Source organism: Streptomyces brasiliensis (assembly GCF_014647875.1).
GTDB lineage: Bacteria > Actinomycetota > Actinomycetes > Streptomycetales > Streptomycetaceae > Streptomyces > Streptomyces brasiliensis.
In genome coordinates, this window is record NZ_BMQA01000043.1 from 1 (window position 1) to 56,619 (window position 56,619).

The 56,619-nt window shown below is 69.3% G+C and carries 53 protein-coding genes and 6 pseudogenes (1 of these 59 only partly in view); 31 read left to right on the top strand and 28 right to left on the bottom strand.

What is annotated here, in order from left to right:
- Positions 1-122: 122 nt before the first annotated feature.
- Positions 123-371: a hypothetical protein gene (locus tag IEZ19_RS36925; RefSeq protein WP_189315770.1), complete on the bottom strand. Its 249-nt coding sequence runs from the start codon at positions 369-371 to the stop codon at positions 123-125.
- A gap of 223 nt (positions 372-594) precedes the next feature.
- Here IEZ19_RS36925 and IEZ19_RS53175 point away from each other — a divergent pair, with 223 nt between their 5' ends.
- From IEZ19_RS53175 to IEZ19_RS36940, 4 genes are all read left to right on the top strand, one after another.
- Positions 595-732 (top strand): hypothetical protein, encoded by a 138-nt coding sequence (locus tag IEZ19_RS53175; RefSeq protein WP_308429049.1) that lies wholly within the window; start codon positions 595-597, stop codon positions 730-732.
- A gap of 20 nt (positions 733-752) precedes the next feature.
- Positions 753-965, top strand: a complete 213-nt coding sequence (locus IEZ19_RS53180) for a hypothetical protein (protein ID WP_308429050.1) — start codon at positions 753-755, stop codon at positions 963-965.
- The gene (locus IEZ19_RS36935; RefSeq protein WP_189315771.1) at positions 965-1,300 is read left to right on the top strand and encodes a helix-turn-helix domain-containing protein; all 336 of its coding nucleotides are present in this window, start codon (positions 965-967) and stop codon (positions 1,298-1,300) included. The genes IEZ19_RS53180 and IEZ19_RS36935 overlap by 1 nt, the downstream gene beginning before the upstream one ends.
- A 142-nt stretch (positions 1,301-1,442) precedes the next feature.
- Positions 1,443-1,688: a Smr/MutS family protein gene (locus IEZ19_RS36940; protein WP_189315772.1), complete on the top strand. Its 246-nt coding sequence runs from the start codon at positions 1,443-1,445 to the stop codon at positions 1,686-1,688.
- Positions 1,689-1,789: 101 nt separating this feature from the next.
- On the opposite strand, the pseudogene IEZ19_RS36945 reads toward IEZ19_RS36940, so the two are convergent.
- The 4 genes and pseudogenes from IEZ19_RS36945 to IEZ19_RS36960 all read right to left on the bottom strand — a co-directional run bounded on the left by IEZ19_RS36945 (position 1,790) and on the right by IEZ19_RS36960 (position 4,979).
- A pseudogene (locus tag IEZ19_RS36945) lies at positions 1,790-3,291 on the bottom strand (ISL3 family transposase).
- A gap of 97 nt (positions 3,292-3,388) precedes the next feature.
- A complete protein-coding gene (locus IEZ19_RS36950; RefSeq protein WP_189315773.1) occupies positions 3,389-3,601 on the bottom strand; it encodes a hypothetical protein in 213 nt (70 codons plus the stop codon).
- 31 nt (positions 3,602-3,632) lie between these two features.
- Positions 3,633-4,052 (bottom strand): annotated as a pseudogene (locus IEZ19_RS36955) (transposase); the annotation flags it as partial.
- A 45-nt stretch (positions 4,053-4,097) separates the two neighbouring features.
- A complete protein-coding gene (locus IEZ19_RS36960; protein ID WP_189315774.1) occupies positions 4,098-4,979 on the bottom strand; it encodes a LysR family transcriptional regulator in 882 nt (293 codons plus the stop codon).
- A gap of 70 nt (positions 4,980-5,049) precedes the next feature.
- Between IEZ19_RS36960 and IEZ19_RS36965 the strand changes: the two genes are divergently transcribed.
- Genes IEZ19_RS36965 through IEZ19_RS36975 form a run of 3 tightly spaced genes read left to right on the top strand, consistent with a single transcriptional unit; the run spans position 5,050 to position 7,627 of the window.
- Positions 5,050-6,246, top strand: coding sequence for a thiolase family protein (locus tag IEZ19_RS36965; RefSeq protein ID WP_189315775.1), 1,197 nt, complete (start codon positions 5,050-5,052; stop codon positions 6,244-6,246).
- A complete protein-coding gene (locus IEZ19_RS36970) occupies positions 6,243-6,938 on the top strand; it encodes a 3-oxoacid CoA-transferase subunit A (RefSeq protein ID WP_189315776.1) in 696 nt (231 codons plus the stop codon). The genes IEZ19_RS36965 and IEZ19_RS36970 overlap by 4 nt, the downstream gene beginning before the upstream one ends.
- A complete protein-coding gene (locus IEZ19_RS36975) occupies positions 6,935-7,627 on the top strand; it encodes a 3-oxoacid CoA-transferase subunit B (protein WP_373297111.1) in 693 nt (230 codons plus the stop codon). Before IEZ19_RS36970 ends, IEZ19_RS36975 begins: the two co-directional genes overlap by 4 nt.
- Positions 7,628-7,686: 59 nt before the next feature.
- On the opposite strand, the gene IEZ19_RS36980 is transcribed toward IEZ19_RS36975, so the two are convergent.
- From IEZ19_RS36980 to IEZ19_RS36990, 3 genes and pseudogenes are all read right to left on the bottom strand, one after another.
- Positions 7,687-8,232, bottom strand: coding sequence for an IS110 family transposase (locus IEZ19_RS36980; protein WP_189315777.1), 546 nt, complete (start codon positions 8,230-8,232; stop codon positions 7,687-7,689).
- A gap of 144 nt (positions 8,233-8,376) precedes the next feature.
- Positions 8,377-8,628: a hypothetical protein gene (locus tag IEZ19_RS36985; RefSeq protein WP_229841255.1), complete on the bottom strand. Its 252-nt coding sequence runs from the start codon at positions 8,626-8,628 to the stop codon at positions 8,377-8,379.
- A 301-nt stretch (positions 8,629-8,929) separates the two neighbouring features.
- A pseudogene (locus tag IEZ19_RS36990) lies at positions 8,930-9,148 on the bottom strand (IS5/IS1182 family transposase); the annotation flags it as partial.
- Between the two features lie 27 nt (positions 9,149-9,175).
- On the opposite strand from IEZ19_RS36990, the gene IEZ19_RS36995 reads away from it, so the two are divergent.
- Together IEZ19_RS36995 and IEZ19_RS37000 are read left to right on the top strand one after the other, a co-directional pair.
- Complete coding sequence (locus tag IEZ19_RS36995; protein ID WP_189315778.1) at positions 9,176-9,388, top strand: integrase core domain-containing protein; 213 nt, start codon at positions 9,176-9,178, stop codon at positions 9,386-9,388.
- Between the two features lie 239 nt (positions 9,389-9,627).
- Complete coding sequence (locus IEZ19_RS37000; RefSeq protein ID WP_189315779.1) at positions 9,628-10,455, top strand: alpha/beta fold hydrolase; 828 nt, start codon at positions 9,628-9,630, stop codon at positions 10,453-10,455.
- A 28-nt stretch (positions 10,456-10,483) separates the two neighbouring features.
- Here IEZ19_RS37000 and IEZ19_RS37005 read toward each other — a convergent pair whose 3' ends face one another.
- The 5 genes from IEZ19_RS37005 to benA form a co-directional block, all read right to left on the bottom strand.
- Positions 10,484-11,710 carry a benzoate/H(+) symporter BenE family transporter gene (locus IEZ19_RS37005; RefSeq protein WP_189315780.1) on the bottom strand — a complete coding sequence of 409 codons (1,227 nt, stop codon included), beginning with the start codon at positions 11,708-11,710 and terminating at the stop codon, positions 10,484-10,486.
- Entirely contained in the window at positions 11,707-14,364 is a 2,658-nt protein-coding gene (locus IEZ19_RS37010) for a helix-turn-helix transcriptional regulator (RefSeq protein WP_229841257.1), read from the bottom strand. Before IEZ19_RS37010 ends, IEZ19_RS37005 begins: the two co-directional genes overlap by 4 nt.
- Positions 14,365-14,432: 68 nt before the next feature.
- Positions 14,433-17,123 (bottom strand): benzoate 1,2-dioxygenase electron transfer component BenC, encoded by a 2,691-nt coding sequence (benC, locus tag IEZ19_RS37015; RefSeq protein ID WP_189315781.1) that lies wholly within the window; start codon positions 17,121-17,123, stop codon positions 14,433-14,435.
- 7 nt (positions 17,124-17,130) lie between these two features.
- The gene (gene benB / locus IEZ19_RS37020; RefSeq protein ID WP_189315782.1) at positions 17,131-17,661 is read right to left on the bottom strand and encodes a benzoate 1,2-dioxygenase small subunit; all 531 of its coding nucleotides are present in this window, start codon (positions 17,659-17,661) and stop codon (positions 17,131-17,133) included.
- A gap of 1 nt (position 17,662) precedes the next feature.
- Positions 17,663-19,039 carry a benzoate 1,2-dioxygenase large subunit gene (benA, locus tag IEZ19_RS37025; protein ID WP_308429051.1) on the bottom strand — a complete coding sequence of 459 codons (1,377 nt, stop codon included), beginning with the start codon at positions 19,037-19,039 and terminating at the stop codon, positions 17,663-17,665.
- Positions 19,040-19,274: 235 nt separating this feature from the next.
- Here benA and IEZ19_RS37030 point away from each other — a divergent pair, with 235 nt between their 5' ends.
- The 9 genes from IEZ19_RS37030 to IEZ19_RS37070 all read left to right on the top strand — a co-directional run bounded on the left by IEZ19_RS37030 (position 19,275) and on the right by IEZ19_RS37070 (position 29,775).
- Positions 19,275-20,183 carry a LysR substrate-binding domain-containing protein gene (locus tag IEZ19_RS37030; RefSeq protein ID WP_189315783.1) on the top strand — a complete coding sequence of 303 codons (909 nt, stop codon included), beginning with the start codon at positions 19,275-19,277 and terminating at the stop codon, positions 20,181-20,183.
- Complete coding sequence (locus IEZ19_RS37035; protein WP_189315784.1) at positions 20,180-21,289, top strand: mandelate racemase/muconate lactonizing enzyme family protein; 1,110 nt, start codon at positions 20,180-20,182, stop codon at positions 21,287-21,289. The genes IEZ19_RS37030 and IEZ19_RS37035 overlap by 4 nt, the downstream gene beginning before the upstream one ends.
- A 52-nt stretch (positions 21,290-21,341) precedes the next feature.
- On the top strand, positions 21,342-22,202 hold the full coding sequence (catA, locus tag IEZ19_RS37040) for a catechol 1,2-dioxygenase (RefSeq protein ID WP_189315785.1): 861 nt from the start codon (positions 21,342-21,344) through the stop codon (positions 22,200-22,202).
- Positions 22,203-22,484 (top strand): muconolactone Delta-isomerase, encoded by a 282-nt coding sequence (gene catC, locus IEZ19_RS37045; RefSeq protein ID WP_189315786.1) that lies wholly within the window; start codon positions 22,203-22,205, stop codon positions 22,482-22,484.
- A gap of 102 nt (positions 22,485-22,586) precedes the next feature.
- Positions 22,587-23,804 (top strand): FAD-dependent monooxygenase, encoded by a 1,218-nt coding sequence (locus IEZ19_RS37050; protein WP_189315787.1) that lies wholly within the window; start codon positions 22,587-22,589, stop codon positions 23,802-23,804.
- A 303-nt stretch (positions 23,805-24,107) separates the two neighbouring features.
- Complete coding sequence (locus IEZ19_RS37055) at positions 24,108-25,412, top strand: hypothetical protein (protein WP_189315788.1); 1,305 nt, start codon at positions 24,108-24,110, stop codon at positions 25,410-25,412.
- Positions 25,399-26,016: a hypothetical protein gene (locus IEZ19_RS37060; protein WP_189315789.1), complete on the top strand. Its 618-nt coding sequence runs from the start codon at positions 25,399-25,401 to the stop codon at positions 26,014-26,016. The genes IEZ19_RS37055 and IEZ19_RS37060 overlap by 14 nt, the downstream gene beginning before the upstream one ends.
- Complete coding sequence (locus IEZ19_RS37065) at positions 26,009-26,665, top strand: hypothetical protein (RefSeq protein ID WP_189315790.1); 657 nt, start codon at positions 26,009-26,011, stop codon at positions 26,663-26,665. Before IEZ19_RS37060 ends, IEZ19_RS37065 begins: the two co-directional genes overlap by 8 nt.
- A gap of 47 nt (positions 26,666-26,712) precedes the next feature.
- Positions 26,713-29,775, top strand: coding sequence for a coiled-coil domain-containing protein (locus IEZ19_RS37070; RefSeq protein WP_189315791.1), 3,063 nt, complete (start codon positions 26,713-26,715; stop codon positions 29,773-29,775).
- Between the two features lie 60 nt (positions 29,776-29,835).
- Here the strand turns inward: IEZ19_RS37070 and IEZ19_RS37075 are convergent, their stop codons facing one another.
- A complete protein-coding gene (locus IEZ19_RS37075) occupies positions 29,836-30,288 on the bottom strand; it encodes a YbhB/YbcL family Raf kinase inhibitor-like protein (RefSeq protein WP_189315792.1) in 453 nt (150 codons plus the stop codon).
- A gap of 124 nt (positions 30,289-30,412) precedes the next feature.
- Between IEZ19_RS37075 and IEZ19_RS37080 the strand changes: the two genes are divergently transcribed.
- Positions 30,413-30,946: a nucleoside-triphosphatase gene (locus IEZ19_RS37080; RefSeq protein ID WP_189315793.1), complete on the top strand. Its 534-nt coding sequence runs from the start codon at positions 30,413-30,415 to the stop codon at positions 30,944-30,946.
- 94 nt (positions 30,947-31,040) lie between these two features.
- On the opposite strand, the gene IEZ19_RS37085 is transcribed toward IEZ19_RS37080, so the two are convergent.
- Positions 31,041-31,358 carry a hypothetical protein gene (locus IEZ19_RS37085; protein WP_189315821.1) on the bottom strand — a complete coding sequence of 106 codons (318 nt, stop codon included), beginning with the start codon at positions 31,356-31,358 and terminating at the stop codon, positions 31,041-31,043.
- A gap of 14 nt (positions 31,359-31,372) precedes the next feature.
- Between IEZ19_RS37085 and IEZ19_RS37090 the strand changes: the two genes are divergently transcribed.
- Positions 31,373-31,630 (top strand): DUF6545 domain-containing protein, encoded by a 258-nt coding sequence (locus tag IEZ19_RS37090; RefSeq protein WP_308429053.1) that lies wholly within the window; start codon positions 31,373-31,375, stop codon positions 31,628-31,630.
- Between the two features lie 12 nt (positions 31,631-31,642).
- Here IEZ19_RS37090 and IEZ19_RS53790 read toward each other — a convergent pair whose 3' ends face one another.
- On the bottom strand, positions 31,643-32,074 hold the full coding sequence (locus tag IEZ19_RS53790) for a hypothetical protein (RefSeq protein WP_189315795.1): 432 nt from the start codon (positions 32,072-32,074) through the stop codon (positions 31,643-31,645).
- Between the two features lie 158 nt (positions 32,075-32,232).
- Here IEZ19_RS53790 and IEZ19_RS37100 point away from each other — a divergent pair, with 158 nt between their 5' ends.
- Both IEZ19_RS37100 and IEZ19_RS37105 read left to right on the top strand, forming a co-directional pair.
- Positions 32,233-32,448: an oxidoreductase gene (locus IEZ19_RS37100; RefSeq protein WP_229841274.1), complete on the top strand. Its 216-nt coding sequence runs from the start codon at positions 32,233-32,235 to the stop codon at positions 32,446-32,448.
- A 330-nt stretch (positions 32,449-32,778) separates the two neighbouring features.
- A complete protein-coding gene (locus IEZ19_RS37105) occupies positions 32,779-32,943 on the top strand; it encodes a hypothetical protein (RefSeq protein WP_189315822.1) in 165 nt (54 codons plus the stop codon).
- Between the two features lie 67 nt (positions 32,944-33,010).
- Here the strand turns inward: IEZ19_RS37105 and IEZ19_RS37110 are convergent, their stop codons facing one another.
- Together IEZ19_RS37110 and IEZ19_RS37115 are read right to left on the bottom strand one after the other, a co-directional pair.
- A complete protein-coding gene (locus IEZ19_RS37110) occupies positions 33,011-33,307 on the bottom strand; it encodes a hypothetical protein (protein WP_189315796.1) in 297 nt (98 codons plus the stop codon).
- A 165-nt stretch (positions 33,308-33,472) separates the two neighbouring features.
- The gene (locus IEZ19_RS37115; protein ID WP_189315797.1) at positions 33,473-34,171 is read right to left on the bottom strand and encodes a hypothetical protein; all 699 of its coding nucleotides are present in this window, start codon (positions 34,169-34,171) and stop codon (positions 33,473-33,475) included.
- Between the two features lie 116 nt (positions 34,172-34,287).
- Here IEZ19_RS37115 and IEZ19_RS51465 point away from each other — a divergent pair, with 116 nt between their 5' ends.
- Positions 34,288-34,524 (top strand): integrase core domain-containing protein, encoded by a 237-nt coding sequence (locus IEZ19_RS51465; protein ID WP_373297115.1) that lies wholly within the window; start codon positions 34,288-34,290, stop codon positions 34,522-34,524.
- 147 nt (positions 34,525-34,671) lie between these two features.
- Here IEZ19_RS51465 and IEZ19_RS37120 read toward each other — a convergent pair whose 3' ends face one another.
- From IEZ19_RS37120 to IEZ19_RS51475, 6 genes and pseudogenes are all read right to left on the bottom strand, one after another.
- Positions 34,672-36,291 carry a purple acid phosphatase family protein gene (locus IEZ19_RS37120; RefSeq protein WP_308429052.1) on the bottom strand — a complete coding sequence of 540 codons (1,620 nt, stop codon included), beginning with the start codon at positions 36,289-36,291 and terminating at the stop codon, positions 34,672-34,674.
- Positions 36,292-36,628: 337 nt separating this feature from the next.
- Positions 36,629-37,228: an ATP-binding protein gene (locus tag IEZ19_RS37125; RefSeq protein WP_189315798.1), complete on the bottom strand. Its 600-nt coding sequence runs from the start codon at positions 37,226-37,228 to the stop codon at positions 36,629-36,631.
- Between the two features lie 342 nt (positions 37,229-37,570).
- Positions 37,571-38,422 (bottom strand): helix-turn-helix domain-containing protein, encoded by an 852-nt coding sequence (locus IEZ19_RS37130; RefSeq protein ID WP_189315799.1) that lies wholly within the window; start codon positions 38,420-38,422, stop codon positions 37,571-37,573.
- Between the two features lie 15 nt (positions 38,423-38,437).
- Positions 38,438-38,812, bottom strand: a pseudogene (locus IEZ19_RS37135) (DUF6879 family protein); the annotation flags it as partial.
- A gap of 573 nt (positions 38,813-39,385) precedes the next feature.
- A complete protein-coding gene (locus IEZ19_RS37140) occupies positions 39,386-40,240 on the bottom strand; it encodes a hypothetical protein (protein ID WP_189315800.1) in 855 nt (284 codons plus the stop codon).
- Positions 40,241-40,331: 91 nt separating this feature from the next.
- The gene (locus IEZ19_RS51475) at positions 40,332-41,411 is read right to left on the bottom strand and encodes a hypothetical protein (RefSeq protein ID WP_229841263.1); all 1,080 of its coding nucleotides are present in this window, start codon (positions 41,409-41,411) and stop codon (positions 40,332-40,334) included.
- A 230-nt stretch (positions 41,412-41,641) separates the two neighbouring features.
- Between IEZ19_RS51475 and IEZ19_RS37150 the strand changes: the two genes are divergently transcribed.
- From IEZ19_RS37150 to IEZ19_RS37155, 3 genes and pseudogenes are all read left to right on the top strand, one after another.
- Positions 41,642-43,045 (top strand): DUF2786 domain-containing protein, encoded by a 1,404-nt coding sequence (locus tag IEZ19_RS37150; RefSeq protein ID WP_189315801.1) that lies wholly within the window; start codon positions 41,642-41,644, stop codon positions 43,043-43,045.
- A 456-nt stretch (positions 43,046-43,501) separates the two neighbouring features.
- Positions 43,502-43,642: pseudogene (locus tag IEZ19_RS51480) on the top strand (transposase domain-containing protein); the annotation flags it as partial.
- A 125-nt stretch (positions 43,643-43,767) separates the two neighbouring features.
- The gene (locus tag IEZ19_RS37155; protein WP_229841269.1) at positions 43,768-45,057 is read left to right on the top strand and encodes a transposase; all 1,290 of its coding nucleotides are present in this window, start codon (positions 43,768-43,770) and stop codon (positions 45,055-45,057) included.
- Here the strand turns inward: IEZ19_RS37155 and IEZ19_RS37160 are convergent.
- Positions 45,039-45,266: a hypothetical protein gene (locus IEZ19_RS37160; protein WP_189315802.1), complete on the bottom strand. Its 228-nt coding sequence runs from the start codon at positions 45,264-45,266 to the stop codon at positions 45,039-45,041. The genes IEZ19_RS37155 and IEZ19_RS37160 overlap by 19 nt on opposite strands.
- Between IEZ19_RS37160 and IEZ19_RS37165 the strand changes: the two genes are divergently transcribed.
- Positions 45,252-45,524 carry an MFS transporter gene (locus IEZ19_RS37165; protein ID WP_189315803.1) on the top strand — a complete coding sequence of 91 codons (273 nt, stop codon included), beginning with the start codon at positions 45,252-45,254 and terminating at the stop codon, positions 45,522-45,524. The two genes, IEZ19_RS37160 and IEZ19_RS37165, sit on opposite strands and share 15 nt — an antisense overlap.
- Positions 45,525-46,123: 599 nt before the next feature.
- On the opposite strand, the gene IEZ19_RS37170 is transcribed toward IEZ19_RS37165, so the two are convergent.
- Positions 46,124-47,335 carry an ROK family transcriptional regulator gene (locus IEZ19_RS37170; protein ID WP_189315804.1) on the bottom strand — a complete coding sequence of 404 codons (1,212 nt, stop codon included), beginning with the start codon at positions 47,333-47,335 and terminating at the stop codon, positions 46,124-46,126.
- A 362-nt stretch (positions 47,336-47,697) separates the two neighbouring features.
- Positions 47,698-49,677, bottom strand: a complete 1,980-nt coding sequence (locus tag IEZ19_RS37175; RefSeq protein ID WP_189315805.1) for an MBL fold metallo-hydrolase — start codon at positions 49,675-49,677, stop codon at positions 47,698-47,700.
- Between the two features lie 1,882 nt (positions 49,678-51,559).
- Between IEZ19_RS37175 and IEZ19_RS37180 the strand changes: the two genes are divergently transcribed.
- Both IEZ19_RS37180 and IEZ19_RS37185 read left to right on the top strand, forming a co-directional pair.
- Positions 51,560-53,155, top strand: coding sequence for an alpha/beta hydrolase-fold protein (locus IEZ19_RS37180; RefSeq protein WP_189315806.1), 1,596 nt, complete (start codon positions 51,560-51,562; stop codon positions 53,153-53,155).
- 382 nt (positions 53,156-53,537) lie between these two features.
- Entirely contained in the window at positions 53,538-54,995 is a 1,458-nt protein-coding gene (locus tag IEZ19_RS37185; protein ID WP_189315807.1) for a hypothetical protein, read from the top strand.
- A gap of 146 nt (positions 54,996-55,141) precedes the next feature.
- Here the strand turns inward: IEZ19_RS37185 and IEZ19_RS37190 are convergent, their stop codons facing one another.
- Positions 55,142-55,357 (bottom strand): IS3 family transposase, encoded by a 216-nt coding sequence (locus IEZ19_RS37190; protein WP_268248720.1) that lies wholly within the window; start codon positions 55,355-55,357, stop codon positions 55,142-55,144.
- A gap of 62 nt (positions 55,358-55,419) precedes the next feature.
- Between IEZ19_RS37190 and IEZ19_RS53795 the strand changes: the two are divergent.
- Positions 55,420-55,584: pseudogene (locus IEZ19_RS53795) on the top strand (DUF5372 family protein); the annotation flags it as partial.
- 85 nt (positions 55,585-55,669) lie between these two features.
- Positions 55,670-56,619, top strand: the 5' portion of a protein-coding gene (locus IEZ19_RS37200; protein WP_189315809.1) for an integrase core domain-containing protein. It continues 136 nt past the right edge of the window; the window shows 950 of its 1,086 coding nt (coding positions 1-950); the start codon lies at positions 55,670-55,672; its stop codon lies beyond the right edge, outside the window.

Below are 56,619 nucleotides of genomic sequence, written 5' to 3' on the forward strand. Positions count from 1 at the left end.
ACACACCGTGACACCATGTCAGTGCCCGAGATGAGGCGCACCGCTCAACTTCGAAGACCCCCTTTGTTCTGTGCCGACGCAAGGACGACGACCGGCGCACCCGCCGCATGGTCTGGTGCTGCTCAAACCAGCATGTCTGGTAGAAGCGCCAGCAGGTGCCGCAGCTTGTCCGTCGGCAGTTGGTGGAGCAGGCCGCCCAGTACTGCCCGGTCGGTCTTCGTAAAGGTCGGCTTGCCGACCTGGCCCTGCAAGTCCAGCAGTTGATGGCGGAGCACCAAAATCTCGATGTCTTTCTCATGGTCGCTCATCGTGAACAAGCGCAGGACCGCAAGGGCTTTCGTCGCAGCGAGGTAGGCCAGATTCAGCAGCACGACAGCTCATGATGCTGTCCAGACGGTGAGCGGGTGGCAGTTTCACGGTGATCGGCCCCAGCCGTGTAGATCAGCGATCAAGGCCGTGACCTCGGCAGATGATTTCTCGGCACCCGCAATGCCGCTTGACTTGCGCGGACGGAATTATCGGCACCCACGGGCCATCCCAGCTGTTCGTCCCGCCGGCTTGCCCATGTCGTAGACGACATATATCGTTGGCTTCATGGCTGCCCTGTACGTCATCGAGGTCGAGCCCGAGGTCCGGGCCTGGCTGGAGCTCCTGTCCGGCAAGCTCTACCGCAAGGTCGAGAACTACGCCGAACTGCTGGCCGAGCTGGGGCCACACACCCCGATGCCGTAGCCCGCCCGCTGCGCGACGGCGTGAACGAACTACGCCCCAGCCTGGACGGCGTCGCCACCCGGATCACCTACTGGATCACCGACGACCGACGCATCGTGCGGCTCACCGTGTTCCGCAAGGCCCGACCACACGAGGAAGCCCAGATCAACCGGGCGGTCCAGGCGAAGAAGGAATGCGAAGCCGAGCACGGCCCGGCCCACAGCGAGTTCACCCGCGAGGAAGGAGACCACTGATGCAACACAGCCGCTGGAAGCTGGCGCGGGAACGCAAGCTCGTCGACGGATACCGCGAATCGCCCGAGATCGAGCAGGAGCGCCAGGAGCACCGCCTGTCCATGGCCCTGGCCAAGGCCGTCTACGACCGCCGCACCGAGCTGGGACTGTCCCAGGCCGAACTGGCCGCCCGCACCGGCCTGACCCAGGCCAAAATCTCCCGCATCGAGGGTTCCGACACCATCCCCACCCTGCCCCTCCTCGCCAAGCTCGCCAAGGGACTCGACGCCTCACTCAACATCGCCATCGACGCCGACGACGCCCGTGTGACCCTCACCGCCCACAACGCAGCCTGACCCCGCCCCGCCCCCGGCACACGACACGACCATCGGCCCGAACCGCGGCTCCGGAATGGAACCGGCCCCGGCACCACCAAGGCCGAGACGCAAGCAAAGAGCAGCCGGCGTGAGAACGGGTGCATACGAGAGGAGTTGTTGCGTGCTCAGCCTGGATCTGCATCCGATCTTCCGGAACAACCGCGACATCGAGCTCGCCCTGCGCCAGTTCCTCTTCGCGGCCGCCCACTCCGGGGATCCGGTCGCCGAGATCATCCCGGGGAAGGGGTCGGGACAGCTCCACAGGCGCGTCCTGGCCTTCCTCGACCAGAAGCACATCAGGAAGCTGTACGTGCGCCGGGAGACCGATCCGGGCAACACCGGCCGTGTGCTCGTGTACTTCACATAGCCACGCCCGTACCGCTTCAGAATTGCCGCACATTCCTTGGCCGGAAGGGTGTGTCAAGTTAACGGCCCTGTCTCGCTTTCGGTGGTGACGGAGCGTGGCTGCTATCCGAGGAGGATGCGGTGGCGAAGCAGGGTGAAGCCTGCTCGTCCGTGCATCTGGCGTGCGATCCGTTTGGTCTTGGTGTTGACGCCCTCGGTGGGGCCGTTGCTGTACGGAAGCGTGAGCCCGGCGATCACGGCGTCGATGTCCCGGTCCAGGCCCCGGGTGAAGGCATGCAGATGGGGCAGGTCAGCTGCTCGGACTTGGGCGATCCAGCCCGTGAGCGCGTCGGCGTTGTCGGCGTGCGGCGTAAGGAGCGGGGCGAAGTCCCTGATGATGGTTGCCAGTTGGGTCATCTCGGGGCAGGCGGTGGTGATCTTGGCCAGGAGCTGGTGTTGCTCGGCCTTGAGGTTGTCGGGCCTGGTCAGCAGCATCCGGGCGAGCCTGCGCGGGGAGATATGGCTGCGGTCGGCGTCCGCGCGGCCCTGGTTGATGTACTTGTGCAGGAGGTTCAGGCAGCCCGTGAAGCCGAGGGCTTTGATCTCTTCGAAGAGGTGCTTGACGGGGATGCTGGGGTCCTCGGCCCGGCGTTTGCGAAGGTGCTCGCGGTAGGGGTCGACGAGGCTGGCGCGGTACTTGGGAACGCGGAGCATGCGCTCGGGCCGGTCGGCGCGGGCGTAGCGTTTGACGGTGTTCAGGGCCAGTTGGAGGCGGCGGGCGCATTCGAGCAGGCCGACGCCCTGGTCGAGCAGGCCGCGGACCTGGTGCCAGCGAGGGGTGCGTCCAGCACGGTGGCCCAACAGGTGCTGTGCGCCTTGACCTCACTCAGGGCGGCTTCGCACAGGTTGTGCCACATATGCCACCGGTCCGCGACCTGCACGGCGTCAGGCAGGGCACGACGGATGGCCTCAGCGTAAGTCGCCGAGCCGTCACGGCATACGATCTCGACGCCCGGATGCTCGCGCAGCCACGCCTCCAGAGTGTCGGCCGTGCGGTCGGGCAGCACGTCGATCCGCTCATGCGTCTCGGCGTCGATGATCACGGTGGCGTAGCGGTGCCGCCGGCGCAGTGCGAAGTCGTCGACGCCGATCACACGGGGCACCCGCCCAGTGGACAACGGGATCCGCAGCAGGGCGCGCAGGGCCGTGTGACGCGACAGGCTCACCGCCAATATCGCCAGCAGACGTGCCCCGGCCCGGCCCGCTAACTCCTTGACCACGGCCTTGACTTGCCTGGTCAGGCGGGTCGTACGCCGCTGGTACCGGTCCAGGACACCGGGCACCTGTTCGCGGAAGGTGTGGCGACAGCCGCGGGTGGGGCACACCAGACGCCGCACCCGCACACGGACCACCACCCGTCGTTCATCGACCGGCACGTCCGCGACTGTCCGCCAGTGATAACCGTGCACGCGTTCCGACCGGGCCCCGCACACCGGGCAGACCGCGGTGTCCCGCGGAGTCCGTGCCCGCACCACGATCCGCTCACCTTCGTCGACTACATCCTCGATGACCAGCGGGGGCAGGCCCGAAAAGACCGTCTGCACGAACTCGTTGACATCCTTCACGCGAATATCAACGACCCATCACGACGCTCCGTCACCACCGAAAGCGAGACAGGGCCGTTAAGTTGACACACCCGTCCGGGCCCCGCACTGGACGTCGTTAGAGCTCGCGGGGCAGGAAGGTGACGGTGCGGGCGTCGGTGCGGGTGCAGGCGGCCTTCATCGGACACCAGACGGCCCTGGAGATGGGCGTGGCGCCGACGAGGCTGCAGAGGGTGAGCATGGCCTCGGCGCGCGCTTCCTCGGAGTCGTTGGCCGGTTTGATGAGGATCGCGTGGGGGACAATCTCGGCGATCTTTTGGCTGAGGAGCACATCGGGCTCCTCGCCGGTTCCGCCGCCCTGATCAGATCAGACCGGTGGGTGGCAGACAGCCGTCGACCAGATGGGGCCGGTGCTGGATCTTCTTCAGCTTCCGCTTGATCACGCGGGTCAGGTGCGTGAGGTCGGCGGCGGCGAAGTCGGCCAGGTGCCGCTTGAGGAGCGACCAGATCCCCTCGGCCGGGTTCAGCTCCGGTGCGTAGGAGGGCATCTGGAAGATCTGTAACCAGTCCTGGTGTTCCTCGGCGAAGTCGGCCAGCTCCTTCACCAGGTGCACGTTCAGGTTGTCCCAGCACCACACCACCGGGGTACCGAGCTGCACGTGGGTCATGACGATCAGATCGCGGTACTGGCGCCAGGAGAACGCCTTCGGCTCGCTCCGGCGCCCGTGCCAGATGTGCAGCTTGAAGAAGAACCGGGAGCGGTGCCCAGCGCGGTAGCAGACCCGGCACCCACCGGGTGTCGGCTGAGGGCAACGACCGCAGACCGCTCAAAAGAGCCGGCGGATGACCTCGACCGCGCGAGCCAGGTGGGGTTCGTTGCGGTCGGCGCGGTGGGCGACGGCCAGTTCGATCACCGCAGCCGGGCGTACCAGGAGTCGGTAGGCGACACCGTCGAGCGCGAGCGCGGTCACCGGCTCGGGCGCGACCGCGACTCCGAGGCCGCCGGCGACCAGGGTGATGAGCGTCGAGGTCTCCCCGACCTCGTGCCGGATGCGCGGCTCGACGCCGGCATCGCGGAGGACGCGGAACACGACGTCGTGCATCACCGAGTGGCGGTCCGCCGAGTGGACGATCAGGTCGACGCCTGCGAGGTCGGCGGCGTGCACCCGGGTCTTCGCTGCGAGTGGATGCTCGGCTGGGAGCGCCACCACGAGGCGGTCCCGGCGCAGGGCGTGAACGGCGAGGGACGGGTCGGCCGCGGGCGGGCGCAGCAGGGCCACGTCGATCGCGCCGCTGCGCAGCGCCTCCACCTGATCCGGCGCGAGCATCTCGCCGCGGAAGGAGAAGTCGATGCCCGGCAGCTCGGTGGCGAGCTGGCGCGACAGGGTGGGCAGCAGGCTGTACGTGGCCGAGCCGACGCAGCCGAGGGTGAGGTGACCGACCGCACCGGCGGCGACCCGGCGGGCGTGGTGGGCGGCCTCGTCGACCTCGGCGAGAATCGCCTGCGCCCGGTCAAGGTAGGCGCGGCCGGCGTCGGTGAGGTCGACCCGACGTGTCGTGCGGTGGAACAGAGCGATACCGAGCTCGCCCTCGAGCTGCCGGATCGCCTGCGAGAGCGGCGGCTGTGCCATGTGGAGCCGCTCGGCCGCGCGCCTGAAGTGGCGCTCTTCCGCGACGGCGATGAAGTAGCGGAGTTGCCGCAGATCCATAGTTTCAGCATTTCAATCGAGATAGATATTGATACTTCACCATATCGGCGGCACGGTCTAGCGTCGAGGCATGAACAGCGCATTCCTCTACGCCGCCACGCGGACGCCGTTCGGCAAGTTCAACGGCGCGCTGGCCGACATCCGGCCCGACGATCTGGCCGCCACTGCGATCAGCGGCGTGCTCACGCAGACGCCCTCGCTGGACCCCGCCGCGATCGACGAGGTCGTCTGGGGCAACGCCAACGGCGCCGGCGAGGAGAACCGCAACGTCGGCCGGATGGCCGCGCTGCTGGCCGGTCTGCCGACCAGCGTACCCAGCACGACGATCAACCGGCTGTGCGGTTCGAGCCTGGATGCGGCGATGACCGGCTCCCGCATGATCGAGACGGGCGACGCCGACGTCGTCCTCGTGGGCGGTGTCGAGTCGATGACGCGAGCGCCGTGGGTGCTGCCCAAGCCGTCGCGGGCCTTCCCGGCGGGCGACGTCACCGCGGTGTCGACGACGCTCGGCTGGCGGCTGGTCAACCCGCGGATGCCGAAGGAATGGACCGTCTCGCTGGGAGAGTGCAACGAGCAGCTCCAGGAGCGCTTCGGCATCACCCGCGAGCGTCAGGACGAGTTCGCGGTCCGCTCTCACCGGCTCGCGCACCAGGCGTGGGAGGACGGCTTCTACAACGCGCTGGTCACCCCGGTAGCCGACCTGGGCCGTGACGAGGGCATTCGCGCGGACTCAAGCACCCAAAAGCTGGCCGGGCTCAAGCCTTCGTTCCGGCCGAACGGCACCATCACCGCGGGCAACGCCTCCCCGCTCTCCGATGGCGGCTCCGCGGTGCTCCTCGGCAGCGAGTCGGCGGCAGCGGCCATCGGCCGCGACCCGCTCGCCCGGATCCTCGGCAAAGGCGCGATGGCGCTGGACCCGCAGGAATTCGGCTACGCCCCGGTCGAGGCCGCCAACCGGGCTCTCGCCCGCGCCGGGATCACCTGGGACCAGGTCGGTGCTGTCGAGCTCAACGAGGCGTTCGCTGTCCAGTCGCTGGCCTGCGTCGACGCCTGGCTCAAGGACGGCCTGCGCGAACCCGGAATCGTCAACCAGCGCGGCGGGGCCATCGCGATCGGGCACCCGCTGGGCGCCTCCGGCGGCCGCCTCCTCGGGACCCTGGCTGCTGTCCTGAAGGAACGCCGCGAACGGTACGGCGTGGCCGCGATCTGCATCGGCGTCGGCCAGGGACTGGCCGTCGTCCTGGAGAACCTCGAGGTGTCGAAGTGAGCCGCACCGCCGTGCTGGAATCGACCGACGAGGCCGTCGCCGGGATTGAGGACGGCTCCACCATCCTGGTCGGTGGCTTCGGCCTGGCCGGGATGCCGTTCGACCTCATCGACGCCCTCATCCGGCAAGGCGCGAAGGATCTCACGATCGTCTCCAACAACGCCGGCAACGGCAACGTCGGACTGGCGGCGCTGCTCGCGGCCGGCCGGGTCCGCAAGGTGCTCTGCTCCTTCCCACGGCAGGTCGACTCCTACGTCTTCGACACGCTTTACCGCGAGGGGAAGATCGAGCTCGAGGTCGTGCCCCAGGGCAACCTCGCCGAGCGGATGCGGGCCGCCGGCGCCGGAATCGGCGCGTTCTACTGCCCGACCGCGGTCGGCACCCCGCTCGCCGAGGGCAAGGAAGTGCGCACCATCGACGGACGCGACTACCTGCTGGAGTACCCGATCAAGGGCGACTACGCCCTCATCTCCGCGCACCGGGCCGACCCGATCGGCAACCTTGCCTACCGCAAGACCGCCCGCAACTTCGGCCCCGTGATGGCGACCGCCGCCACCACCACGATCGTCCAGGTCGACGAGGTCGTCCCGCTCGGCGGGCTCGACCCGGAAGCGGTCGTCACGCCGTCCATCTACGTCGACCGCATCATCCCGGTCAAGGCCCGTCACTACACCGTCCAGGGGGCACGATGACCACCGACGCCACCGCCTCGACACGCTCGGCGTCCACGAGCGAGGCGCCGATGACCATGGACCATCCGCTCAGCATGGACGAGCTGGCCGCCGTGATCGCGCGGGACATCCCGGCGGGCGCGTTCGTCAACCTCGGCATCGGCCGGCCCACCAAGATCGCCGACCACCTGCCCGAGGAACTCGGCGTCGTCCTCCACACCGAGAACGGCATGCTCGGCATGGGGCCGAAGGCCGAGGGCGCCCAGATCGACCCCGACCTCACCAACGCCGGCAAGGTCCCGGTCACCGAGCTGCCGGGGGCGGCGTACTTCCACCACGCCGACTCCTTCGCCATGATGCGCGGCGGCCACCTCGACGTCTGCGTGCTCGGCGCCTACCAGGTCTCCGAGCACGGTGACCTGGCCAACTGGCACACCGGCAAGCCAGACGACATTCCCGCCGTCGGCGGCGCGATGGACCTCGCCATCGGAGCCAAGGACGTCTACGTGATGATGACGCTCTTCACGAAATCCGGTGCACCCAAACTGGTCCCGCAGTGCACCTACCCGCTCACCGGCATCGGCTGCGTCAGCCGGGTCTACACCGAGGTCGCCACCTTCGACCTGCGGCCCCACGGCGTCCACGTGCTGGAGACCTACGGCACCACCCTCAACGAGCTGCGCTCACGCCTCGACGTCGAGCTGCACTGACCTCCTCAGGCCCGCACCTGTCGCTCCGGTTCCTGTGGGCGCAGCAATCGCGCTCGTCATCAATCGTGGTCCGTGAGCTGCTTGTCCAGTTTCCGGATCTCGGCGACCAGATCCCCGGCGATGTCCTTGCGAACGGTCTCGACGTCGCCAGCGGGACGGACGGACCGCAGCAGTTTGGCGGCCAGGTCCGCGGACAGCTGGATCGGGGCGCCTCCGGGCAGCAGATCACCCAGCAGCGCGTGGAGCTGATTGACCGTGCGTACCCGGGCCTGGGCCAGGTTCACACGCCGTTCGTCCACAAGAGCCAGCGCCGTGGTGTGATCCTCGGGCTCGACATCTCGTCCGTCTCCCTGCAGACAGGCGACGGTGGCCGCGGCCGCGGCGTCGATCCGGTCGTTCTTGCGCCGTCCACGGCGGGAGAGCCCACGCACCCGACTGGTCGCCGCGGCAGGCACGTCGACAACGCTCTCGCCGCGGGCGATGAGCCGCTGAGCGAGATGCCGGCCCAGTCCGTTGGCGTTCTCCACCGCCCACTTCCGCTGCGGCCACCGCTTGGCCCAGGCCAGCAGCTGCCGGTAATCCGTCAGGCTCGCCTCGATCCGCATCGTCCAGGTCGGTGACCGCGACCTTGGCGCCCTCAACCGCGAACAGTTCTGCGGTCGCTCGGCCCATGCCCATTGCGGCTCCAGTGATCAGGGCGACCTTGTTCTCCAGACGTCCCATGCCGATTCCCTTTCCCCGTCTAGTTCTCAGGCCTTGACCGACTGGTTGGCCAGGAAGGAGCGGTAGCCGTCCGCCTCAGCTGCACGGCAGAACTGCTGATACACCTGTCCGCCGCCCATGTAGACCTGGAACTCCTCCGGCTTGCCGGGGAGGTTGTCGCCCAGGAACCATGCCTTGGCCTTCTTGCCCTCGGAGTACATGACGGTGGCCTTGCCGGCCCGCTCGGTCTCCTCCATCCACCACGTCTCCGACTCGGGGGTGGCCTCGAGGAACGGCACGTCGTTCTCACGCGCCCACGCGATGGCCCTCTGAAGCCACTGGGCGCCGAGCTGGATCGGGACCGGCAGATTCGAGTACGGCGTCTGCGGGCGCCGTGGTGCACCGCATCCTGCGGACGCTCACGGCGAAGGGCACGGCGGGCACGACGTGTGAGGCCGGATGGCCCCGGGCACGCCGGTGCCCGTCCTGCAGCTGCCTGAACTCGAACCAAACAACCTCGCCAGGGAAAAGCGCTCTTTAAAGCGTGTTGCACAAGGCCGTGAACTGGCAGCTTGAGGGTGGCGTTGGCTCAGTTCCGGATCATGCGGCCAGGGCGACGTTGCGCATGTGGGCGACGGCCTGGACCGCGTGGTGGAGGCCGTCGCCGTGCGATCGGCAGTCGCGGAGGATCTTGTAGTTCTTCATCCGGCCGATCACGTGTCCCACACGGGCGGGCACCTCGCGGCGGGAGGCGTTGCCGTCTTCCTCGTCGGCCAGCAGGGGTCGGCCGGGACGTTTGCGGTGCGGCACGATGGCTCCGTCGGTGACGCGTGTGACGACGCCCTCATGGAGTCGACGATCGGCCTGTACAAGACCGAGGTCATCAAACCGATGCGGCCCTGGAAGGGGCTCTCACACGTCGAACTCGCCACCGCCGAGTGGGCCGACTGGTACAACAACCGGCGTCTCCACAGTGAGATACGGCACATTCCACCCGCCGAATACGAAGCCAACTACTACCGAGCAAGCACGAAACCCCATCTCACAGCCACCAACTGAGGTCTCCAAAGAACCCGGGGCGCTTCACTTTCGGTCCGGGTGGCTTCGTGTGGTTCTCCGAGGGCGGGAAGATGGAGCACGGGGCGACGGCTGACCAAGACGTCACCTTCGTCTTCACCCTCAACAATCCCTTCGGCATCGAATTCTGTGCCGACCCACCCTCTAGGCTGGACGCCCCACACCGCCACCACCGAGGGCAACCCCGCCGTTTCGTGTGATCACCAGGAAGGTGCCCCACCGTGCCTGACGCCACCAGCCTTCCGCCCGCCGACCGCGAGGTCGCCCGCGTGGACGGAGTGTTCTACGGCGACACCGGAGGCACGGGCAACGGCTCCGGCATGCCGGTGGTGCTACTGCACGGCTTCCTGTTCGACCAGAGCATGTGGCGTGCTCAGGTCGCGGCGTTGAGCGCGCGCGGTCATCGGGTCATCACCGTCGACCTCCCCGGCTTCGGCGCCAGTGCCGTACCAGAGGAGCCGGCGACGATGTCGACCTACAGCACCGCGGTCGCGGCGATCATCGACCAGTTGGCGCTGCCGCCGGTCGCCCTGGTCGGCTACTCCATGGGAGGCCAGGTCACGCTGGACACGTACGCCGCCCGCCCCGATCTGGTCGCACGCGTGGTCCTGGTCGACACCGTGGCGCACACCGACCTGCCCGAGGTCGCCCAGGGGCGCCGGGATCTGGCGGCCCGGCTCGAGCGTGAGGGCGTGCGCCAGTACGCCGAGGAGTTCCTGCCGCAGCTGCTGCGCCTCGACGGCGCTTCCGCGGCGACGGTCAGCCACGCGCGCACCATGATGCACGCCGCCGACCCGGTCGGGGCCGCCCGAGCGTTGCGTGCCCGCGCCGACCGCCCGGACTACGGACCGGTCCTCGACGCCTGCCCCTTCCCGGTGCTCATCGTGGTCGGCGAACACGACCCCTTCGACCAGGGACGCTTCGGTGCCGGGATGGCCGAACGGGCGCCCTACGGCACGCTCGAGGTGGTCGCCGGTGTCGGCCACACGCCGCCCCTCGAAGCGCCCGACGTCTTCACCGGCCTGCTCGCGCGCTTCCTCGGCAACTGAGGCGGCGCCACCAGCGCCACCAGGCCGCTCAGTCCGCGACCTTCGCCTGGCCACGAACGCGCCACTCCCGCTCCAGCACGAGGCTCACCGCCGCTCCGACCAGCAGCCCCCAGAACGCTGCACCGATGTGCCACACGGTGATGTCAGAGACCGTGACAAGGAACGTCACCAGCGCCCCGGTGGCGTAGGAGCCGACGAACGCCGCCTGGAACGCTCCTTGGAGCGGCTTGAGCATCGCCAGGCCCCCCAGCGCCGCGACGTACGCCGCGGGCATGGTCGTGATGACCCGGACCATGCCAGGGGCGAGGAGACCGAACCCGATCGCCAGCACCCCGCACCAGATCGCCGCCGCGTAGTGGCGACGTGGCTCGCCCGAGGCGGTGACGAGCGCATTGGTCGGCCCTGCCAGACACGTCGAGGCGCCGCCGAACGGCGCGCTGAGGAGTGATGTCACGCCGCAGACGGCGGTGACCTGGTTCATCCGCGGCTCGTGCCCGACACCGCGCAGCACCGCCATCCCTTGCCCGTTCTGCACCAGAAGGACGGTGACCAGCAGCGGAATGGTGAGCTCGACGAAGGCCGAGCCGGTGAACCTCGGAGTCGTCCAGACCGGGTGCACCAGCCAGCGGCCGGAGAGTCCGACGCCTGTGTGATCGCCGAGCAGGACGGCGACGGCACCGACCGCCAGCGCCACCAGGACAGCGGGCAGCCACCGAGCCAGCCGCGGCACCGCGCTGACCACGATGAAGGCGATCACCATCGGCCCGGCCACAGCGAGGTCGGTGTCGACGGCCCGGACCAGATCAGTGCCGAAGCTCAGGAAGACCCCCGCCACCATTGCCATCACGATCGGCATCGGCAGCAGCCGCATCACGCGGTCGACCTGACCGCTCAGCCCCAGCAGCACGAGCAGCACCGCCGCCATGCAGAAGCCGCCGACGACCTCGGGCCACGTCGTACCGGCGGACATCGCCTGCCCGACCACCACGGTGCCCGGAATGGTCCAGAAGTACACCAACGGCTGCCGGCTCCACAGCGACGCGACGATGGTGAGGACGCCGTTGAGACAGAACACAGCGCTCACCCAGGAGGCGACGACGACGGCCGAGAGGCCGGCCGACTGGCCGACCGCCAGGATCACGGCCACCGGGCCGGTACAGGAGAAGAGGAACCCGACGAAGCCGTTGGCGAGTTCGAGGCGTCCGAAGGCACGCGGACGAGCCGCGACCGCGGCAGGCTGGAGGCGGGTGGTCACCGATGAGGCTCCTGGTGTTCGGCGGCGCGGGCCGCGAGCTCGGTCCGGCTGCGCAGGCCGTACTTCGCGTAGATACGGGTCAGGTGGAATTGCACGGTCTTCGGCGAGATGAACAGCCGCGCCGCAACCTCGCGGTTGGACAGCCCCGAGGCGACCAGCTGGGCGACGGTCTCCTCCTGCGGAGTCAGCTCTCCGGCCGTCCGCGGGCCCTGTGGCGCGCGGACTCCGCCAGCTCGCAGCTCACGATCCGCGGCCTCGACGCGCGTCCGTGCACCGAGTGCATCCCAAAGGTCGCGGGCGGTGGCGAGCATGACCTCGGCATCGCGGCGCTGGCCGGCTCGCCGCAGAGTCTGCCCGTAGCCGAAGGTGACGCGGGCCTGCTCGTAGCGCAGCGGCAATCCGTCGAGCTGGGCCAGGGCGGCGTCGAAGGATCCTCTGGCCTGGTCGAGCTCCCCTCGCGCCCCGTGCCACCGGCCGCGCGCAGCGGCAAGACGGGCTTGTGCGGAGTGGTGACTCTCCTCAGCCGCGCGCCGCTCATGCGGGGCGAGCAGCTGGTCCGCCTCGTCGAGACGCCCATCGGCGATGAGCGCTCCCGCCAGCGTGTCAGCCCACGGCCAGATGCCCGGCTCGGCGAGCGAGCTGCCGGGCCCGGCCTGGGCGAACGGCGCCAGGATGCGGCGTACGCCGGCGTAGTCGCTGCGCGCCTCAGCCAGGTGGGCGCGGGCCAGCAGCGTCGGCACCCGCATGATCTCGTACCCCTGAGCCTCGGCCTCGGCGGCACGGGCAGCCTCGGAAGCGGACTCCCACTCGCCCCGCAGCACATGGATCTCGGCAGCGGTCCACTCCAGCAGGGGCGTGACCAGCACGATCCCCGACCCCGCGGCCAGTAGGCGTCCGCGGGCGACCGAGGCCATGGCCAGGTCCCACTCGCCGGTCAGGAACTGCACTCGGGCGAGCCAGCCCAGAGCCCACAGCGAGATCCGTGTCGAGCCACCGAGAACCCACGGATCGGTGACGCCCTCGAGACGGCTGCGAGCCTCGTCCGGATCGTCGTTCAGGACGCCGAGCCAGCCGTGGCCCATCTGCACCCGCTGTGCCTGGGCGCCGTGACGTACCGTGCTCGCCAGGGCGCTGTACGCCGCCTGCGCCTCGGCGAACCGGCCGGACACGGCGAAGCCGAGCCCTCGGATGGCGGCCGCCTCGATGCCCGCGCCCGAGTCGGGGCCGGCCAGCTCGATGGCGCGATCGGCCCAGTCGATCAGGTCGGCGCCTCGGCATTGAGCCAGCGAGTGCAGCACATGTCGTTGCGCGATCAGCGCCGCGGTGGCCGGGTCCCGTGTCGCGTTGACGATCTCCCACGCCCGGCTGAGTCGCACCTCGGCCTCGTTGGCTCGACCTCGCACGATCGCGAGATACGCCAGTGCGGCATTGCGCAGAGGGGTCTCCCGCATGCCCTCCACCGTCGAGACGAGTGCGCCCGCACCGGCACAGTCGCCTGCGGCAACGAGCGCGTCGACCGATCGGATCAACCGCTCGTCCCTGGGCGCCGGGTTCGAGGTGAGTCTGCTGGCATCCCGGAACAGATCCGCGGCCTGCGCCCAGGCGCCGTCCTCGCCACGCTGGATCGCCAGCACGGTGATCCGCTCGGCCAGATCGTCGTCGGGGACCGGCGTCGCGGCGGCCAGATGGCGCATCTGGGCGACCGGGTCGGTCACGATCTGCGCGGCACGTCGATGCGCCTCGGCCGCGTCACGCGCCCCCATGGTCTCCAGCACCGCCGTCGCGATCAGAGGTGTGCGCCACCGAGGCTCGTGGATCGGCCGGGGATCGATCAGGCCACTGCTGCGCAGGTCGTCGAGCGCGGCGAGCGGATCATCGAGGGCACCCAGCGCCGCGGCGTGTCCGAGCTCCGCGCCCGGGCCCAGGACGGCGAGCGCCTCGGCGAGTGCGCGTCCCGCAGGCCCCGCATCAGCCAGGGCGCACGTCACTTCGGCGCGGATGTGCCCAGGCGCGGGCAGCTCCCGGTCTGGGCGGATCCACCGCGCCGGCGGCAGCTCGTCGAGCAGCGCGAGCGCGTCCCGTGGGTTCCCGTCGGTGTGCCGCGTGAGCGCGGCCGCCATGCTCGGGGGGAGCACACGCCCACGCAGCGCGGCGAGCTCGACGATGGCCGACGCCTCCAGCCCTTCGATGCGGAGCGCGTCGTCGGCCAGGTCGATCAGCCGTGGCGCACCGTGCGTGGCCGAGAGCACGATCAGCACCGGTATCTCGGGGTGGCGGTGCCGTACCGAGCGGAGGGCATTGAGCGAGAGGTCGTCGGCCACCTCGGCATCGTCGACAACGATCAGCGTGGGCTGCTCCACCAGCCCGGCTGCCAGGCGGTCGGCAGCGTGGCTGGGGTGGAGCGGAGGCTCCCGGCGCAGGAGCTGTCGCAGGACGGCACCCGCCTCGTGCCGTTCCCAGGCCACGGCCTGGGCATGGCGGGTCGGAGCGCCGGTCGTGCTGACGAACGCCCGGAGCAGCGCTGTCTTGCCGATCCCCCGGTCACCGAGGACGAGCACCGCTGCCGCTCCCGATGTGCGGGTGGCGACCAGTCGCTGCTCGAGCTCGGCGAGCTCGTGCTCGCGTCCGACACATCCGGCTCGTTCGATGATCACTGTCAGTTCCTGGACGCAATGCCGTTGTTCTGTGCCGTGTCCTTGGGATCAGACGATGAAGTCGCGGCTCATCCGAGGTCGCCGCCCGCGACCGGCAGCACGGTCCCGGTGATGTAGGCGGCCTCGTCCGAGGCGAGGAAGCAGATCGCCGCGGCCTGCTCGTCCAGTGTCCCGTAGCGGTGCAGAAGCGACGACTCCAGGGTCTGGTCGATGTGGGCCTGGAACCACGCCCGCTCCACCTCGTTCGTGGGCTGAGGGGTGCCCCGGGAGATCCGTCGCGGCGGGGCGTCCGTGCCGCCGGGCGCCGTCGCCACGACGCGCACTCCCGCGTCGGCGTACTCCATGGCGAGCGAGGCGGTGATCGCGTTGATGCCGCCCTTCGCCGCGGAGTACGGGATCCGGTGGATGCCCCGGGTGGCCGCCGAGGAGACGTTGACGATCACGCCGTGGCCCGCCGCGACCATGGCGGGGAGCGCCGCGCGACAGGCGTAGAGCGTGGTCATCAGGGAGCGGGTGACCTCGGCATCGATCTCGGGGGCGCTGAACTCGACGAACGGCTTGAAGTTGATCGCGCCGCCGACGTTGTTGATCAGTACGTCGATCCGCCCGTACGCCGCCAGCGTCTCGCGCACCACAGCGGCCGCACCGTCGTACTGCTCGAGGTCAGCGCAGACCGCGCGAGCAGGGACCCCGGTGGCGGCGAGGTCGGCGGTGACCTCGCGGACCAGCTCCGAGCGATCGACCAGCACCACCTGTCCGCCCTCGGCGCCGATCCGCCGGGCGACCGCCTCGCCGATCCCCTGGGCGGCGCCGGTCACGACGACCACCCTGCCGGTGAAGCGGCCGGGGGCGATGAACCGCGGCGTGGTGCTCGCGACGCGGTCGGACATCGCGCGGCGCATGGTCTGCTTGGACCGCTCGGCGTGCGCGGCGATCAGCGTCCGGGCCTGCCCGCGGTCGCCGGCCTCGAAGGCCGCGACGATGTCCAGGTGGTCCTGGGCACAACGGGGGTGGCACCAGGTCGCGTCGCGCAGCACCTCCTCCATCCGGGCCTTCACCCCCAGCGCCTGGTAGGCCTGCAGCAGATGGGCGTTGCCGGTCAGGGCGAGCAGGTAGTCGTGGAAAGCGGCGTTCGTCTCGGTGTAGCGGTGCGGGTCGGTGAACCGCGCACGCGCTGCGTCGACGTACGGCACCGTCGACTCGGCCAGGAGCCGGTAGCCGGCCAGCTGCTGTGAGGTGAGCCGGCCGATGGTGAGTTCGAGTGCGCCGAGCTCCAGCGCCTCGCGCGCCTCGAAGAGGGCGTCGGAAGCCTGGATGTCGGGGTGTTCCTCCCCGATCTGGTAGCCGTCCTCGGCGATGGTGGTCGGGGCCTGCTCCTCGATCGCGGCGAAGACCTGCTGACCGGCCACCGTCCGCGCGTCCGCGTCCGGCAGGAGCGCGCCGTCGACGTCGAGCGCCGTCCGCGCCTGGTCCGCCGCGGCCCCGGCCGACGGCGGTGCGACCAGCTGGCCTGCGATCCGCCGGACCGTGTCGTCAGGGCCGTCGGCAGGCACCGCCCCTGAGGCGACGGTGGCCGCAAGGGGCGCCAGCGCCGTCGCCGGAAGGATCTCCTGGCCGGCGTGGCCGCGGGCGTCGGGCGAGAGCAGCAGCTGCTCGCAGGGCGCGACGCCCACCGGCTCCGCGGCGCGCGGCGGGCTCGTCGCGGCGGTCGTGGCCGTCGCGGCGAGCGCGAACTTCTCGTAGTAGAAGCCGGACGGCTCGATGCCGGCCTCGGCCACGTGAGTACGCACCGACTCCACCATCGGGGGCGGGCCGCACAGATAGACGGCCGCGGCACCGTCGTGCAGATGATCAGGGCTGAGCAGCGCGGTCACATAGCCCTGGTTGCGGGCGGTGGTGGCCGGATCGGAGACGCAGTGGTCCCAGGTGAAGTGCGGCAGCGCGGCGGCCAGTTCGCGGAGCTCGTCGAGCTTGACCACGTCGGTGTCGGTGGACACGCCGTAGATGAGGTGGAGCGGGCGGGGCGAGTCCTCGAGGCGGAGCTTGCGCAGCATGGAGAGGATCGGCGCCAGGCCGGTGCCACCTGCAAGGAGCACCGCGGGACGGTCCGCCTCCCGCAGGAAGAACGAGCCGTGCGGACCGGTCAGGCTGAGCTGGTCGCCGACGGCGGCACGCTGGTCGAGCCACTCGGACATGACGCCGCCCGGGGTGAGCTTGACCAGGAAGGTCAGCCGCTCCTCGCTCGGCGCGTTGCTGAAGGAGTAGGACCGTGTGACGTCCGTGCCGGGCACGGCCACGTTGACGTACTGCCCGGGAAGGAAGGCGAGATCGGCTCGGTTCGGGAGGTCCACCGAGAGCTCGACCGTGGTGGCGCTGAGCCGGTCGATGCCCACGACGGTGCCGGTGTAGGCGGCGGCGCTGGTCTTGGCCACCTCGCTCGTGCTGTTGATCTGCAGCACGAGGTCGGTGCTCGGTCGCAGCTGGCACGGCAGCACATAGCGCTGTGCGGCCTCGTCGGCCGACAGAGCGTCGTCGATGTAGGTGCCGTGCTCGTACTCACCTGATTCGCAGAACGCCTTGCACGTTCCACAGGCACCGTCGCGGCAGTCGAGCGGGATGTTGATGCGCTGGCGGTACGACGCGTCCGCGACCGTCTGGTCCGCGCGACAGGTGATGAACCGGGTGACCCCGTCCTCGAAAGCGAGCGCGACCTGATGGGTCGCCGCCTCGCGGGATGCCTCGAGCCTGGTGGACGTCATGGGGACCTCAGAAGTGATACACGTCGACGACGTGGTGGATGTAGTCGTTCTTCAAGATCACGGTCTTGCGACGGATCAGCGGCTGCTCGCCGGAGAAGTCGATGGTGTAGAACGACGTGCCGTAGTACGGGTCGACGGTGTTGTAGCGGAAGTACATCGTGTGCCAGTTGAAGCGCACGTCGACCATGTCGCCGCGGCGCTCGATCACCTCGACGTTGCTGATGTTGTGCGAGGTCCGCGGCTCGGGGAGCGACGTCGCCGACGAGCGCTCGGTGCGGATGCGGAAGACCCGGTCCTCCAGACCGCCCTTGTTGGCGTAGTAGATCAGCGACATCTCGGTCTGCGGGTTCTCGGTGAGCCGGTCGTCGTCGGCCCAGCAGGGCATCCAGTAGACGACGTCGTCGGCGTAGCAGGCCAGCCACTTCTCGAACTCGCGGTCGTCGAGGTAGCGGGCCTCGCGGTAGAGGAACTGCTCGATGGCGTTCTGCGTGATCAGCGTGGCCTCGGCGGGTGCGGTCCCGGTTGGTGCGGTGGTCATCTCAGTTCTCCTCCTCGGCGGCGACGGCGGCGCGCATCGTCTCGAGCCAGTAGCTGTGCTGAACCGGGTAGAGGCCCTCGTCCTCGTTGCGCTTGCCGGCCGAGACGACGCCCGGCATGTCGAGCGCGGTCGCGACCTCGTCGGGGCCCGTGACCCAGTGCTCGGCGCCGCGGCTCATGTCGTTCCACGGGGCTGCGGTGGCGCGGAAGGTCAGCTGGCAGGAGCGGAACTCCTCGAGATCGTCCGGGGTCGCCATGCCGGAGGCGTTGAAGAAGTCCTCGTACTGCCGGATCCGCCAGGCCCGCGACTCAGCACTCTCCCCCTTCGGGGCGATGCAGTAGATGGTGACCTCGGTCTTGTCCGGCGCGATCGGCCGGAAGTGGCGGATCTGGGTGGAGAACTGGTCCATCAGATACACGTTGGGATAGACGCAGAGGTTGCGGGAGCCCGTCACCATGAACTCGCCCTTGGCCTCGCCGTAGGTCTGCTTCAGCTCCTCCATCCGGTCCCACAGAGGCCGGTCCTGGGGGTTGGCCGCCCAGGTCCACAGGCACAGGTGGCCGTTCGGGTAGGACCAGTAGCCGCCTCCGGACTTGCCCCAGCTGCCGGCGTCCAGGGTCTTGGTGGCGTTCGTCGACTCGCCCGTGTTGCGGCGCGAGGTGGTGGCCGCGTAGTTCCAGTGCGTGGCGGTGACGTGATAGCCGTCGGCACCGTTCTCGGCCTGGACCTTCCAGTTCCCGTCGTAGGTGTAGGTGGAAGAGCCCCGGAGCACCTCCAGACCGTCCGGCGACTGGTCGACCAGCATGTCGATGACCTTCGTCGCGTCGCCCAGGTGCTCGGAGAGCTCCACGACGTCGGGGTTGAGGCTGCCGAACAGGAAGCCCCGGTAGGAGTCGAAGCGGGCGACCTTGGTGAGGTTGTGCGAGCCGTCGGTGTCGAAGCTGTCCGGGTAGCCGGCGCCGTCCGGGTCCTTGACCTTGAGCAGGGTGCCGTCGTTGCGGAACGTCCAGCCGTGGAAGGGACAGGTCAACGTGGTGCGGTTGTCGGTCTTCCTACGGCACAGCATGGCGCCGCGGTGCGCACAGGCATTGATCAGCAGGTGCAGCCGGCCGTCCTTGTCACGGGTGATCACGACGGGCTGCCGGCCCATGTACGTCGTGAAGTAGTCGCCCGGCTCGGGCACCTGACTCTCGTGCGCGAGGTAGATCCAGTTGCCCTCGAAGATGTGCTTCATCTCCAGCTCGAAGAGGTCGTCATCGGTGAAGATCTGCCGGTTGGCGCGGATGACACCCGCCTCCCGGTCATCGACGACAGCCTGGTCCAGCAACTCGCTGACGCGGCGGTACGGGCCGATGCGACGCTCCAGCATCTCGGTCATGGTGACCTCCAGGAAAATAGGTGGCATCGACTGGGTTGAATCGACCGTCGCATCACTATGGCGAGCGTCGTACCCGGTAAATGCCTAGTCCTGACCTGGCAATCGATTAATAAGCAGCCACTCATAATCGAGTCGAAACATGTCTTTGTCCCCTATGGATGCCCGACCTACTGTGATGGGCACGGCTTGGCGTCACTGGGACTCCAGCCGATCTACCGACCTGAGGACGGGCGCCATGGACCTGCGGCACCTGCGCTACTTCACCGCCGTGGCCGAGACCTGCCACTTCGGGCGTGCCGCAGAGCGCCTCCACGTCGCCCAGCCCGCGCTCTCGCAGGCGATCCGTCAGCTGGAGGCCGAGCTCGGCGTCACGCTGTTCAACCGCACCACGCGACAGGTCTCGCTCACCCCTGCCGGTGAGTTCCTCCAGACCGAGGCGGCCCGCATCCTGGGCGCCCTGGACGACAGCCTGCGCGGCGTACGGCGGATCGCGGCCGGACGGCACGGCCTGCTGCGCCTGGGCCTGACAGGCACGTCGTCGTTCTCGCATCTGCCCCGGATCGCCCGGCTGCTCAAGCGCGAGCTGCCCGGTGTGGCGCTGGAGATCCACGCCGACCTGCTCACCCCCGAGCAGTGCGACGCGCTGCGCGCCGGCACGATCGACCTCGGCGTGCTCCGGCCGCCCGCGGCGGGTGAGGGCATCGAGCTGAGCCTGCTCGACGAAGAGCCGCTGGTCCTGGCCGTGCCCGCCGATCACCGTCTCGTGGCCGAGCCCATCATCGCGATGGCCGACCTGCGCGCCGAGCCGTTCATCCTCTACGACGCTCGCCAGTCGGTGGTCAACGACGCGGTCACGCGCGCCTGCCGTACCGCCGGGTTCGTGCCCCACCGCGAACACGCGGCACCCGGCACCTCCGTCCTGTTGGCGCTGGTGGCCGCCGGCCTCGGGGTCTCACTCGCCCCGGCCGGCGTCCGCTCCCTCCCCCTGGACGGCGTCGTCTTCCGCGATGTCGCCGACGCGGGCTCGGTGGGCCTCGCGCTTGGGCGCCGCGCCGACGAGGACAACCCGCTCGTCAACGCCGTCGTCGCACTGCTGACCGCCACGTCCGGCGCGGCCTCCGTCCCTACCGAGGAGCCTGCATGAAGATCGTCCGGGTCGAGGCGATCCCGTTCTCCATCCCCTACCTCAAGCCGCTGAAGTTCGCCTCCGGCGAGGTGCACGCGGCCGAGCACGTGCTCGTCCGGGTCCACACCGACGACGGGATCGTCGGCGTCGCCGAGGCGCCGCCCCGGCCCTTCACCTACGGCGAGACCCAGCAGGGCATCGTGGCGGTCATCGAGAACGTCTTCGCCGCGCAGATCGTCGGCCTGACGCTCCTCCAGCGCGAGGTCGCCCACCAGCGGATGCGCCGCACGATCGGCAACCCCACCGCGAAGTCGGCGATCGACATGGCCATCTGGGACGCGCTCGGTCAGACGCTGGGCCAGTCGGTCAGCAATCTGCTCGGCGGCTACACCGACCGGATGCGGGTCAGCCACATGCTGGGCTTCGAGGAGCCGCAGAAGATGGTGGCCGAGGCCGAGCGGATGCGCTCCACGTACGGCATCACCACCTTCAAGGTGAAGGTGGGCCGGCACCCGGTCTCGCTCGACACCGCGGTGGTGCGCGCGCTGCGGGAGCACTTCGGTGCCGAGGCGGAGCTGTACGTCGACGGCAACCGCGGCTGGTCGCCGGCGGAGTCGGCCGCAGCGATGCGCGAGATGGCGGACCTCGCCCTGCTCTTCGCCGAGGAGCTCTGCCCCGCCGACGACGTCCTGGGCCGCCGCTGGCTGGTCGCTCAGACCACGGTGCCCTCGATCGCCGACGAGTCCGCGACCACGCCCGCCGAGGTCACCCGGGAAATCCTCGGGGGATCGGCGACGGCCGTCTCGATCAAGACGGCGCGCACCGGGTTCACCGTCTCTCAGCGCGTGCACCACCTGGCCGAGGGGCTCGGCATCGAGGCCGTCATCGGCAACCAGATCGACGGCCAACTCGGCACCGCGTGCGCGGTCACGTTCGCGGCGGCCTACCAGCTGACTTCGCGCCGCGCCGGGGAGCTGTCCAACTTCCTCGACATGAGCGACGACCTGCTCGCCGAACCGCTCCAGATCCGTGACGGCCACCTGCGCGTGCCGTCCGGACCCGGCCTCGGCGTCGCGATCGACCCCGACAAGCTCGCCCGCTACCGCACCGACGGTCGGGCCTGATCCACCACCGGCCCCCCTGGGGCCGAGAAGAACAAGCGACAGGAGAAGCACCATGACCTCTGAGGTTGCTAGCGCCGCCGCCTCCGGCGCCAACGCCACCGCGCGCTTCCAGAACGACAAGTCTCCCTACGAGGCGGTCAAGGACGTGCCGAAGGAGCGCGTCGACAAGCTCGCGCGCCGCGTGCTCGAGGCCGTCCACGCCACCATCCGCGAGGAGAACGTCACCTACGCCGAGTACAACGCTCTCAAGGCGTGGCTGATCCAGGTCGGGCTCGACGGCGAGTGGCCGCTCTTCCTGGACGTCTGGGTCGAGCACGTGGTCGAGGAGGTCGCCACCTCCGACCGCCAGGGCAACAAGGGCACCATCGAGGGCCCGTACTACGTCCCGGACTCGCCAGTGATCTCCGACGAGAAGGGTGTCGGCACCGTCCCGACGCGCGAGGGCGAGGGGGGCACGCCGCTCACCTGGACCGGCACCGTCACCGCGGTCGACGGCACCGCCCTGTCCGACGCGAAGGTCGAGATCTGGCACGCCGACGACGACGGCTTCTACAGCCAGTTCGCCCCCAACCTGCCGGAGTGGAACCTGCGTGGCACGAACCACGTCGGCCCCGACGGCTCCTTCGAGATCCACACCGTCCAGCCCGCGCCGTACCAGATTCCGACCGACGGTGCCTGCGGTGCGCTCATCGGGGCGGCCGGGTGGCACGCCTGGCGCCCGGCCCACATCCACGTCAAGGTCTCCGCTCCGGGCTACCAGCTGCTCACCGCGCAGCTCTACTTCCCCGGCGACGCCCACAACGACGACGACATCGCCTCGGCGGTGAAGCCGGAACTGCTGCTCGACCCGCAGCAGCAGGCCGACGGCTCGGCGACCGTGGCGTACTCCTTCGTCCTCGACCCGGAGGCCTGAGTGCTCTTCCATGTGCGGATGGACGTGCGGATCCCGCACGATCTCGACCCCAAGGTCCGGGCTGCGACCGTCGCCCGGGAGAAGGCGTACTCGCAGGAGCTGCAGCGGGCCGGCAAGTGGCCCCACATCTGGCGGATCGTCGGCGAGTACTCGAACTACTCGATCTTCGAGGTCGAGTCGGGCGACGAGCTCCACCAGATCCTGTCCGATCTGCCGCTGTTCCCCTACATGGACATCGCGGTGACGCCGCTGGCGACGCACCCGTCCGACATCAACGGATAGCCCTCTGCCACCACGGGGCTGCTCGACCGGCACGGCCCGGTCGAGCAGCCCCGCTCCCTTCCCCCCACCTCTCCCTGAGCCTCGGACGAAAGACAACTCCGCATGAGCACCGCCGCCCACTCCACGACACCTCGGATCGCCATCGTCGGCGCCGGCATCGGCGGGCTGACCCTCGCCCTGGAGCTACGCCGCAAGGGATGGGAGGTGCACCTCTACGAACAGGCCGAGGAGCTGCGCGAAGTCGGCGCCGCCGTCGCACTCTCGGCCAATTCGGTGCGCTATCTGCAAGCGCGGCTCGACCTCACCCAGCCGCTCGCCGCGGCGGCGGCCGACGTGGACGGTCTGGTCTTCCGCTCCGGACGCACCGGCGACGTGGTCGGTCGGGTGCTCTCGCGTGCTGACTACCACCAGCGCTGTGGAGCGCCGTACTACGGCATCCACCGAGCCGACCTTCAGGCGATCCTGCTCGGCGCGCTCGCCGGCCCGGACGCGGGGAGCGGGGTGGAGGGTCTGCACCTCAAGAAGCGGCTCGTCGACATCGACGACTCCGGCGCGCGGGCCCGGCTCCACTTCGCCGACGGCTCCTCGGCCGAAGCCGATCTCGTGATCGGAGCCGACGGCGCCCGCTCGACCGTACGCCGCCTCCTGCTCGGCTACGACGACGCACTGTACTCCGGCTCGTCGGCCTGGCGTGGCATCGTGCCGGCCGACAAGCTCGATCTGCTGCCCGACCCGGAGGCGATCCAGTTCTGGATGGGGCCCGGCGGCCACCTGCTGCACTACCCGATCGGCAACGGTGACCAGAACTTCTTCCTCGTCCGGCGCACACCGATGCCTTGGTACGCCTCCAGCTGGGTGACACCGGTCGAGCGCGAGGGCGAACACCTCACGATGTTCGCCGAGTGGCACCCGGCGATCGTGCAGATGATCAGTGCCGTCCCGGTCACCGAGCGCTGGGCGCTCTTTCACCGCCCGCCCTTGGAATCGTGGTCGAAGGGCCGGGTGACCCTGCTCGGCGATGCCGCGCATGCGATGGTCCCCCACCACGGTCAGGGTGCGAACCAGTCGATCGAGGACGCCATCGTCCTCGCCGACTGTCTCCTGGCCGACAGCGACTGGGAGGAGGCCCGCGCACGCTATGAACAGCTACGACATGCCCGGACCCGCCGCGTGCAGACGGCATCGATCACCACAGGCGACGTCCTGCATCTGCCCGACGGTGAGGCGCAGCGCCGGCGCGACGCGCGGCTGGCCGCCCCGGACGCGTTCGAACGGCACCTCGCCTGGATCCATGCTTTCCACGCCGCTGGAGAGGCATGAGGGGCTCCCCGCGCTCGCCCCGGCCCGGCAGAAGCCGCTGCTGCGCCGGGGCACGGTACCCAGCACCCGCTGGACAGATCTCGGGCATGAAACCCCCCTCACTGTCAGGCGATTCAGCAGTCACAACGAGCACCGAGCGACCGGCGCCAACCCTGCCAGCCAACCGCAGGACGGGCGCCTCAACCGGGCCTAGGCCGTCCGCCAGCGTCCCGGCCCCCTGTCGGCGGGCGTGCATCCTCTTGAGCAGCCGGACGTGATGTGGGGATGATGACACGGAAGGCCCTGTGTGAAGGGGGCACCGGCGTGAGTCCCGTGCACGACGACACCCATGTTGACGCAGACCGGCGGCTGAGCGACGCACAGCAGTCGGACAACCTGCGGACGTTTGTGGGGGCGGCTGCCCGGCACAGTGGGGGCACGGTCACCGATCGTGTGCATCTGCGGATCACCCGGGATATCGCGGAAGGATTCGCTGCTCACAGCGCTCAGGGCGGGGCTACGAAGACCCAGGTGTGGGAGTGGATCACGCAGCACGCCTCTCCCGCCTATTCAATGGAGGCATTCGAGTCCCGGTGGGAAGTCTTCGAGAGCGAGCGGCTCATTCGTCCCCACCGGTCCAAGAAGCACCAGTTGCGGCACTCCTTCCATCCGCTCGGCACGGTCTTCCTCATGATCTGCGACCGGCTGGAAAGCCGCGGCGGCATCGATGAGCTGATCGCCCTGCTGGACCGTACGCAGGAACTTCTCGACCGCGACCACCCCGACCGTGAGGCGGTCGCCCACAACATCGTGTTCTGCCAGTGGGTGTTCCAGACGTTCGCCGTGCAGCTGGAAGCGCTGGTTCTCGACGGCACGCTGAAGGAGCTGATGGAGGACCAGTGGCAGTACCACCATCAGGACCTGGACCAGCGGGTCCTGCGCCTGAATCACGATGTGAACCGCCACTTCCCGAAGGACGTCGACCTCGCCCACAAGGCTTTCGTCATGGTCGAGGCCGAGCAGCGGTACGCTCACTGGGCCGCACAGGCTCTGCTGCGTGTACTGGACCGCGCCGGGACGACACTGGACTTCGATGTCCTGTCGGCCGAGGAGTACCTGGAGGCTGCCCGGAACGCCCCGCCGGAGCAGCTCGCGGAGGCCGGCCTCGCGCTGGTGGCGGATGCGCCGCAGGTCTGGCTCGACGCCGGGGCTGTCGTGGACGCCTTGGAGGCGTTCGTGCCTCGTCACCGGGTGCGCTACCGGCCCCCGGTGCCCGAGGGCTCTGCCGACCGGGATCCGTTCGGCGCGGTGGCCGAGCGCGCGGCACGGGAACGGGCACGGCGCGAGCGGGCCGCCGACCGCATGCTCCTGGAGCAGGACCGGGCCGAGATGACGGAGGAGTTGCGTCGCTCGCGGTGGCCGCGAGCCGTCCGGCTCCTTACCGACCTGATCATGCTCGATGCCGATCCCCACGCCCCGTACCGGTTGGAGATGGGCACCGAGCTGATCATCGACCGCGAGGCGTGGGTGACCCACCTGCACCCGGTCACGGTGCACCGTACACACACCCCGGCGGTCCCTCGGTCGCCGGCCCTGGTGGCAAGCGAGCAAGGTGATGAAGAACCCTGACGCGGCGCTGGTCCTCGCCGCCGCCCGGGCAAGCGGCGCACTCCCCCGTGACCGTCTTCCGGCGAGCCTTGTGGCGCAGGCCGACGAGGTGGCTCATGTCGCAGGGCGCAGTCTGGTGGAGTGCGACGGCCCGTGGCCCACACCGGCCGGTGCCGTCGGCCCTCCGGGCCCGACCGGCCGTGCACTCGTGCTGGGCTGGTCGGAGACTCCGGTTCCCGAGGAACTGGGCACCTACCCCGTCACCCGGCTCACCCAGACCCAGACGTTCACCTTTGCCCTGTGTCTGGCCCAGGCATGGCCGAACCCGAGCGAGCCCCTGTACCCGGGCCGTCCTTTCGAGCGGGCCGAGATCCTGGACGTGGCCGGTGACATCGGACTGGATGTGAACTTCGCCAAGGCCGCGCTCGACGGCGAACTGCAATGGCTGTTGCTGATCGTCCGCGAAGGTCGCCGGCTGCGGCTGGGGCCGGCGGTGGCCGCGCTGCCCGACACCTTCGCCGAGACCATGCGGCGCTTCCACGACCTGTTGCCGGGCCCCGACGTTGCTCCGCCGACGTGGGAGGCCGAGGAGGCCCCGCCGATGTGGGAGGACGAGGATGAATGAGGCGCCGCTCTCCGACCCCGACGAGGCACAGGTCCAGGCCGCCGTCGCCGCGGTGGAAACCACCGACGGGCTCGTGCCCCGCGAGGCGTTTCCCGCGCTGCAGAGCGATGCGCTGCGGGCGGTTGTCGCCCGCCGCCTGGCCGCGCTAGGTCGCGTGTTGCTGATCCGCGAGCACCCCGGGACGAAGGGCTTCACCAGCGGCTACGACGACAGCGTGGCCGAGCGCCTGGCCGCCGAGGGCATCGGGGTCCTGCCCCCTGTGGAGCGGGCGGTGCTGGTGTTGGTGCTGCTGCGTACAGTGGCGGCTCCCAGAGCCCGCGGCGTGCACGGCTCGGCTTCCTGGCTCACGGACGGGCCGGGTACCAGCGTCGAGGAGCTGTACGCCAACCCGCACTTCACCTACGAGCAGCTCCGTCCGGCGGTACGCCGCCTCAAGGCACGCCGCCTGCTGCGGGAGGGCTTCCACCGCACCCTGCTGCCCGGCCCGGCGCTGCTGCGTCTCACCGACGCACAGTCCGCCCGGCTGTGGGAGGACCTGGTACTGGTCACCCGGCCCGACTCCATGTACGCACGGGCCATCCGCCGGCGCCGCCGGGAGCAGCCGCATCCCGGCCGCGGGCCCGGCCCCTCGCACGAGACAGCACCATGATCACCCTCACCCCGCCGCACCAAGCGCAGCCCCCGGACGATGCCCCAATGAGCCTGGGGATCATCGGCGACCGGCAGCTGCTGTGCGTCCAGACCTTCGACATCGCCCGGCATCCCTCCACCGCGGTCGGGCTCATACCGGGCTGCTTCGTCGCCGTCTCCGGAAAAGGGCCCAGGGATGCGAACGAGTCCGGGAAGACCAGCTGGCTAGCGTCCGTCGCCCTGCTCCTGGGCGATCCGGAATGGCGGATGCACAGCAGTGGTCCGGCCACCGTCGCGGATCTGCTCTTCGAGCCGCAGACCGCCGGGGTGGCCGCCCAGGGCTACGCACCGGCGACCAGCGGCTACATCGCCGGGCTCTTCGCCGCCCCGGACGACGTCGCCGGAACCGCCTATACCGTATGGATGAAGCTGTCTGCCACTCCGACCTATGTCGAGGTCCGGCACGCCCCCGGCGTTCACCTGGCCACCGCCCAGGACGACGACGAACGCCACCATCAGTCCGCCGAGATCTACCGCGGACTGCCCTCGGCGTCCTCACTGGGAGCCACCCAGTACGCGACCGCCCTGTACGGACCCGTCCCCCGCTGCCTGGCCTTCCTGACCTCCCGGGGCAAACGGCGCGGCGGGCCATCGCTGCTCAAGCTCGACACCGGCCTGTTCACCCCCGCCGGCATCGGCACCGCACTGATCGGGCTCACCGGCCGCGCCTCTCTGCTCGATACCGACGCCTCCCTGCGCCATGACCTGAGCGAAGCGGAGCACGAGCTGCAGACCAGCCTGACCGAGGACGCCGACAGTCACGCGATCGAGGAACGAGCCCTGCGCGCCGTCACCCAGCGCAGCAGCGCACGCGAGGAACTCGCCCGCGCTCAGGACCTGTGGGCCCTCCACTACGCCCGCGGGCTGCTCGACGCTCTTGAGCGTGCCGAGCAGCTGCAAGCGGCGCTGGACGATCAAGCCGAGACGCTCGCGCGAGCCCGGGACGAGCGTGCGTCAGCCGAAGCCGTTCAGCACGCGCTCGAGGACCCTACCCGCCTGGAGCACCAGCGCGACGGGGCAGAACTCGCCAAGCAGACCGCCGAGCGGCTGCTGGATCAGGCCCATGACGACGAGTGCCGTGCACGTCACCGGCTCGCCTCGCACAACCAGGCTCTCCAAGAAGCCGAGGACGCCGCGGCCGGGGCCCGGGGGGATCTCGACGATGCCCGCCATGAGGCACAACGGGCCCATCAGCGCACGGTCGCCTGCGAGGTCCGCCTGGGCGAGGCCGGCGCGCGGCTTCAATGCGCCCGCGACGACCTCTCCCGGGCCGAAGAAGGACGCTATGGCGCCGCCGGACGGACGATCAGCACATTGTGCACGGCGGGAATCAGCGCCACGGGCCTGCTCGACGGGCTCGGCCTGCCCCGCGCGGAGCGCTCCGCATGGGAGCCGCGCCTGGCGCTGTACGGCGACGCCGTGTGCATCAGGTCATCCGACGTCCCCGCCGCCCGCAGAGTCCTGGCCGACCAGCCGGGCGCCGTCCTGATCGCCGTACCCAACGATACGGACGGACATGGCTGCGACCCCGTGCGGGGCTTCCTGGATGCCCTGGCCACGCGCATGCGCCTGGAACACAACCCGGACACCGCGGTCGATGACGCCCTCGGCCTGTGTGTGCTGGGCGGGTTCACCGAACCGTTCACCGGCCGGGCCGCCATCGTCGACCGCCTTCGCACCGAGGTGGCAGGGGCCGAGCAGGACCTCGCCGCAGCGCACCGGCTGTGTGACCAGGCCAGGGAAGCCGAAGCGCAGAGCGACGAACTGGTCCGCCGTCTGGAGGCCATCGCTCTCGCCGCTCGCCTGCGGTCGCAGCGCCCCGCGCTCGAACGCGAACTCGCCACTCTCCAGCGCAGGACCGCGGGGCGCAAGCAGGCAAGGGACGCTGCCGAGAGCGCCCTGCAGCAAGCGGTCGTCGCCCACGCGACCCGTGCTCTGCAGCACGTCCAGGCCCAGAGCGTGATCGACAGGGCCCGGTCGGTCGAACGGCAGGCCGCCGAACAACACGCGGCCCTGGAGAAGCAGTTCGCCGCTCTCGACATCATCTACTGGCAGGAGCACGGCGGCAGCCGCGAAGCCGCCCTGCGCGCCCTGCGCCGGCCCACGACCTCACCCCCGGTCGTGGGCGGGCAAACCCCGCAACCCGAACGCCGCACCGAGAGCACCCTGCGCCAGCGGGCCGGCCGTCACCTCGACCACGCTTTCGAAGCGGTCGGTATCGACACCGAAACCGGTGCAGGCGCGCCGACCACCGCACTCCAGGACGCCGTCCGGCGCCACAGCAATCTCGGTGACGACAGTGCCGGCCGCCCGGTCGCCGATGCCACCGCGTTCGAAGCGCCTGCCCGCGCTCTGCAGGACTGGCTCGACCGCTTCGCCGACTCCGACGCCTCGGCCGCCCAGCGCATCGTCGTCGAGCGCGCCGGGCGCGCCGACCGGATCGCCTTCGGCGAGCAGATGGTCGCCGACCTTCGCGAAAGCCTGCGCACCATGCAAGGCAGCATCGCCCTGCGGCTCGGACAGGCCTTGGACGACATCGAAGACGCCCTCGCCACGCTGAACCGCGATGCCGGCCTGTACGGTGCCGAACTCCACCGCGCGCTCAACCCGCCGCCCTCCCTGCAGGACGTGTGGCGCTGTGAAGTGACACCGTACTGGCGGCGTAGTCCCCACGGTCCCCTGCTGCCCTACGACAACGTCACCAACTCGGCGCAGGAGAAGCTGTTCTCCATCCATCTCGTCCTGGCCGCGCTCCTCGCCTCGCCCCATCCACTCGGCCGCGTGCTCATCCTCGACGAACTGGGCGATTCCCTCGGCGCGCACCATCGCCAGGAGGTCCTCGGAGCCCTGGCCAGGAGCACGCAGGAACACGGCATCACGGTACTGGGCACCTGCCAGGAGTCGCTGCTGGACGACGCCGCCGAACACTGCGGCGAACTCCTCTACTTCACCTATCCCAGCCACACCGAGGCGCTCAACGCCCCCACCCGCATGTTCGGCTACGACGCCAACGGCGAGCGCGTCGAGCTGACGATGGACACCCTGCTGGCCGGGCGCGCCTGGTGGTGAGCAATGCAGCACCCGCGACCCGAAAGGCGCCCGGCGAACATCCAGCGCCCACAACGGTGGTCAGCGTTGGTATGTGCCCACGAGCGTGCCGCTCGCCAACTCCCGGCCTTTCACAGCACGATGCACTGCGGCGGCTGTCGGCCGGCCGTGCAGGGGAAGCGGCTCCGACACGGCCCACAGACGGAAGAAGTAGCGGTGCGCCCCGTGCCCCGGTGGAGGCATCGGACCGCCCCAGCCGGTCCGGCCGAAACCGTTGGGCCACTCCTGGCCGCCAGGGGGCGGCTCCCCCTCCGCCGCACCAGTACTCCCCGGATCGATACCGGTGACCAGCCAGTGCAGGAACGTCCCGCCGGGGGCGTCAGGGTCCTCGCAGAGCAGGACCAACTCCGACGTACCGTCCGGCACCGCCGACCAGGTCAGGGGTGGCGAGACGTCATCGCCCTCCCCGCTGTGGCGCCGAGGGATCGCCGCGTGGTCGCCGAACGCCACGCTTCTGAGCTCAATTCCAGTCATACGCGCGGCCCTACCCGGAACAGCACGGCCGGCACCAGCCCAAGCAGGCCAAACACCCCATTTGGCCGAGTACGCCGACCAGCGCACCGGGAACTCGTAAGAGTGACCTGATTCGGAGCACACGATGCCGACGAGAATCCTGCTCGAGGGGCGCCCCGGCTCGGGCAAAACAACCGTTGTCCGCCGCTTGGCCGCCCTTCTGCGCACCCGTAGGGTTGTCGGCTTCACCACGGAGGAGATCCGGCACGGCGGTACCCGGAGCGGTTTCGCGCTGGAAACGCTTAAGGGCGGTCAGCGAGCCGTGCTCGCCCATGTCGACTTCCCGGGTCCACCGCGGGTGGGCCGGTACGGCGTCGATCTTGGTGTCATGGAGCGGCTCGCGCTGCCGCCACTCAGGTCAGCGGCGGCGCGAGCCGCTCATGGAGATCTCGTGCTGATCGACGAGCTCGGGCGTATGGAGCTGGCGTGCACCGCGTTCCAGGACACAGTCCGGTGCCTGTTCGAGTCCGACATCGACATCGTGGCCACAGTCCACGTGCACAGTGACCCGTTCACCGACGCCCTCAAGCAGCGCCCTGACGTCACCCTCGTCCAAGTGACCCTGGCCAGTCGGGATACCCTCCCCGAGGAACTGGCTGCCCGGCTTGGGGGGCCATGACGACCGTCACCTCGGCAGGGCCGTGGCTCCACCAGAGTTGCTCATCGGGCCGGTCCCACCAGTCGTACCGAAGTTGCGCATCGGGCCGACCGCATCAGTCGTCGGAAGAAGAGCGCTGGGGTGCCCCGAAGTTTCCGGACAGGGACCCAATAGGGTTGCCCTGAACAGGAAACGAGGAAGCAGAAGTGGCGCCACCCAGCAAGCTGTTGACGAGCCTGGCCCACCATCCGGGAGAGTGAGGGGCTTCCAGTCGGGTTCGGAACTCAATGTCGAACACCGAGCCGGGCGCCACGCCGTCCGCGGCGGTGAGCCGGTCGCGCAGGAAGACGTAGCCGGGGTGGTCGGCGTCGTTGCGGACCTGGGCGAGGTAGCCAGCGTGCAGGGAATTCAGCTCGCTGTCGGCGATGATCATCGCGCCCCCGGGTCATCGCCCGCGGCCGAGCCCACTGGCAGCTCGTCAGCCTGTACCCGTTGTGGCGCACGCTCACCGACGCCGTCCCGGACATCCGACTCAACACCCCGCCGACCCGGCTCGCTGACACGACTGATCCCCGGAGCACCCACGACCGCCTGTACTGGCGCACCATCGAGATCCGCGACGCGATCCTCACCCTCGCCGACCATGCGCCTCCGGAACTGCGCGGCCACGCCTACGACCACGCCACCGGGTGCGGCTCGTTCTGAGTGAGGGTGTCGTTATGCAGTGAAGGCGAATCTTTCCTGGTCACTGGCTGGGTAGAGACGTTGGTGTTCGGCGGCGACGTGATATTTCCAGTAGGTGTCGAGGTCGCCGTTGGCGGTGACGGCGCGGAGTTTGAGGACGGCTTCGGCGCCGTCGAGGCCCCAGCGGGCGCCGCTGATGTCGAGGCGGTCGGTCAGATGCCGCGCGGCTCCCTCGATGATCCCGATAGCGATGGGCCAGCCGGCCTGAAGGGCCTGGTCGTAGCGGAGAAGCTCGCTCTTGGTGCGCAGGTAGCGGACGCACACATCGGCGCCGTGGCGTTGTTCTGCGGTCAGCTCTGCCTGGTCGGCTTGGGTGTGGAGGGCGTCGGCGACTTCGGCGGCATCGCCGTGGAGGATCGCCAGGGCGTGGGTGGCGACCCAGTCCTCGGCGGCCTTGTCGCCCATGGTGTGAAACACCACGCCGAGGACCACAGGTATTCCAGGACGGAATCGGCCTCGCCTACCTGCACGTGGTGGAGACCACGTAGACCAGCCCGCCGCAGGGCCTGGACCACGTCGGCGGCCCCACCGCACTGTCACGTTCGGCGTTCTCCGGCACGATCATCACCAACGGTGAGTTCACCCGGGAGACCGCCGAGGAGGCCCTCACCGCCGGCAAGGCCGACCTCGTCGCGTTCGGCCGCCCGTTCATTGCCAACCCGGACCTTCCCGAACGCTTCCGCCTCGGCGCTCCCCTGAACGAAGGCGACCACGACACGTTCTACGGCGGCGACGAGCGTGGTTACATCGACTACCCCACGCTCTCCGAGGCTTCCTGACCCGAAGAAGCGTACGAGAGCACACGCTCCGCGACTGCGCTGCCCCGGGCGGTTCGACCCGTCGTAGCGCACCCCGCACCGCTGGCGGACCGTGCTCCGGTGGCTCTTGGCCACCCGCTCCGAGCCGTACGCCGGCAGCGTGCTCTCCGGCGGCTCAACCGCCCAGCATACGAACTCCACCACATGGTCCGGCACGTCGATGGCTGCGGCACAAACACCACCGGGCCGTCTACGGCGACATCGAGTCCATGCGCAGCCGCCCCGGCGACGCGCTCGTCGAAGGACGTCCGCCAACGGCACCACCGCTCCCACCGCGCCGCCGAACTCGCCGTGGAGCGCGCCCGCTACGAAGCCGACCGGGCCGAACGCGCCTTCAGCCAGGTCGAACCGGAGAACTGGCTCGTCGCCCGAGACAACCTCGGCTGGGCCTTGCAGCGCACACGGCTGTCACACCTGCAGTCTGCTCACTCGGAGAACGCGCCTTCGCCCGCCTGAAGCAGTGGCGGATCTTCCGCAAGGCCCGGTGCAGCACCAACCGCATCGGCCCCACCGTCGTCGCCCTTCACGCGATCGAGATCGCCTGGCGCGGCAGCAGCGTCCTTACGATCAGATCCGCCAGCGCGGTCCCCAGGATCTCGACGCTCCAACTCGCCCGGGAGAAGAAGGAGCGGGCCCGGTCGTGCGGCCAGGCGCGGGCCAGGCCCGCCCCGGTGAGCATCCCGGTCACCGTGCCGGGCCCGGTCTGCGCGACCAGCCCGGTCACCATCGCAGTGAAGGTCGCGAAGCTCGGCGCGGTGAACACACGCAGTGTCTCCAGCACAGCCAGCAAGGACGCCGGTACCGGCGAACTCGGAAGCATTGGCGGGTCCCCTCCCCGGCGCGGTCGCCACACCGCTGATGCTGCCGCCGTCCGGCCTGAAAACAGCCCGAACCAACCGGCCCGTCACCCGCCGGGGTGATCGTCTGGCGACTCACGCGCCCCGGACGGCTACCGGCGCGCCCGGAACAGCGGACGCCGTTGCAGCTATTCGGGGAAGGCGACGGTGTAGTGGAAGCCGTCGTCGCCGACGGCGTGTCGCAAACTCCGCACGATCGCCTCGGGATCGTCATAGGGGCCGTTGACGTAGAAGGGCTTGCCGTCACGACCGAAGCGGATCGGGCTGGGGCCGGCAGGCTCACCGAGCACAGCGGCGGCGGCATCGAAGTCCGCCTCGGGAGCGAACCCGAGCTCGCGGGCGTAGTCGGCGGCGCCGAACACCAGGGCGCGGACAAGCTCGGCGGGAACCTGCACATGCCCCTCGAAGGCGCTGAAGTAGGCGTGCCGGTGCGCAGCCAGCTGACTCGGGGTCATCGGCTCCGGAGGCAGCGCGTTCTTCACCCCCAGGCACCACACATCCAGCAGGAACCCGGCAACCTGGGCCTTCGCGGAGCGCGCGCTGTCCGCGGCGACGAGCACGGCGACAAGGCCGCGCACCTCCTCGGCGTCAAAAGCCCCAGGGTCCAGGCCTGTCCACTGCGGCGCACCCTCAAGATCCACACTGCGGCTCCAGCCGGCGTTCACCCAGCAACGCGGCTCGCCACGACCCGGCGCCGAGACCTGCATGGCGCCGTTGAGCACCCCGACGACATCTCTGACGCCCACCCCCAGCGTCCTGGCGATCGCCTTCGCCGACCGACCCTGCTGGTCTAGGTGCTGTACCTGCGCTACAAGCCGCTCATCCATAGTCCCACCCTACGGCCGCCGCCAAGGCCACAGGGCCCAAACGCCAGCAGCCCAACCACCCAAGCGACCCTGCGAAAAGGGCGAAACTCGAGAGAGGATCATCGGTAGCATCCGGCGTGAGGCCCTCGATCACATCCCCCTTCATGGGCGAGGCCCACGCCCGACAGGTCCTGGCCACCTACAAGAAGCACTACAACGCCCATCGGCCTCATCGGGCCCGCAGTCAGCTGCCACCCGACTCGGTCCAACACCCGCCACCGTGCACGACTTCGATACGCGCAGACTTCTACGCAGCCGCGTCCTCGGCGGCGTCATCAACGAGTACCGCTACGCGACCTGAGTGGCAACGATGACTCTCCGAGCCCCACAGGGTGTTGTTGACCAGGGCGTGGGCCGATGGCGGCCGCCGGAGCAGCATCTCGGCCGTGGAGCGACCGCTCGCCCCGGCCAGCGGGTGCGGGCCGGGGCGATGGTCAGGTGCCGTATGCCGCTGCGAGGCGTCAGGCGTCGCGGCGGGGGCGCTGGAGGGTGAAGGTTTCGAAGGGCTTCATTTCGCCCTGGGTGCCGGTCACGTCGTAGTACGTGACCGTGATCGTGGTCAGGCCGCCGGGCTTGCCCGGGTCCACATCGAAGGAGGCGAAGCCGTAGGAGTTGGCGGCGTCGCGGACCGCCGACCAGGGGGCGTCCTCGCGGGTGTAGACCGGGGAGCGTTTACCGGTGCTGGAGTCCGGGGCGGTGACCGAGGTGATCACCCGGCAGGCCGGCGGGTTGAAGAACAGCTGGTTGGAGGGGGCCGAGGTGCCGCCGCCGCCGATCACCATGTGCACGGTGCCCTGGGTGGTGTCGATGACGTCGGTCCGGGTGGCGGCCGGGATCGGGGTCAGCGTGGCATTCTGCTGCTGTCCGCGGACGGGGTGCGAGCGCTCGTAGTGGTGCTCGTGGCCGCAGACCACCAGGTCCACGCCATACCGGTCGAACAGCGGCAGCCACTCCTGGCGGATTCCCAGGTCGGCGCCGTTGAACTGGTCGGCGGTGCTGATCGCGACCTGGTGCATGCAGACCACGATCCAGTCGATGCCGCGGTCCGCGCGGGCGGCCTTCAGCTCCTTCTCCAGCCACTTCTTCTGCGCACCGCCGGAGTAGCCGCGCACATAGCTGTTGCCGCCGTCCTGGTAGCAGACGTCGTCGTTGGCGAGGAAGATCACCTTCACCGAACCGGCGGTCATCGAGTACCACAGGCCGCGGGTGGTGTCGCTCTGGCCGTCCTGCCGCGGCAGGGCGAAGTAGGTCTGGAAGGCCTGGTAGCCGATCGGGCCGTTGCCGAGCTCGTTCTCGTGGTTGCCCGGGGCCGGCATCCAGGGGCGGAAGCGGGCGCTGCGCGTGTTGTTGTCCCAGAAGTCGGACCAGGTGCGCACCCGGTCGGTGGCCAGGTTGGCGTAGCACAGGTCGCCGTTGAACAGGTGGAAGAGCGGACGCACCCGCTCCACGCCGGCGGGCAGGTTGCCGGCCGCCGGGCTGCCCAGGTTGTCGTTGACATAGGTGCCGTTGGACAGCTTGCCCAGGGTCGGGGTGCCCTGGTCGCCGAAGCTGGTGAAACGCAGCGCGGTGCGGCCCCTGGGCGCGGTGGTGAAGGACCCGAACTCCGGCTGGGCGCCGTCGTGGGCAGCCAGGTAGACGTGGTCCGTGTCCGGGCGCAGGCCGGTCAGGTGAGCGTGGTGGGCGTAGACGTCCTGGCCCGACTTGGCATCGGTGTAGCTGACCGTTTCCGCGCCGAAGGTGTGGGTGTACGCGCCCTTGGCGTTGCCGAGCAGCACCCGCGCGTTCTTCACCGGCCGCAGGGTGTGCCAGGAGACGACCACCTCGGCGGACGCGTCCGAACCGAACTGCAGGTGCAGGCCATTGACCGCGGGGGTGTTCACCGGGTCGGCGGCCGGCACGCCCAGCACCGAGGCCGGGCCGTCCCCCCCGGCCTGTGCCGGGGTCTTGTCCTGCGCGGCTGCGGCGGCGGGGCCAGCGCCCAGCAGTGGGCCGACCGCGAGGGTCGCACCGGCGACCCCGGTGGCGGTGAGTACGCCGCGGCGCGACATGAACGATGCAAACAGCTTTTCGTCAGAATTCACGGCCGTACGTTCCCGCCACAACCGTGACGGCAGGTGAGCGCGCAGCGAATGGAACGTGAACCTTGCGCCCTTGAGCCACCGCTCGGCGGCGAGCCCTTCCGCACTTCCACCCACCGCACCGACACCGGTGTGACTCACTTCCAGGACGGTGTGACCAGGGACTACGCCGTCGCACTGGACGGCGCCGGAGTGCACTGGATCAGCCGCGACGGCCTTGTCTGGGCAGTACGCGAACAGGAGGCCCTCGAGGCCGTTGCGAAGGACGGCGGTGGTGTCGGCGGGCCCGTCGCCTCCCCCATGCAATCGGAGCGATCAATTCCAGCCTCTTCACTTTGGGCTACCGACGAAGCGCAGCGTTGTCACTCGACTGAGCGACAACGCTGCATGGAACAGAGGCAGATGGGCTGCCGAGCGAGAATGCACTCGACATCTCAATCGTCTGTAGACACCCTGCAATCAGCCCGCACGCCAACGCCCGGTAGCACCAGCCAGGCCGTCTTCGTACTCTTCTGACTCTGGAACCCCATACGCCCTTGGTCAGTTCATGGACGATGCGCAGGCCGCGCCCGCGTTCGGACAGCAAGGCACACAGCGCCTTCAAACCGCCCCCGCGGTGCTCCTCGACAGGCGCGTACGGTGCCGTCGCCGGGAATGGGGGGACCGCCGGGATTCGTGGGTCATGGTCCTCCACCTCGCAGATGACCTCGGTGCCGGTGCGGCGAAGCCGCAGCTCGTACGGCCCGACCGCGTGCTCGGTGGCGTTGGCCACGAACTCGGAGACCGCCAGGACCACATCGCTAATAACCTCACCGTCGTAGCCGAGCTCGTCAAGGGCACAGCGCAAGGCGACACGGGCCTGCGCCGGGGCATTACAGGTGGTGCTGGTCCAGCGCCACACGACATACGGGGTGGCACCCAGTGGATAGCGTGGGGTCATCGTCGCCCTCCCCGAGCCGCGTGACGCCCCCGTACGACGCACCGGTGGCGACCACGGCCCGGCCGTACGGAATCGCACGCTTCGAGAAGGGCGAACGGGCTGGCCGCCGTCACGGACGGCAACAGCAGCACAGCGGTAAAGAGAATCGGCGCCACGTCAGGGACCTCCCGGCGAACACGGATGGAACGCGACCACGACACCGTGGGTCCGCGAAGAGCGGAATACTGGTCTAACGAGTACTTTCAGGGAGTTTCGAGTAGGTGGCGCTGAGTACCCCAAGAGCCGAGCGGCCGGTTGGCGGGGCGCTTCGACAAGGGCTGGGCGTCTTACGGGGAGTGCGGCTCAGCGCGAGTTCAGCGCCCGTAGCGCCGCGTTGATCACGTTCTGGGCGTCAGCGCCGTAGACCGCGGACTCCTGCAAGGTCTTCCAGACGCGCAAGTAGGTGGCGATGCTGTCGGAGTCGTCGACCCACAGCTCTGCGTGCCAGGTCTCTACCGTCACTAGTCGCTCATCATGGACCCAGAACCCCCCAGTGGGCGGGAGCTTCAACGATGCACCGAAAGGGATGACCCCCAGATGCACGGTGTCCATACCCAGAATTCCGGAAAGCCTGTCGAGCTGCCCACGCAGCACGGAGGGCGGGCAGATCAGGGAGTGCAGCGCTGCCTGACCGATCAAGATCCGGAACCGCCTGTGCGAGTCGTAGAGCAGTTCCTGCCGACGCATACGGACACGCACGGCCTCTTCGGTATCGCGCTTCGAGTGCTGGAGTTCGGCGTAGCGCATGAAGATCGACCGCGCATAGTCGGCGGTCTGGAGGATGCCGGGGACCGTGACACTCTCGAAGCCGTGGACTATGGAGGACCGCTGGTACTCGGATGTGATCGTCTCCTGCACGGGCTGGTGCCCTGCCGCGAGTTGTCGGCGCCATGACCGGATGTGCGATTCAAAGCCGCGCAGCCGGGCGAGGAGTTCGTCGTAGACCTCCGGCTGCCCAGTTGCTTCGGTCCACAGCTTGAGGTCTTCGGGTGTCGCCGTCTGCCTACCGTTCTCCAGCTTGCTGACCTTCGACTTCGGCCAGCCGTGCTGTTCGGCGAGCTGAGTACCGGTGAGACGGCCCCCAGGTGCTGAGAGCCGAAGCTCCCGAAGGCGTACGCCTAGAGCCTCACGCGCCTTCTGGTAGTCCGTGCTCACTGGTACCCCGCCTGCCTATTCCTCCTTCGCGGGCAGCAGGGCCGCGAAGCGCTCGCAGTGGATAGCGTGATGCATCGCGGCGTCACGCAGCATGGAGTACCGGACCACCTCGGCCGGCTCTGTGATCAGTTCGACGTCGACCAGGTTGTCGTCGGCGTCGAAGTTGAGCTGGGCGACGAGCCGCGAATCGAAGATCCAGAAGTCAACGTCTCCGAGTTGCAGCTCCTCGGCGTCGGCCCGCCACAGGTTGCGGATGTCCTCGCCCAGCTCGATGTTCCTCTCCGCGTTGACCATGAGGTAGCGCTGGCCGGCCGTGGGCGGGCTGTCGACGATGAGGGCATCCTCGATGCGCCGGGCCCATGACTGGACGGAACGCTCGGTCATCGGCCACAAAGAGTGGCAGCCGGGCAAGCCCGATCCCATCGGCATCTCCATGGACGGCTTCCGCACCGCGGTCACCAGTGAATGGCAAGCCGACGAGCACCACGGCCGCGGAGGACAAGCTGGAGTACGCCCCGTGCCCCGGAGCCGAATACTTCCGGCCCGAACGCCGGGCGGCCCTGATCCACTTGGCCGGGCCTGGTGCCGACCAGGCACAGAGACATGGCACGTCCGCGGGCTCCGGGAGGGGCGGCGTCGTTGTGGGACGCCGTATAGAGCGCGGCGTGGAAGCGGCGGTGTGCCACCAACTGGAACGTCGAGCTGGAGTAGACCCGCAACGGCGAGAGGTACCGCTTCCTCAGATGGGGACAGTAGTCACTCAAGAAGTTAGTGGTCGTGCCCCCGGTACCGTGTTGCGTCAGCCGGACATTGGGGTGGCGTACGGCTCGATCTCGCAGTGGTCGACCGAGTCGACGAGGCCCTCGCCGACCTTCAGCCTGGCGGTCGCCTTGCCCTTTGTGGGCTCGCCTTGCAAGGCTGGGGCCGGGAGGCACGGGCTTTCGGAATGCAGGTGGGCGGATGTCACTCGGGTCGGGTGTCGGGCAGTGGGGCTCCGGCCTTGCGGAACTGCTCGCGCAGCCCCCAGCCGTAGGTCGCGGCGAGGTCCTCTCCGGCGTAGCACAGGACTTGGTCGCCGTCGTAGGAGCCTTCGCAGGAGTGCAGGCCGTCGAGGACTCCCAGGGCGATGGCCCGGGCGGCGTCGGTCAGGCCGAGGCCGAGTCGGCGGGTGACGTCGTCCTGATACGGGCGCAGGGCGTCTTCGACGAGTCGCCCGGCCGCGTCGTGCGGTTCGACGTAGCCGAAGCCGGGCCGGTATCCGGTGTGCAGGTCGTCGATGTCAAGGGCGAGCAGGGCCGAGCGGACGTCCGCGGCGGTGTCCTCGCGCAGAGCGGACAGCACCCGGTGCGTGGCGGCGGGAGAGTTCCCGGGTGTCCCTGCCGGGGTGAGGAGCGTGAGCGCCAGGCGCTGGGCCTCGGGCAGGAGTTCCGGCCGTGCGGCGAGCAACGCGTCGAGCACGCTGCCCCGTTCGGCAGCGGACAGTGCACGGAAGGCTGCCGCGGCGTCGGCCCGGTTCGCGTCCCGCTGCGGCGCGGGATACCAGCCGATGCCGCCGTTCACGGCGGCGAGGGCCAGTGCCACGGCGTGTTCGCACAAGGCGTCGCGGGATCCACAGTCGCATGCGCTGACCAGTTGGCGGTCGGCCACTCCGACCCAGACCGCGTGCGGCGCCTCCCGGCCGGCGACGACCCCGGCGGCCCCGCCGTCCGCCGCGTCGCACTCCTCCACTGCCCCTTGGCGGTGGAGTTCCTCCCCGGTGCGGAAGGCTGCCGCACCCGCTGTCTGCCGCACGGTCTGCGCGGTCACCTGTGCTGCCATCCGGTCATTCAACCCCACGGCCGGGACCCGGCTCCAGCCGGGGTCATTCACAACAGGGCGGAAACGCGCTGCGCGGTCTCGATCTCGCACCTCAGGAGGGGGATGCGGTGATCCGGCGGCGTTCGCGGACCCCCTGTGCGCGCATCGGCACGTCCGCGCCGATCTTGTCCGCCAGGTCGTGGAGCGCGTCGAGGCCCGGTAGGTCGTTGAGCCCCTTCGTTGTCAGCGCACGCGCCTGCCCGAGGTCACCGCGTGCGAGGGCGAGCCGCGCGCGGAACAGCAGCAGATGGCCGCCGTCCAGTGCCGGATGGACGGCGATCTTGTCGAGCAGGTGACCGGCGTCGTAGTCCGGCAGCCGCTCCAGCAGCATGTCGTGCCAGTCCAGCAGGTCGTCGGCCCGACGCTTTCGCTCGTACCCGGCGGCCGAGTAGCCCAGGCCGCGACGATCCGCCGCTCCCTGCGTCTCGGCGACACGGTCGAGAGCGTCCACGTACTGCTCCGCGCACGCCACCCACGCGTCGGGGGCCGGAAGCAGGCGTTCGAGGACGGCGGCGAGCGGCGTCTCGTGTTCCGGCACCGAGCCGAAGCCTCGGAGCGTCCAGCCGTGGCGGGATTCCCAGCGGACCAGTTGCGGCATGGCACGCTCCGCGAACGCCACCGGGCCGTGACCCTGCAGCATCGTGGTCCACAGCGCGGCAACAGCATCGGAGGCGATGAACTTCGCGGCCTCCATCGGATCGTCGGAGCGGAAGCACTGGTAGGCCTTGCAGTAGCAGGCCAGGTCGACGATGGCCGCGACCGCCTCTTCACCCGGACGCGGATCCTCGGCCGCGAGCGCCTCGCGGGCCGCCTGGGCGTGACGGCGGAAGGTGAACCGCCAGCCCGACCGCGCCTTGGGGCTCACCTCGCGCCCTCCGCCGAGATAGGCACCTGCGCGGGCCAGGCCCACGAACTCCCGCACCTCCGCCAACACCTGCTGCGGGTTGGCGGGTTGGGCCTTCGTGCGGGCCCTGGGGACGCTCGCCACGGGCGCGATCTCCGCCTCGATCCGCTCCCGCACGGGCGCGGCACCGCGCCAGTACAGGTTCCACAGCGCCTTCCGCAACCGCTCCTCGTCGAGGCCGGCCAGCTGGGCGAAGAACTCTTCGCGGTTCATGCGCTTCACTGCCATGGAGCCGGAGGATACCGTCCGGCGCGCGGTCGCCGTCCAACCCCTTGCCGGTTTCGGCGTCGTCGGCGCACGCGTGCACGGTGTTCTCGTTGACCACCGCTGCCATGTGGGCACGGTAGCCATGCGGGCATGGGGGAGGTATCCCGCCGACGGCCGGGCGGGCGGTCGGCGCTGCCCACTACGCTCGGTGCGCGAAGCGTTGACACGACGGACGGTACGAGGTGCAGGCGGTGGGCAAGCGTAACCAGGAGCGGCGGCGCGCCAAGAAGAAGCAGCGGGACGCGCAGCAGCGGCGTGGGACGCCGCGGGAGCGGCCCTACGGGGCGGGGGCGGCCTTCGGGTTCGGCACGTGTGAGTGCGGCGATCCGCTGTGCCCGGGCGGCGGGGGATCTGTGCCGCCGCAACGCGGCCCGCGGACGGTCTCGGACCTGCTGGATGAGGCGATGGTGCGGCTATGTGCGGTGCCAGCGAGGGAGACCGCGCGCCGTGAGGCAGCGCTTGAGCGGGCAGCCGCGCTGTTCACCAAGGCGGGCATGAGCCGTGCGGTGCTGCAGTCGAGCGGCGAGGTGCTGCACGGGCTGTGGCATCGCGGCTGGCAGCCCGCCGATGTGGTGCGCGCTGCGCGCCGGGAGCTCAAGGCGCGGCATGCGCGGATTGCCGCTGATCTCATCGCTGCTGAGCACCGCGCGTACCCGGTCGCGGGGCTGTTTGGGCGCTGGGCGGGGCAGTTGGCCGATGTGTCGGCCGAGGTGTGGTGGGGCGAGGACGACGCCTATCTGCAGGGCGCGGCGGCGCGTGAGAAGTGCGAGGCGAGGGTGCTGGGGCGGGCGGTCGTGGAGCTGTTGGAGCTGCTGAGCGGGCTGCCTGAGGTGCCGCAGTTGATGCCCGCGCCGTGTGAGGCCGGCGGCGCTGCGGTTGCGAGCGGCGGCGGGGCGGAGGTGCCGCTGCTCGCCAAGATCCGGGCGCTGTTGGCGAAGGCCGAGTCGACCCGGTTCCCCGAGGAGGCGGAGGCGCTCACGGCCAAGGCGCAGCAGTTGATGGCCCAGCACAGCATCGACGCGGCGCTGCTGGCCGCCGAGCGGGGAGATCGGCAGGTGCCCGGCGGGGTGCGGGTCGCGGTGGACAGCCCGTACGAAGAGCCGAAGGCGATCTTGCTGCAGGCGGTGGCGGAGGCCAACCGGTGCCGCACGGTGTGGTCGAGGCATCTGGGCTTTTCCACCGTGGTCGGCTTCGCATCCGATGTGGAGGCGGTGGAGTTGCTGTACACCTCGCTGCTGGTGCAGGCGCAGTCGGCGCTGCAGGCGGCCGGGGCGCGCACATACGGCGACGGGGCCTCGCGCACCCGCTCCTTCCGGCAGTCGTTCTTGGTGGCCTACGCGACCCGGATTGACCAGCGGCTGGGGCGGGTCACCGAGCAGGCCACCGAGGCGGCGAGCGATGGGGGCCGCGGGGCCGCGCTGCTGCCCGTGCTGGCCTCCCGGGCCGAGGCGGTGGACGATCGGGTCGACGAGCTGTTCGGCGAACTGTCGTACCAGCACAGTTCGGTGCACGCACGCGACCGCGAGGGCTGGGCCCACGGCACCGCCGCAGCCGACCGAGCAGAGCTGCACGGGCAGGCCGACGCGCTGCGCTGACGCGGCGTTGATGGCCTCGACCAGCACGCCGTGTCCACGATGATCACCTGACGGGGTTCGCGGGCCTGCTGGATAGCCCACGGGGCGGTGACATTGCGGGTGACGCCGGCAATGTGCGCCGTGTGCGGTCCAGAATATTCGGGCCAGCCCGCGACCAAGCGCATTCAGCGTTGCTCGCCCAAGACCCAAGGTCGGGAAGTTAAGGCTGGCTGGGGCGCTGTCCAGGCGAGGGTGGATACGCGCTGACCTGGGAGTACATGCGGAACGGGACCGCTGGTAGATCTTGGGACGTCCTCACAAGACAGTCCGAGATCCAGAGCAGAGGTCCCGTTGCCCGGCCAGTGTGCCACCATCACCATCACCCTCACCCGTACCAGCACGGTCGCCGCCGGGGTTTACGCCCCGGGCCATCTGGGTGAGTTGACGCAAGTCGTCCCCTTCGAGCTGGTCGACGCCGTGCTGGAGGAGACCGGCCGCACCCAGCAGCGGCTGCGCGCTCTGCCCTCACGCGTCGGCGTGTACTGCCTGCTCGCCCTCGCCCTGTTCCCCGACCGTAGCTACCAGGGCGTCTGGCACCAACTCACCGCCGCCCTCGGCGACCTGTCGCTCCCGCAGGTGTCGACCACCGCGCTTCGGCACCTGCGCCGCCGCCTCACCCCGCCCCGCTCAAGCTCCTGTTCTAGACCCTGGCCGGACCGCTGGCCCAGCCCACCACACCCGGCGTGCGCTACCGGCACTTCCACACCGTCGCCTTCGACGGCTGCTCCTCGGTCAAAACCCCGGACAGCGAACGCGCCCGGGGCTGGCTCGGCAAGATCCGCCACCGGCTCGCCTGGGCCGGCTACCCCACCGTCCAACTGATGGCACTGGTCGAAACCGGCACCCGCGGCCTGCTCGGCGCCTGCCTCGGCCCCAGCAGCGTCGGCGAGACCGGCTACGCCAAGCGCCTGCTGCCGCTGCTGAACCGCGAACACCTTCTGCTGACCGACCGGGCCTTCGACAGCAACACCTTCCTTGCCCAGGTCGCCGCCACCGGCGCCCAGTTCCTGGCCCGCTGCAAGTCCACCCGCCGCCCGCCTGTGCTCCGTGTCCTGTCCGACGGCTCGTACCTGTCCCGCTTCGGGGAGCTGACGGTGCGCGTCATCGAGGCCGACATCGTCTGCGTCCTCGCGGACGGAACCCACGTCGGCGGGCGCTACCGCCTGGCCACCACCCTGCTGGACCCCGCAACTGACCCCGCCGAACGTCTGACCAGGCTCTATGCCGAAAGGTGGGAGATCGAATCGGCGTTCTTCGCCCTGCGCTCCACCCTCATGGCGGGCCGGGTCCTGCGCTCGGGCGACCGGTTCGGCATCGAACAGGAACTGTGGGCCGCCCTCGCCCTCTACCAGGCGCTTCGCACCGCCATGGTCGACGCCGTCGAGTCCCGCCCGGGCACCGACCCCGACCGCGCCGGCTTCACCACCGCCCTGCAGACCGCCCGCAACCAGGTCGTCCTCGCCGCCGGGATCGCCCCCGAGCACCCGCAGCTGGTCGTCACAATCGGCGCTGCGGTCCTGGAGAACCTGCTGCCCGCCCGCCGCCCGCGCATCAGTGCCCGCAAGGTCAAGTCCCCGATCTCGCGCTACCACGCCTTCAAGGGCCAGGCCCGGCCCCAGGCCTCCACCCCGGTGACCGCCATCGAGATCACCATCCACGACCGCACCAGCGCCCCGCCCACACCGCCCAGCACCCTCCCGCCACCGGCCGAAGAGGACAACGGACATGAAATCACGGAGAGTTCACCTACCGACACGACCTCCGAAGAACACGAATCGGCAGACCCAGGCGGCCGCATCACGCTCGTTCTCGCCGTGCTCGCCAGCCGCCCCGGCGAGCCCTGGCACGCCCGCGACGTCGCCCGCCTCCTCGGCGTCACCAACCTCAACAGCTTCCGCGTCCAGATGTCCCAATGGGCCCACCGCGGCCTGATCCACAAGACCGGACCCGCCACCTACGCCCTCGCCTGCTGACCACGACCGGCCTCGACACCGACCACAAGATTCTTAACTTCCCAGCCTTGGGTCTTGGCCAGCGAGTTGAAGGTGATCGCCCCGTAGCCAACGAAGGCCAGGGTGACGTACTCGAGCGGCAGTCCTGGTGCCAGCGCGGCGATCAGGATCACCGACCCCCAGCCGAGGGCCGAGAAGCGCTCATCCCCGATCTCGTGCCGCGCGAGCACCTGGTGAACGCCGTCAGCCTCAACTCGGTGACGATCAACGTCGCCCGCATCGTCGGCGCGGCCTTCGGCGGTCTCGTCGCCACCGTGCTGGGTCTCGCGCTCTGCTTCGGGCTCAACGGGCTCTCGTTCTTCGTCGTGGTCGCGATGCTGCTGATGATGCGCGGGAACGAGATCAGCCAGCACCGGCGTGAGACGCCCCGCAAGGGCCAGATCCGGGAAGGCTTCGCCTACGTCGTCCGTACTCCCGAGCCCCGATGAAGAAGAGCCGGTAGTTGCGTGTGCGGAGCGAGTCGAACCTAGCGGCTCGAAACCCGCGCAGAGGCGCCCTGGACGGCGGAGACATCGTTCTCTTCTCGCGGGTGGACGACGCAGACCGTTTCGGGTCCGTCGTGCTGCGCCGGGGCCTGTAGCCGGGGGGCCGCATGGGCGATTGAGCGTGACCGGGCGTGGCGTAAGCGGCGCAAGACGGGGGGCCGGCCGCTCGGGGGGACACGTGACCCTGAACCTCGACAGGCGGCCGAGATCCACAGCAGGCGGCCCTTTCTCGTCGGTCAGAGCGAGGAAGTGCAGGCAGTGGCGTTTGTGTTTCCCGGAGTAGTTGCGTCGGTTGCTGCGTCCGGTGCGGCGGACGGTGGGGATCAGGGTGCCGTCGATCAGGACGACTTCGCCGCCGCGCCGGGCGACTTTCCGCAGGGCGCGGTCCAGGCGGGGCGCCTGGGCGGCGAGCAGGGCCAGGAGTTCGTCACGCCAAATGGTGGATCTTCAATGTACGGCGACGTGCCGCCAGACTCGCCCAGCAGCGCCGCGCCGACCTGGACACCCTCGACATGCGCTGGTGACGTCACATAGTCAACTCATCAGCGCACCAGGCGCAGCGCTGGGCGCAGGAAGGGCGGCAGTAGTTCGGAGGCGACGTGGACGCCACCAGCAACGGTGACATCCGATGCGACGGAGCGCACTGTGAGACTTTCCGCGTTCGGCCGGTAGGCGCGGGCGCGCAGCGCCTGTTCGAAGCGGTCGACGAAGAGTGTGCTGCCGTCGGTGAAGCTATTGCCGCCGAAGTAGACGACGGAGGGGTTGATCACGTTGACCATCCACGACACGGCCAGGGCGAGCCGCTCCGCGGCCTGGTCGATCATCTCGGGCACGCCTTGGTCCGTCGTTCGCTCGATCTCGGCGAGCGTCGCGGTGACGGGGCCGCCGGTGAGCCGGCCGTACTCCTCGCGAAGATAGCGGGCCGAGGTGACCGCCTCGACGCAGCCGCGCCGCCCACACCGGCACAGCGAGTCCAGGCCGGGCAGCACGCAGTGCCCCAGCTCGCCGGCGCTCCCGGTCGCTCCTTCGATGAGCCGGCCCTGGACCGTGGAGGCACCGCCCACCCCCATGCCGACATAGACCAGGGAGGCGGAGCCCACCTGCCCCGGTTCCCGGGCCAGGCCGCCGATCAGGGCCGCGGCGACGATGTTGACCACGCCGACTGGGACGCCCATGAGGTCCGACAGGGCCTCGCCGACAGGGAGATCCTGCCACTCGCTGTGGCGGACGAGCGTCCACAGTCCGTGCGCCCGGTCGATCGATCCGGGCAGGCTCATCGCGACCGAGCCCAGCGGGCCCAGATGTGGGTTGGCTTCCCGCAGTTCCGTGATCTGGTGGGCGATCCGTTCCATCAGCACGGTCCAGGGTTTCTCCTCGCTCCAGGACGGCTCGATGCTGCGGGCCACCACGGTGCCGGTGAGGTCGGCGAGGACAGCCTCCAGTTGCCCGGCGCGGGGCCTGATCGCCGCCACCACGCGGGCGTCGGCCCGGAAGTGGAGCACCGATCCGGGTCGTCCGCCGCCGGCGGGAGTGCGCGCCTCCCCGGGCTCAGTCACCCAGCCCTCCGCCAGCAGCCGTTGCACCACCGCCATGATGGTGGGCCGGGTGAGTCCGCTGGCTCGGCACAGGTCGGCGCGGGTCATGCCGCCGTTCTCACGCAGCAGGGTGCACAGGGCGGCGACGTTCGCCTCCCTGATGTCCGCGGTCGAGATCCGGTCGGCAGCGGTGGTGAGGGCTGGGGCAGGTGCGTCCACGACGGAAAGCCTACGTGCCCGGCGTAGCGCGGGAACGGTCGCGGGAGGCGGTACGCGCATGCCAAGTGCGGTCCGGGCTGGCTCCGGTACCCGCTTCCGGCAAGGTCCCCTCCCCCGGAAGCTCCTGACCTGGGTCGCCGTTGCCAGCCCGGACGATTCGGCGGCTCCGTCAGGAGGCGGTGCCGGGACCGGTGCTGGGGTTGTAGTAGCGGTCGCTGCTGCAGACGGCGGCGAAGGTGCCGTCACCTATGTTGTTCGCGCGGGCGGATCAGCGTGGATGGTGCCGGGTGGACGCGGGACCTTCTGGTCGTGTGCCCACCCTGGCAACAGGGTGCTGCGTCGGTCCTGCGTAGATCGCGGGGTCACGCGGTCGTGAACAGCCAGGCGAGCAGCTCGCCGGTTCCGGACGTGCGGGCCTTGTAGCCGGGCACGGGGGAGGTGGCGACGGGGTCTGCGTCGGCCGCTGCCTGGAGGGAGTCGACGTACGCCGGCCTGGTGACCCACTGGTAGTTGTGCGCTGTGTAGATGGTGTCGTAGTGACCGTCGGTGCAGGTGCGCCACGTCGCGAGTGCCTTGGTGAAGGCGGCCACCGTGGTGCCCAGCGTGAGGCCGTCGGTGCCCTGCGTGCCCAGGCTCTCCCCGGTGAACAGTGCCCGGGAGACCGGGTCGAGTACCGTGATGGCTTCCGGGCGACGCCCGGGCAGCACGTCGACCTGGAGCTTCACCCGGCGCCCTCCGGAATCCTTGCCGAGGTCGATCGTGTCGCCGTCCACTAGGTAGGTGATGCTGCCGCGGCGACTTGGGACCGACACGCCCTTGGGAGCGAACAGGTCGTAGCCGTCGAATTGGCTCAGCCCGGCCAAACCGGCCGGGTCGCCGTCGGTGATGAGGACGTCGAGCTTCGCCCCGGGCCCGGCGATGCCGGCGGCATACTCGGCCACGCCCGGCTTGCTGCGCCCGGAAGTGATCAGCAGGGCCCGCTGGGAGCCGCGCATGAGGAACGACGTCTCGTTCGCGCTGTCGCGTATGAGTACCAGACCCGTCTTGATGTTGTTCAAGAATGCGTACGGCGTGTCCAGGTAGGGGTCCTGCGGGTAGTGCGAGGGGATGTTGACACCGTGGAAGGTGTGCGGGTCGCCCTGGCCTCCGGTCGGACCGCCGGGGTAGAGGTTGGTGAGCGAGTAGACCATCCTGGCGGTGCCGCCGCTGATCCACACCTCTTCGCGGCCGAGTTCGTGGTACGGGTCGGCGAGGATCGAGCCGTCGAGCGCACCGTGTGCCGCCCGCGACATGTCGTCGAGGTAGGACAGGTCCGGGACACGGCCCTTGATCGGCGCATCGGCGCGGGAGAACTGGCGCACCTGGTAGAAGTGCGCCGGCAGCAGTGTGAGGTCCTTGAGCGACTGGAGCTCCTTGCGCAGCCCGTCCAGCATCGCGGCGTACGGCTCAGTGGTCGCGGAGGCGGACTGGGCCCACACGTATGCCGATCCGATCGCGTCACCCGTGGCCATCAGCAGGTTCTGCGCGTCGAGGTACCCCGTCGAGCCCGCCGTGTGACCATACATGGCGACCACGTCGATCCGGCGGTTCCCGAGCTCGATCCGGTTCACGGTCCTGCCCGTCGAGCCGTTGGCGGTGGCACCGCCGTCCTGGCGCACCGGAACCCAGTTCGCGGTCGCGTTGGGCCGCCAGTCGAGGTCTGGGTAGTAGACCGTCCGGTCGGTCATCTGCGAGACCTTGCCGGTGTGGTCGCCGTGGAGATGGGTGATCGCGACGTCGAAGTCGACCGCGCCCAGACGCGTGCTGCCGTCGTTCTCGTGCCCGAGCAGGTAGCGGCACACCGTCTTGAGGTCGTTGGTGCCGATGGTCTCAGGCGTGTTCTGCGCGGTGTCGACGAGCAGGGCCCGGCCGTCGCCCTCGAAGAGCCACATCGTCGACCCCTGGGAGTAGATGCCCCCATCGGGATGTGGCGCGAGCTGCAGCATGTTCTCGATCCGCCACGTGCGCTGCCCGCGCCCGTTGGTGGTGATGAGATAGGCGGTGTAGGCGCCCCACGGGTTGTCAGTGACGAAGCCGGTGCCCTTCGGTCTGCCGTATTCGTCGGTCGCAACGCCGACGAAGCCGGGCACCAGGCTGTACCACTCGAGCTTCGGCATCGCCGAAGCCGCAGACGCCGGTGTCGCGCCCACGGCCAGCGAGGTGGCGGCCAGGGCAGACGCGGCGGCAAAGGCCGACGCCGCGGCAAGTATGTTTCGCCGGGACAGGGTCGCTGGCACCGAGGGCAGGCACTCGTCGCAGGCGCCGTCGGAGTGGCCGCTGTTCAGCGATGGGTTCGAGGTCATGGGGTGCTCCGAAATCTGCGGGAGGTGGTCGGCGGATGCAGGACTCGGGCGTACCGGAGCCGACACCGACCAGTCGTGGACTTCCATCGGTGGAGGGCTAAAAGGAGCCGAATGGCTACCAGTTGGCGGTCTGGGAGCGAAGTAGGGATATTCGACGGGAGCGTCAGCGGCCGGCAACGGGCCGAACTGATCGCACCTCTATCACCATGGCGGAGCCGTCGCACAGGGCCGGCCAGCGCGGCAGGTCGCGGTGGATGCCGTGGTCGTCGGGGTCGCCGGTGGTGGTGAGGTAACCCCCTCGCCGCCGCCCATCAGCTCACCGAGAAGCTCTCGACCTACGCGGTCAACTTCGTGTCGGCTGGCGAGGCCTTGCCAGGGGTGGACGCAGATGTCGGACCCCTAGTCGTGGTGGCGGCGGGGCCCCTGTGACCGCGATGGCGATCCTGCGGGCGATGGGGTGCACGTGCTCTCCTCGTCCTGATGAGGGCGGCGCCCGAACGTGGCAGCGGCCGGATAGGGCGCGCCAGGCCCGATGTCCACCTTCTGAACTCAGTTTGCTTGCTGTCAAGTTGCGCCGAGCTATCTGCTGGGAGACTCACCCCTTCCAACTGTGCGTTGCTGTGACACGGGGCCTGGTGCGAACATCCGCTCCGTTTCAGGAGATGAACGAAATCGAGCCGGAACTGGGCAATGTCTAATGCATCTTGAATCCGGCAGTCAATGAGTTACGCAACACCGTTTACGTTTCTCCTGGTGAGGGCAGGTGGCCCCACGTAGTCAGACGACCTCGCTCTGCGGTCAGGTCAGCTGCGAGCGTGACCCTGGGGGCAGATGACGCCTGATTGATGCGGACGTGCTCGTCCGGGCCGCCGCCTGGAGCGCCGGGCCGGACGATGTGTTGCAGCATTGCCGGGATCAAGTCGGCCGGTTGTCGCTGCGCCGATGCTTGTGCTGGAGGTCGTCACTCCGCCGTAGTCGACAGTGACGCTCTGGGCCGACAGCGTGTGCACAGGTCACCTTGAAGGTGGCAGGCCCTGCCACTCGCCCGCGCGCCGGCCTGCCGAAGGTGGCGCCAGTGACCTTGAGTTGGACGCGCCGCTGACGAGCGCGGGGACCAAAGGGTGTAGCTCTGTCGGTGGCATCGGCTCTTCGCTGGACTCGGTCCAGGCCCGTGGGGTCCACGGCACCGTCCGACTGCACGCCAGCCCCTCTGGCGATCCGGGCCTTGCGCCGCCTGTGAAGGAGACCCGACGGGACCGGATTTCGCCGACCGCGTCCGCAGATCCGAGTGGGGTGCCACCCGAGTTGGGAAGGCGGCGGAGTCGCGCCCTTAACCATCGACGGCTGCAGGGGTGAACGCCGCCCCTCGTGCGACGCCTTCACGACAGTGCTCGAAGGCATGCGCACGGCTCGGGGACGCGGATTTGTGAGGGAAATGACGTATGCGGCATCCATCGGCTGGCGTCCTGCACCCTGCTGGCCGCCAGGAGGCCTGCAGAAGCCCCGTGGCAGCCCAGGCCAGCGGTTTTGTAGGGAGTCTTCGATACTGCGCCCGCAGCTAAGTGCACGGCTATTGACATGTGGACTTCCGCGGGCGTTAGATCTTGCCGCTGCCGACTAATGACTTCATATGTTGAATGGGCAGTGAAGGGGGCGAGTCGGCCCCGCTGCCCCGGCCTGTTCCGTCAGGGGAACAGGTTCCGTCCAGTCGATTCCTCGTCCGTGTCAGAGGACCGGACGCCATCAGGCTCAGATCCCCGGTCCATGCCGGGCAGAGCGCGATGAGGCTCCCGTACGTCCTCGAGCGGTCAAGGCCGAAAAGTCCACTGCTCCAGGGCGGTCGACCCGGTCGGCGGCATGACTCCCAGTCGAGAGGTGAGACATGAACCACCAGCACCGGCTTCGTTCGCTCCACACCTCCGTCCCCCGTCGCCGCGGCAGAGCGTACCTGGCCGCGGTCTCCTTGCTCAGCGCTGGCACGCTGTTGACCGCGGTGCCCGCACACGCCGCCACGACGGTCAAGTCCGGGGCCGGCTCGTCGAAGCAGCAGGCCCGCAGTCTCGCCCCGGTGGTCAAGCACACCGGAACCGGGCCGACCGGCTACACCGTCACCTTCAGCTACAGGGACCCCGACGCGACCCGGGTCCAGATCAAGGGCGAGTGGTCCTTCTCCGACGCAGCGCACTCCAGCCCCACCACCTCCCAGGGCCTGCTGCCCGACCAGTGGGTCAAGGGCGACTTCCCGATCGCCTATCCCAACGCCACCGCCGCCAACTGGCCGGTGCTGGACATGAAGAAGGACGCGACGGGGGTCTGGTCGCTGACCATCCCACTGCCTTCGGGCACTTTCACCTATGGCTACTTCGTCGACTGCGCCAGCGACACCGGAACCGGCTGCACCGAGCACGCCGACCCGTCCAACTTGCCGTGGAACGTGGTGAACGGCGTCAGCACGGGATCGGTGGAGCCCGACAGCGAGGTCTACGTGCCCTCCGACCCCACGTTCGGCACCACCGACTTGAGTTGGCAGGCCCCCCTGACCGGCAAGAAGCGGGGCAACCTGGTTGACGTCTCGTACTCCTCCCCCGATTCGACCTCTCCCGTCGGCACACACCCCCTGGCGATCTACACGCCGCCCGGCTACGACCCGAAACGGAAGCAGCAGTACCCGACGCTCTACCTCAGCCACGGCGGAGGTGGACAGGAGGTTGACTGGTCCACCCAGGGAGCAGCCGGGAACATCCTGGACCACCTGATCGCCTCTGGGCAGGCGCAGCCCATGGTCGTCGTCATGACGAACTTCAACGGCCTGCCGAACAGCAACGAGGGGTACGCTCAGGACGTCATCCAGAACGTCGTCCCGTACGTCGAGTCCCACTACAACGTCTCCACGAACGCCGCCGATCGCGCCTTCGCAGGTCTGTCCGCGGGCGGTTCCCGCGCCAACACGCTGATGTTCAACCACACCGCCGAGTTCGGCTACTACAGCGTGATGAGCACAGGCGGCGGCGTACCCACCAGCGTCACCGCCGACCAGGTCACCGCGCTGCGCTCTGCGCTGGGGATCCAGATCGGCGGCGGCCTTCAGGACCCGATCCGGGCGAACACCGTCGGCGAGCAGTCGCTACTGACCACAGCTGGGGTGCCGTTCACTGACGACTCCGTCAACGGCGGCCACGAGTGGTACGTCTGGCGCAGCCTGCTGCACGACTTCGTCGCCCAGCAGGCGTTCAAAGCCACCAAGACGGCGGTCGTCGCAAGCGGCAAGGACACCGTGACCGTGCACGTCGCAGCGCTCAGCACCGGCCCGGAGCCGACCGGCGCCGTCCAGATCACCGTGGACGGCGCGCGCTACGGAAAGCCGGTCAAGCTCGTCCACGGCACGGCCACCATCAAGCTCGTCGGCCACCACACCATCACCGTTGAGTACACCGGCGACGCGCTGCACAGCGATAGCAGCACGACGGTCACCGTGTGATGACATGACCGCAGTCTCCTTCCCGGGCTGGCACCTTGGGCCTGCGCCCCCAGCCCGGGACGGCTGGGGCCCCAGACACTCAATTGAGCAAGGAGTCGCCAGCCCGCCATCGGAACTCCAGCCGGTGCCGTTGCTGACCATCACGTCACCGAGCAGCACCGGCACCGAACCGTCCCCGGTCAGACGCGTCTGCATCCTCGTGACCGTATTTTATGCCGCCCTAACGTCGGTCAAGTCCTCAGTGTGACCGCTGACACAGGCGGCGGGCTTTCGGTCGCCGGCTCCGCCGGTCGAAGCGTGGAGGGCAGTCGTGCCCAGGGACATTTCAGATCAATGGGCCACACGAGTCGGCGTGGCCCGCTCGGAAGGGGATCAACGCCTTATGAAGAACAGACATGCCCGAGTGGCCTGGATCGCGGCCATCGCGGCCAGCGCACTCGCGCTCTCGCCACTGGTCACCACGGCCAACGCAGCGGTCAGCAGCCAATCCGCAGCTGCACCGAAGAAGGACAACCAGAGTGACAAGGACACGCTCCAAGTCGGAGCAGCCCGGGTCGACATCACGCCTACCGACCCGAAGTACCCCGCACTCAACGAGTACGACCACGAGAAGCTCAACCTGCGTGCGATCGTCTTCGAGAACCACGGACACCGGGGCGCGCTGATCGGAGCCGACACGGTGCACATCGACGCTCCGATCTTCACTGAGACGATCAAGGCAGTCGCTGCCGAGCTCAAGACCTCGCCGTCCAACATCATCGTGTCGAGCACACACGCTCACAGCGCCGTCGTGCCGGGCCCCGCCGTCTCGGGACCGGCTTGGGGCAACGCTCCGGGCTACTTGGCGAACGCGGCGCTCAAGGCCGTGAAGGAAGCCGAGTCGGACATGGAACCGGCACTCATGGGCTACTCCACCGGAAGCGCTGACCTCAACGTGAATCGCGATGCGATCGACCCGACGACCGGCAAGTGGACGCAGGCCGCCAACCCGGACGGCCCTACTGACAAGGCCGTCGCAGTGCTGTCGTTTGCGCATCCGGACGGGTCACCGATCGCCGCGTACGTGACGTACGCGATGCACCCGGTCAACGGCTACTTGGGTTACTACACGAGCGGCGACTTCCCGGCCGCGATGAGCCGCTGGGTGGAGCAGTCGTTCAACGACAAGATGGTCACGGTCTTCGCCCAGAACGCGTCCGGAGACGTGAACCCACTCTGGCTGCGCACCGGCACCAACGTGCTCGCCTCGGAGAGCGGCGTTCCCATCACCGGCTATGAGATGACCCGGGAGAAGGTCGAGCAACCGGTCAGGGACAACGTCGTCACGCCGGTCAAACCGAGCGACAAGAGCGTTCACCAACTCTTCGACTACATCCAGTCGCTCGGCATCGTCCTGGGGGAGGAAGTTATCCGCATCATGTCGCACACCAAGGCCAACGAGGGCAACCCCACGATCTGGGGCGCCTCCGACACTGTTACGTGTCCAGGACGAACTCGACTCGACAACGCCCGTGAGGGTGTGCCCGGCGTGTACACGGACGGGCCGGACGTCGACATCCCCACTGGGATGCTAGGTATCGGCGACGTCGCCCTGGCCAACGTCGGAGCGGAGATCTACACCCGCATCGGTGAGCGCATCAAGGCCCAGTCGCCGATGAAGAACACCATGGTCGTCACCCTCGCGGAGGGTAAGGCAGCTTCCGGCTACATCCCAGACGAGCAGTCCTGGGACCACCAGACTTTCCAGGTGCTCGGCTCGAAGCTCAAGCCGGGTTGCGCCGAGGACGGAATCGCCGACAGCACGACGCACATGATCCAGACCTACGCCCATAGCCGCTGACCGCGACACGTCTCACTCACCCAACATGGCTGGGGTCACCGCCCGCGGGACGGCCCCAGCCATGCGGACCACTCACGCAACCTCGTTTGCGACCTGTCCGCAGTCGCACAAGATACGGGTGAACCGTTCCGGGTTCGGTAGAGATCTCAGATGTTGGTTGTGACCTGGGGTTTCGTGGTTGCGAGGTAGTGGTTGTTCTCGTATTCGACGGGCGGGACGTGGCCTATCTCACCGTGGAGTCTGCGGTGGTTGTACCAGTCGACGTACTCGGCGGTGGCGAGCTCGACGTCGGACAACGTCTTCCACGGCCGTCGGGGCTTGATCAGCTCGGTCTTGAACAGGCCGATCGTGCTCTCCATCAGGGCGTTCGCGTGATCCGTCGACTGCTGGTGTTCCCGATTCTGGAGGCGGAGGTCGGGTGCGGGTGACGCATCCGTTCCACCCGTTGTTCGGGCGGGAGTTGGAGTTCATTGAGCGTCGGCAGTGCTGGCGTGGGGACCGGGTGTACTACTTCGACGAGGTGGGTGGCCGGTCGAGGATTCCCACGGAGTGGACGGACGAGGCGCCGGTGGATCCGTTCGTGGTGGCGGCCAAGGGTGTGGGGCTCGCAAAGTCATCGCTGCAGGTGGGGGCCTGCGTGCCGAGACCTCGGCAGTGGCTGGGATGCTGCACGGGTGATCACCTCGCTGCTGTACCGGACCACCCGTGCGCTGCTGTCCGTGCCGGCGGTACTGCTACGCCGGGAGACCGCCAAGGATGCCGAACTGCTGGTGCTGCGGCACGAGAACGCTGTACTGCGACGGCAACTCACCCATCCGATCCGCTACGAGCCCGCCGACCGATTCTGGCTGGCCGCGCTGTCGTCGCTGATACCGCGCCGCCGCTGGAGCAGCGTCTTCCCGGTCACGCCAGGGACGCTACTGGCCTGGCACCGAAGGCTGATCGCCAGAGAGTGGGACTACTCCGGCCGACGCCGACACACCGGTAGACCACCCACCGCTGCCGCGCTCAAGAAACTGGTCCTGCGCCTGGCGCGTGACAATCCCCGGTGGGGGCATCGCCGGATCCAGGGCGAGCTGGCCCGGCTGGGGCACCCGATCGCGTCATCCACAGTGTGGCAGATCCTGCACGCTGCCGGCATCGGCCCGGCCCCGCGTCGCTCCGGTCCAAGCTGGCGCGAGTTCCTCACCATACAGGCGGAGGGAATCATCGCCGCGGACTTCTTCCACGTGGACACCGTGACCGGCAGGCGCCTGTACGCGCTGGTGTTCCTCGAGCACGGCACCCGCAGACTCCACCTCACCGGCGTCACCGTCCGCCCCACCGCACAGTGGGCGACCCAGCAGGCCCGCAACCTCGCCGCGGATCTCGGCGCCCGCGTCGAGTCCCTACGCTTCGCCCTTCGCGACCGCGACAGCAAGTACACCAGCTCCTTCGACGCCGTCTTCGAAGCGGAGGAGATGGAGGTGCTGCTCAGTGCGCCGCAGGCGCCGCGGATGAACGCCCACTGCGAGCGCGCGATCGGCACGATCCGCCGGGAGGCACTCGACCACGTTCTGATCATGAACGAGGCCCACGCCCGACAGGTCCTCGCCGAGTACCAGCACCACTACAACAGGCACCG

Bases quoted from the DNA above. Each gene is read 5' to 3' on its own strand.
- IEZ19_RS53175 (WP_308429049.1), top strand. From the start codon at position 595: ATGGCTGCCCTGTACGTCATCGAGGTCGAGCCCGAGGTCCGGGCCTGG.
- IEZ19_RS36935 (WP_189315771.1), top strand. From the start codon at position 965: ATGCAACACAGCCGCTGGAAGCTGGCGCGGGAACGCAAGCTCGTCGAC.
- IEZ19_RS36960 (WP_189315774.1), bottom strand. From the start codon at position 4,979: ATGGATCTGCGGCAACTCCGCTACTTCATCGCCGTCGCGGAAGAGCGC.
- IEZ19_RS36965 (WP_189315775.1), top strand. From the start codon at position 5,050: ATGAACAGCGCATTCCTCTACGCCGCCACGCGGACGCCGTTCGGCAAG.
- IEZ19_RS36975 (WP_373297111.1), top strand. From the start codon at position 6,935: ATGACCACCGACGCCACCGCCTCGACACGCTCGGCGTCCACGAGCGAG.
- IEZ19_RS36980 (WP_189315777.1), bottom strand. From the start codon at position 8,232: ATGCGGATCGAGGCGAGCCTGACGGATTACCGGCAGCTGCTGGCCTGG.
- IEZ19_RS36995 (WP_189315778.1), top strand. From the start codon at position 9,176: ATGGAGTCGACGATCGGCCTGTACAAGACCGAGGTCATCAAACCGATG.
- benC (WP_189315781.1), bottom strand. From the start codon at position 17,123: ATGACGTCCACCAGGCTCGAGGCATCCCGCGAGGCGGCGACCCATCAG.
- benB (WP_189315782.1), bottom strand. From the start codon at position 17,661: ATGACCACCGCACCAACCGGGACCGCACCCGCCGAGGCCACGCTGATC.
- benA (WP_308429051.1), bottom strand. From the start codon at position 19,039: ATGACCGAGATGCTGGAGCGTCGCATCGGCCCGTACCGCCGCGTCAGC.
- IEZ19_RS37030 (WP_189315783.1), top strand. From the start codon at position 19,275: ATGGACCTGCGGCACCTGCGCTACTTCACCGCCGTGGCCGAGACCTGC.
- IEZ19_RS37035 (WP_189315784.1), top strand. From the start codon at position 20,180: ATGAAGATCGTCCGGGTCGAGGCGATCCCGTTCTCCATCCCCTACCTC.
- catA (WP_189315785.1), top strand. From the start codon at position 21,342: ATGACCTCTGAGGTTGCTAGCGCCGCCGCCTCCGGCGCCAACGCCACC.
- IEZ19_RS37050 (WP_189315787.1), top strand. From the start codon at position 22,587: ATGAGCACCGCCGCCCACTCCACGACACCTCGGATCGCCATCGTCGGC.
- IEZ19_RS37060 (WP_189315789.1), top strand. From the start codon at position 25,399: ATGAAGAACCCTGACGCGGCGCTGGTCCTCGCCGCCGCCCGGGCAAGC.
- IEZ19_RS37065 (WP_189315790.1), top strand. From the start codon at position 26,009: ATGAATGAGGCGCCGCTCTCCGACCCCGACGAGGCACAGGTCCAGGCC.
- IEZ19_RS37070 (WP_189315791.1), top strand. From the start codon at position 26,713: ATGAGCCTGGGGATCATCGGCGACCGGCAGCTGCTGTGCGTCCAGACC.
- IEZ19_RS37075 (WP_189315792.1), bottom strand. From the start codon at position 30,288: ATGACTGGAATTGAGCTCAGAAGCGTGGCGTTCGGCGACCACGCGGCG.
- IEZ19_RS37080 (WP_189315793.1), top strand. From the start codon at position 30,413: ATGCCGACGAGAATCCTGCTCGAGGGGCGCCCCGGCTCGGGCAAAACA.
- IEZ19_RS37085 (WP_189315821.1), bottom strand. From the start codon at position 31,358: ATGATCATCGCCGACAGCGAGCTGAATTCCCTGCACGCTGGCTACCTC.
- IEZ19_RS53790 (WP_189315795.1), bottom strand. From the start codon at position 32,074: ATGGGCGACAAGGCCGCCGAGGACTGGGTCGCCACCCACGCCCTGGCG.
- IEZ19_RS37110 (WP_189315796.1), bottom strand. From the start codon at position 33,307: ATGCTTCCGAGTTCGCCGGTACCGGCGTCCTTGCTGGCTGTGCTGGAG.
- IEZ19_RS37115 (WP_189315797.1), bottom strand. From the start codon at position 34,171: ATGGATGAGCGGCTTGTAGCGCAGGTACAGCACCTAGACCAGCAGGGT.
- IEZ19_RS37125 (WP_189315798.1), bottom strand. From the start codon at position 37,228: ATGACCCCACGCTATCCACTGGGTGCCACCCCGTATGTCGTGTGGCGC.
- IEZ19_RS37140 (WP_189315800.1), bottom strand. From the start codon at position 40,240: ATGGCAGCACAGGTGACCGCGCAGACCGTGCGGCAGACAGCGGGTGCG.
- IEZ19_RS51475 (WP_229841263.1), bottom strand. From the start codon at position 41,411: ATGGCAGTGAAGCGCATGAACCGCGAAGAGTTCTTCGCCCAGCTGGCC.
- IEZ19_RS37175 (WP_189315805.1), bottom strand. From the start codon at position 49,677: ATGACCTCGAACCCATCGCTGAACAGCGGCCACTCCGACGGCGCCTGC.
- IEZ19_RS37180 (WP_189315806.1), top strand. From the start codon at position 51,560: ATGAACCACCAGCACCGGCTTCGTTCGCTCCACACCTCCGTCCCCCGT.
- IEZ19_RS37185 (WP_189315807.1), top strand. From the start codon at position 53,538: ATGAAGAACAGACATGCCCGAGTGGCCTGGATCGCGGCCATCGCGGCC.